The following is a 54,643-nucleotide window of genomic DNA, read 5'->3' as shown; positions in this document are numbered from 1 at the left end:
GGCCGCATCAAGCACCTTCGCCGACGGTACACCCTGGCCGATGGCATGGGTCATCGCGCTTTCCGGCATCGGAAGCATGCTGAGCATGCGGCTTGTCAGAAGCCGCTCGGAAAAGGCGACGCTCTATCCCCGATAGCGAAGCGCGTTCACAATGAGAGCGAAGGCCGGCGAGGCATGCCGGCGGCTCGGATAGTAGAGATGGTAGCCGGGAAACGGCGGGCACCAGTCTTCGAGAACGCGCACCAGCTGCCCATCGGCAAGATGCGCCTCGATCAGATCCTCCGGCAGGTAAGCAATCCCCATCCCAGCCAGCACTGCGTTCAGACGCAGTGCGATATTGTTGAACACTAACTGTCCTTCGACGCGAACATTGAGCTCGCGCCCATCCTTCTCGAACTCCCATACATAGACACCGCCATAGGTCGGCAGACGCAGGTTGATGCAATTGTGATCCGTGAGGTCCTGGGGTGTCAGGGGCTTCGGCCTTTTGTCGAAATAGGCCGGAGCGCCGACCACCGCCATGCGCATATCCGGGCCGATGCGCACCGCGATCATGTCCTTCGCCACCTGTTCGCCCAGCCTTACGCCGGCGTCGTAGCGTTCCGCGACGATATCGGTCAGACCGTAGTCGACGACGATCTCGACCTTGACATCGGGATATTCAGGCAGGAGCTTTTCCAGGGTGGGCCAAAGAACGGAATTGGCCGCATGCTCGCCGGCATTGATGCGGATGGTGCCCGCGGGCTTCTCCCGGAACGCGCTTAGGGCGGCCAGTTCGCTCTCGATCTCGTCGAAGCGCGGACCGATCGAGACGAGCAGGCGTTCGCCGGCCTCCGTCGGCGAGACACTGCGCGTCGTTCGTGTCAGCAGGCGCAGTCCAAGCCGCTCTTCAAGTCCCCGAATTGTGTGGCTGAGCGCCGATTGGGAAACACCCAGCTTCGCTGCCGCCTTGGTGAAACTCTGCTCGCGCGCAACGGCAAGGAAGGCAATGAGGTCGTTGACGGACGAACGCGGCATTCATGAATCCTTCTCATAGATCCTTGCCGTTTATACCATCTAATCGAAATCAAGCCCACGCGCTAAATACGTTGTCATGACGGGCGGACGTGTCCTGCCTGGGCGGACATGTCCGCTCAATCGGGCCGTCCGCGCCGCCGAACATTTGAAAGGACGACACATGGATATCAAGCGAAGCGGCTCGCAGCCTTCGGCCAAGGGATCGGCAGACTGGTTCACCGGCAGCGTGCGTGTCGACCCGCTGTTTCAGGTGACCGGTCCGGCCCGCGCGGCCGGCGCCAGCGTCACCTTCGAGCCCGGCGCCCGCACTGCCTGGCACACCCACCCGCTCGGCCAGACGTTGATCGTCACATCGGGCTGCGGCCGCGTCCAGCGCGAAGGCGATCCGGTCGAGGAGATCCGCGCCGGAGACGTCGTCTGCTTCGCGCCGGGCGAACGCCACTGGCACGGAGCAGCACCGACGACGGCGGTGACCCATATCGCCATCCAGGAACAGCTCGACGGCAAGGTCGTCGACTGGATGGAACATGTCACCGACGCTCAATACCAGGGTTAGAAAAGGAAACGGCAATGCAGAAGCGTGAACTCGGAAAGAGCGGACTTCAGGTCTCGGCCATCGGTCTCGGCTGCATGGGGCTGAGTTACGGCTATGGGCCGGCGACCAGTATTGAAGAAGCGATCGCCCTGATCCGGCGAGCATTCGAACACGGCGTGACTTTCTTCGACACGGCCGAGGCCTATGGGCCGTATAAGAACGAAGAGCTTCTGGGAGAGGCGCTTGCCCCGTTCCGCGACGAGGTGGTGATCGCCACGAAATTCGGCTTCAATTTCGACGCCAATGGCGGCCAGAGCGGCATGAACAGCCGGCCGGAACAGATCCGCGCGGTTGCCGATCAGGCGCTGAAGCGCCTGAAGACCGATGTCATCGATCTGTTTTACCAGCACCGTGTCGATCCCAATGTTCCGATCGAAGACGTCGCGGGCACGGTCAAGGCGCTGATCACGGAAGGCAAGGTCCGGCATTTCGGCCTCTCGGAAGCAGGTGCGCAGACGATCCGCCGCGCCCATGCCGTTCAGCCGGTGACGGCGCTGCAGAGCGAATATTCGCTGTGGTGGCGCGAGCCGGAACAGGAAATACTGCCGGTGCTCCAAGAACTCGGCATCGGTTTCGTTCCCTTCAGCCCGCTCGGCAAGGGCTTCCTCACCGGCGCGATCAACGAGACGACCACCTTCGACAGCAAGGATTTCCGCAACATCGTGCCGCGCTTCTCGCAGGAAGCGCGAAAGGCCAATCAGGCCCTCGTCGATCTCCTGGCGGAAATCGCCAAGCGCAAACAGGCGACCTCCGCCCAGATCGCGCTCGCATGGCTGCTGGCGCAGAAGCCCTGGATCGTGCCGATCCCCGGCACCACCAAACTGCATCGCCTGGAGGAAAATATCCGGGCCGCCGAAGTCGAACTGACGGCCAATGACCTCGCCAGTATCGAAAGCGCACTCACCACGATCAAGGTGGAAGGCGATCGTTATCCCGCGCATTTGCAGGCAAGGGTCAATCGTTGAGAAAGGAGGCGGCCGCCGACACTTGCGGCCGCTTCTTCACCGGTCGCATCATTTCCTCGGCGCCGGCGCGTTCTCCTGAAAAGCCGGTATCGTCTCGAGCTTGGCGACGATCTCCGCAATATGAGGCCACCTTGCGAGATCGAAGCCCAGCCGCCGGGCGCTGATCGCCTGCGGGAACAGGAAGATGTCGGCAATGCTGGGCCGGTCGCCGACGGCATAAACCCCTTTCCTGCGGCCGGCGATCATCGTCTCGACCGCGGCCATGCCCTCGCCGACCCAGTGACGGCCCCAGGCGGCAATGGCATCGGCATCGGCCTGGAAGGTGGCGCGCAGATGCAGGCCGATCCGCGGCGGCAGCAGCGCGTGGATCTCGGCAGCGATTGCCAGCGCGATGGAGCGGGCATGCGCCCTGTCTTCAGCGGTATCGGGCAGCAGCGGCGGCTCCGGCTGAACCTCGTCGAGATATTCGACGATCGCCAGCGACTGGGTGATGAGAACGCCGCTATCCGTCAGCAGGGCCGGGACCAGCCCCTGCGGGTTGACGCTGCGATATCCGGCCTGCCGGCTCTCGGCCTCTTCGCCGAGAATGGTGACCGGCAGCGCTTCCGCCGTCAGTCCCTTCACGGCAAGCGCGATCCTGACCCTCGATGTCGCCGAGGAAATTTCGTTCTGATAGAGTTTCACTGTCTTTCTCCCTGCTGCGATAGGAAGAGCGGCGGCTCTCCCGGAGAAGAAGCCGCGACGGCCGCCGTCACGAGGCCGGCAAGCGGCGAAGGCTCTTGAGAGCTTACGTCGTAGATGCAGGGTGCGGCGAAAACCACCGCTCCCAGAATGCAGATGATCATCAATCTCATCAAATCCTCCAATCAGCGAGGCCGGTTGGCCTCGCCCTCGCTTTTTCGATCCTACTTGCCGGCAGGCTTCCGCAAGCCGCCATATCAATCAGGCGACGATCAGGTCGACATCGATATTACCGCGCGTCGCCTTCGAGTAAGGGCAAGTCTGATGAGCCTCCTCGATAATCGCCTTCGCGACATCCGCTTCGATCCCAGGCATGCTGACCTTCAGCCGGGCCTGCAGGAAATAGCCGCCATTGCCGGTTCCGAGGTCGATCTCGGCATCGACGGCAAGATCGGCCGGCAGCTTGACCTTCTGGTTAGCGGCAGCAAAGCCGATTGCGCCGATAAAGCAGGCGGACCAGCCAGCGGCAAAAAGCTGTTCGGGGTTGGTGCCGGCGCGGCTGCTGCCGGGAGGCGACAGCTTGATGTTCAGTTCCCCGTCATCGCTGTGCGAAGCGCCGTCGCGTCCGCCTGTGGTGTGGGTCTTGCCGGTATAGAGAACCTTCTCGATCTTTGTCATGGAACACTCCTTGTTTGCGTCGCCATCGGCGACTGGCCGCGGTGTGCGGCCGGGTTGACGGAGTGTGGTTTGAGCCGCTGATATTTCAGGCATGTTTCCGGAATCGGCCGAAATGTCACAAAACGTAGCATCCGGTATCCACGATATCTTCCCATACAAAACATCGCGAAATTTTCTGGCGGCTAATGCCATCACCGGATGGTGACTTCTGCCGCCAGCCCGCCACCGTCGCGATTGTAGAGCCGGAGCGTACCGCCGATCTTGGCCGTCAGCTGCTGGGCGATCGCCAGGCCGAGGCCCGTCCCGCCTGTCTCCCGGTTGCGGGATTGCTCGAGCCGGAAGAAAGGCTGCATGGCGGCGTCAAGCATATCGTCGGGGATTCCCGGCCCGCGATCCATGACGGTGATGACGAAATCGCCTCCCGCACCGCGCCCGACGCTGATTTCGGCGGCGCCGGCAAATTTCAGCGCATTGTCGATGAAGTTCGACAGGATGCGGCGAAGGGCGTGCGGCTTGGTGAAAACAGCGCCCTGGACCAGCCCGACGACCGTAACCGCCTTGCCGATATCCTGGTAGTCGTAGGATATGCTGTCGATGAAGGAGGAGAGATCGATGCGGGCGTTCTTTTCGCCACTGCCGTGGGCGCTGCGCGCATAGGCGATGCCGTCCTGGACGAGGCGCTGGATCTCGCCGAGATCATTCACCAGCTTGTCTCTCTCAGGCGAATCCTCGGCCATGTCGGCGCGCAGCCGCATGCGGGTGATCGGCGTCTGCAGATCGTGTGAGATTGCCGCAAGGATCTGGACGCGCTCTTCGAGGTAGTGCGCGATCCTTTCCCGCATGGCATTGAACGCTCTTGCGGCATGCGCGACTTCGCTCGGCCCCGTCTCGCTCAAGGCGGGGCTGTCCTTGTTGGGATCGAGTGCATCGGCGGCGGCGGCAAGCTCGCCGAGCGGCCGGATCGCCTGGCGGACCGCAAACCAGGCGCAGAGAATGAGCAGCGCCATCTGGACGGCGAAAACGTAAGGCAGCCATGCGGCGATCGGCATGACGCCCCTCGGCGTGACATCAATCGTCAGCGGGCTCCCGTCGCTCAGCGTCAGATGCGCCTGCAACCGGCTTACCTCGCCGGGAATCCGTTCGATACGGATCGGAAAGCGATGCCCGACGGCCTCCTCGATCTTTCCGAGAATCTCGGCCCCCTTGCTTGTTGCATCAGGTACGCCGGGAAGGCCAGGCCCGAGCACGAAGCGGTAATTACCGCGGCTCAGCCGATCCACCAGATCAACGCGCTGGCCGGGCGCAAGCCGGTCGAGAACGGCGATCGACGTTGCGACATCGTTCTCCAGCGTGCCGAGCATGACAGCCTTGGCCGACATGGTGCGCTCCATGTAGAGCACGCTGAAGGAGAGCCCATAGGCGAGGGCCAGGCCGATCAAAAGGATGAGAAAGATCCGCGATCGCAGCGTCCTCGGCCACATCAGCCCCGACAGGATGGGAATATCAGCCGTCATTCGCGCGGCTCCGAAATTTCGACCGGAACAGAAAACACATAACCTTCGCTGCGCACCGTCTTGATATAGGTCGGTTCGCGCGCATCGTCCCCCAGCCGCTGCCGCAGGCGGCTGACGAGGAGATCGATCGAGCGATCGAAGAGCTCGGCGTCGCGGCCCTGCGTCAGGCTCAGAAGCTGATCGCGATTGAGCACCCGCTGCGGGTGATCGATGAAGACGCGAAGCAGGCGGTATTCGGCGCCGCTCAGCGCAATCGCGGTCCCGTCCTTATCGAGAAGGTGACGGGCGACCGTGTCGAGCCGCCACTCGCCGAAGGTCAGCAATTGCCCCGCCTCGCTGATCTGCAGGTTGGGGGGCAGCATGCGCGTTCGCCGCAGCACCGCCTTGATCCGGGCAAGCAGCTCACGCGCGGCAAAAGGCTTGGCAAGATAGTCGTCGGCGCCCATCTCCAGCCCGAGGATCCGATCCATCTCGTCGGTGCGGGCCGTCAGCATCAGGATCGGGATCGCCTTGTGCCGGCCGGAGCGCAGTTCGCGGCAGAGCACCAGCCCGTCATCGCCAGGCATCATCACATCGAGCACGATCAGGTCAACGGCATTGGCGTCCAGAAAACTGCGCATCTGGCGTCCGTCCGCGGCAACGCTGGTCCTCAGGCCATTCTTCTGCAGATAACCCGAAACCAGTTCGCGGATTTCACGATCGTCGTCGACGATCAGGATGTGATCGACATGATCCATATTTGCCTATTCCCCAACGATTTGGCCGCGCCCTCGCCTCGCTCATAATGTCGAAGCGTCAGACCCGACCTACGCATATTCTGCCGGCCCGAGCAACGAGGCTCGAGAGCCTGTACCCCGATCAGAACCGATCGACGTCGATGACCGCCTGCGCGAAAGCCTGCGGCGCCTCCTGCGGCAGGTTGTGGCCGATGCCGCCGCCGATCGTGCGATGCTCGTACTTGCCGGAGAACTTTCCGGCATAGGCAGACGGCTCCGGATGCGGCGCACCGTTTGCATCGCCCTCCATCGTGATCGTCGGCACGGCGATCATCGGCAAGGCGGCAAGCTGCTTCTCATAGGCATCGTACTTCGCCTCGCCGTCGACCAGATCCAGACGCCAGCGGTAGTTATGGATGACGATCTCCACGTGGTCGGGGTTGTCGAAGGCGGCGGCGGATCTGTCGAAGGTCGCGTCGTCGAAGTTCCACTTCGGCGAGGCCGTCTGCCAGATCAGCTTTGCGAAATCATGCCGGTTGGCCTCGTAGCCCAAGCGTCCGCGTTCCGTGGCGAAATAGAACTGGTACCACCATGCGAGTTCGGCCTTCGGCGGAAGCGGCTTCTTATTCGCCTCCTGGCTGCCGATCAGATAGCCGCTGACCGAGACCATCGCCTTGCAGCGCTCCGGCCAGAGCGCAGCCATGATGTTGGCCGTCCGCCCGCCCCAGTCGTAGCCGGCAATCACGGCCTTCTCGATATCAAGCGCGTCGAGCAGGGCGATCATATCGGCGGCAAGCGCCGAAGGCTGGCCGTTGCGGGGCGTCTTGTCGTCCAGGAACCGGGTCGTGCCGTAGCCGCGCAGATAGGGCACGATCACCCTGTAGCCGGCCGAAGCGAGCAGCGGCGCGACGTCGACGAAACTATAGATGTCATAGGGCCAGCCGTGCAGCAGCAACACGACCGGACCGTCCGCCTTCCCCGCTTCGGCATAACCGATATCGAGCACATCCGTCTTGATCTGCTTCAGCGCTTCGAACGAGGTATTGGTGCCGGATTTCATAACAGGCAGGGAGGCGGCAGGCGCCGACTGCGCGGCAGCAGCACCGGCGATGCCGAATTCGGCTGCCGCAATGGCGATTGCCGTCATGCCGAAGAAGCGGCGGCGGTGATGGTTGATTTGCTCTGACATCTTTCTCTCCTGTCGAATGGCTCACGGTGCTTAAAAGACGTTTCGCTTGTATCATCCGTATGTCGCGCGCGGCCGGTTTTTGAATGCGGATGTAGCTTTCGGCCACCGAGATACACTCTGATACAATCGCCTCTCCTCCGCAAAACCTCGCGCCTGATGCAGCCGTTTTCGTCATCGGCTGCCGGAGCCGCAGTTTGTATCGCTCTGTATCGGCGCGCCCGGCCGCAATAGTTCGGTACATTTTCCCGCAAAACCAGACACACCGCCGATACGTCCGCTGGGCTACATCGCCGCCGTTGCTGGTCCAGGCCAATCGCCGTCCAGAGCCTGATCAATCGGTTTCAAAGGAAACGATGATGACACTTCTGATCATTGCCTATCTCGGAGGCGCGCTGACGATCCTCAGCCCTTGCATCCTCCCGATCCTCCCCTTCGTCTTCGCCCGTGCCGGACAGCCCTTCGTCAAGAGCACGCTGCCGATGCTGGCTGGCATGGCCGCCACCTTCGCGCTCGTCGCCACGCTCGCCGCAGTCGGCGGCAGCTGGGCCATTCGCGCCAATGAATATGGCCGCCTTGCCGCGATCGTCATGCTGGCGCTCTTTGGTGCGAGCCTACTTTCGCCGCGCTTTGCAAGCACGCTTGCCCGGCCGATCGTCGACCTCGGAAACAATCTGGTGAATGCCAGCGGCGGCGGACGCACCGCGCCCACGGTGAAGAGCGCGCTCATTCTCGGCGTCGCCACCGGCCTGCTCTGGGCGCCCTGCGCCGGGCCGATCCTCGGCCTCGTTCTGACGGGCGCCGCGCTGCAGGGTGCCAACCTGCAAACGACCTTTCTGCTGATTGCCTATGCCGCCGGCGCCGCCACCTCTCTTGCCGTCGCCCTGCTTGTCGGCGGAAAGATTTTCGCCGCCATGAAGCGTTCTCTCGGCTTCGGCGACCGGATTCGCCAAGTGCTCGGCGCGGCCGTTCTGGCGGGCGTTGCCGTCATCGCACTAGGCCTCGACACCAGCCTGCTGGCCCGCCTCTCCTATGCCAGCACCGCATCCCTGGAACAGGCCGTGCTCGACCGGCTGCATGCAAAGCCCCTCGGCGGCGCCTCCTCCGAAGTGGCGAGCAACGATGCCGCGATCGCCGCAGCCGATGCGAAGAAGCCGTTCCGCAGCGATCTGCCGGTCGAGGGCTCTGCGCCTTCGCTCGACGGTGCTGTGGAATGGCTGAACTCGAAGCCGCTGACCGCAGAGCAGTTGCGTGGCAAGGTCGTGCTCGTCGATTTCTGGACCTATTCCTGCATCAACTGCATTCGCACCATCCCCTATGTGAAGGCCTGGGCGGAGAAATATGCCGATCAGGGCCTTGTCGTCATCGGCGTGCACGCCCCGGAATTCGCCTTCGAAAAGAAGATCGACAATGTCAAAGCCGCGATCGGCGGCTTCAAGATCGGCTATCCCATCGCGATCGACAATGACTACAAAATCTGGCGCGCCTTCGAGAACAGCTACTGGCCGGCCGCCTACCTGACCGATGCCAAGGGCCAGATTCGCTATCATCATTTCGGCGAAGGCAATTATGGCAGGACTGAGAAGGCCATCCAGGACCTGCTGCGCGAGGCCGGCAGTGAAATGACCGCAGGCGCGACGGTCACACCTGATGCAAAGGGCGTGGAAGCCGGTCCCGATCTCAGCAACATCCGCTCGGGCGAGACCTATCTCGGCTACGAACAGGCCACGAATTTCGTCTCTCCGGAGGGGCTGCAAGCCGATATCACGCAGAACTATTCGACCACCGAGCCGGGTCTCAACAACTGGGGCCTGTCCGGAAGCTGGACTGTCGGAAAGGATCAGGCGACACTCGATCAACCGGGCGGTGGCATCACCTACCGTTTCAGCGCCCGTGACCTACATCTCGTTCTCGGGCCAGGCGACAGCGGCAAACCTGTCCGCTTCCAGGTGAAGGTCGACGGCAAGGTTCCAGGCGCCGACCACGGCTCCGACATCGATGCCGACGGCAATGGTACAGTAACCGCGACAAGACTTTACCAACTGGTGCGCCAGTCCGGCCCGGTCGCCGCCCGCACCTTCGAGATCCGCTTCCTCGATCCCGGCGTCCAGGCCTATGCCTTTACGTTCGGCTGAATCTGAAATGCCTCGATACGCAATCCACAACCTCAATCAAAGGAATAATACCATGAACAGACGTCCCATTTTCATCACAGCCCTCACGCTTGCCGCCGGCACCATCGCATTTGCCGCCGAGGCCGCTCCGGTCAAGAACATCGTGATCGTACATGGTGCACTCGCGGACGGCTCCGGATGGCGCAAGGTGACCGAAATCCTACAGAAGCGCGGTTTCGAGGTCACGGTCGTCCAGGAGCCGATTACCTCGCTCGATGATGATGTCGCCGCGACGAAGCGCATTCTCGACCTCCAGGACGGGCCGAGCCTGCTCGTCGGACACAGCTATGGCGGCATGGTCATCACGCAAGCCGGCAACGATCCGGCCGTCGCGGGCCTCGTCTATGTCGCCGCCCTCCAGCCGGATAAGGGCGAAAGCGTGCTGAGCCTTTCGAGCTCGAAGCCCGCCGGCAGTATGGACATCAAGGAAACCAAGGACGGCAAATATCTCTATCTCGATCCGGGCGCCTTCCCCGCCGATTTCGCGGCCGACCTTCCGAAAGACGAAGCAGACTTCCTGGCAAGGTCGCAGGTCTTCGCCTCCAAGCAGGCCTTCTCCGCCAAGATCACGGAAACAGCATGGCGCACCAAGCCTAGCTGGTCGATCGTCGCCACCCAGGATCGCGCCATCAACCCTGACCTGGAGCGCGACATGGCCAAACGCGCCGGCAGCGAAGTGACCGAAATCAAGGCCAGCCACGCCGTCTTCGCCTCTCAGCCGCAAAAGGTTGCCGACATCATCGAAAAGGCTGCCAAAAAAGCCAGCGAGTAGAACTGCTTGTGGCTTAGGTGCAAAGACCTGGGGCTATTACCAGTCCAGCCCCTGGAAGCAAATGGCGCCCCTCAATGATAGAGGGGCGCCATATCATTACCGGTTGGCAGCCACCGGCCGAACCAGCGCGGTGACGCGGCGGATGGTGACGCGGCGGTTTTCCTGTTCGGGACCGTCCGTGTTGACCTTCAGATAGCGCTCGCCGTAGCCCTGCGTCGCCAAGTTCTCGGGCGGTATGCCGTAAACGTCCGTGAGCACGTTGGCGACCGATTCCGCACGCTGGTCGGAAAGGACCAGGTTGCTCTGGTCAGAGCCGACGGCATCCGTATGACCCTCGATCAGGAAGGTCTCGCTCGGATCTTTCTTCAGCACCTGGCTGATCGCGTCTGCGACCTTGCGTAGCGTACGCGCCTGGGTCATCGGGATATCGGCACTGCCGGTCGCAAAGGTGATCGTGTCGAGGTCGATACGGCGCACCTTGTCGCGGATACGGGCCGAATACTTCACCTCGTCAAGCGAATAGACGCGCTCCACCGGCTCGACTGGCGGCTCGCTCAGGAACTCGTAATAATCCCGGTTCGGGTCGCTGCGGGTGTCGATGATATAGTCGTTGAGCGGTACGCGCAGGCGCATCGGCGGCAGGTCGGCGCCCGGATCCTCGAAATAGTCGCGGTCCGGATCGTTGTAGAGATCCTGCGAATAATAGAGCACGTCCTCACGCCCACGCGCATCGACGCGCGACCGCTGGATGATGTCGCCATAACGGTTGCGGATCGTGACGATGCGATAGCCCTCCGGCCGCATGATCGTCTCGCGGTAGCGGTCGCCCGAAAGCTCTTCATAGCTCGGCCGTTCGCCATCGCGCAGGAACCGCCTGTCGTCGTCGCTGCGCACGATCACCTGATTGTTGTACTGGATGATCACGCGGTTGTCTTCGGTGCGGTTGTCGATGCGCGCCCCGTCGGGACGGGCAAATTGCGGCCGCTCGTCAAGCCTCGTGCCCTTCTCGCTGGTCACCGCCTCGATTTTGACCGAGGGCTGCGCCACGCCACCGGTAGCGGCCTGAGCCTCGGCATCGGAGGTCGGCAATTTGAAGTCCTGGCTCTCGGCGCGCAGCTTGTCGCGGTCGCGGCGGCCTTCCCGGCCCTTGCTGCGATCGGCATCCTTGTCGCTGTCGAGCACGGCGGCACCGTTCTGGACCGGCAGCACGACGGTCTCGCTGCTCTTGGCCGGATCTTCAGCGATCTTCTTGCGCCGCTGCAGTTCCTCGGGCGAAACCTTTTCCGGCGCCGGAATAGCCTGCTGCACCTGCTGGCCGCCGCTGGCATCCGGAAGCGGCTGGGCAGTGTCGGTGGCCGGTGCGGCTGGCTGCACACCAGCGGGCTGTTCGCCAGCAGGTTTTGCCGCCGTGCCTTCCTTGGGCTTTTCAACCGGCGCGGCTTCCGGGGCGGCCGTCTTGTCCTGGGTAGCCTTGTCCGGGGTAGCCTTGTCTGCAGGCGCGACGGTCTCGCCGGCTGCAGGCTTCTTCACGGCCGGCGCTTCGGCCGTGGGCTTTGCTTCCGGCTTGGCTTCGGGCTTGGCCTGCTCTTCGGTCGGCGTCACAGGCTCGGGAGCGGCGGTTTCGGCCTTGCCCTTGCCCTTATCGCGCGGGCGCTGCTTGCCTTCCGGCTTGGCCTCAGGTGCAGCCTGCTCCGTTTGCGGCTGGGTTTCCCTAGCGGCCGGCTGCTGCTCGGGCGCGGGCTGCGCCTCAGGCTCGGCCTGCTGAGCCTCATGCTTCTTGGGTTTCTTCGGCTTTTCCTGCGTTACCGGCTGCTGTTCCTGCTGTGGCGCGGCCTCCGGCTGTGCCTCGGGCTGAGCCTCCTGTTTGGCTTTCCGCGCGGGCTTGCTTTCGGGCTGTTCCGCCGGCGCCTCCTTCGGCGCTTCGGCTTTCGGTGGCTCCGGTGCTGCCTTGGGTTCTGGCGCTACCTTGGGCTCAGGCGCGGCCTTGGGTTCAGGCTCAGGAGCCTCCTTCCGCTCGGCCTTCGGCTTTTCTGCAGGCGCTTCCTTCTGCGCGGGCTGTTCGGCGGCTGGCGCCTGTTCGGCCGGGGCCTCCTGCTTTTCCTTGTGCTTTTTCTTCTTCAGCAACTCTTCTTCGGAAGGTGCATCCTGAGGCGCATCCTGCGCCACCTCGAAGCTCCCCTGCTCGACTTGCCGCACGGCCGCGGCCTGCGTCTCAACGCCGCGCACGGCCGCCATCGCCGCTGCCGGCTGCAGGGCCAGCGAGAGGGAAAGCAGCGGAAAAGCCGCACTTGCGAACAATCTTGATTTCATGCCCATCGGGTTTCCTCGATCCTGTTTGAGCTTCCTGAAGGCCGATAGGCCCTGCTTCCGCCCCTAGCCACGCATTAAGGCGAAACGGCGAAATGGCAATCGCCGAACCGCCGATTTGTTCCGGTTCTAGGAATTCGGGGATTAACCTCGCGTGAATGTTGCAGTCTGCCGACGTTCATCTCGCCTGCTGTGTGCACTGCAAACTGCGCGGGAATTTCTGTTGCAATTGTATGAAAAAAAGTCTGATTATCGCCGCAAGGCGGTGCCCGTCACCGTTGAACAGCAGCCGTCAGCCCAAGAGAAAAAAGCGCGACGGCTACCAACAGAGAGGATCCTCATGCATATCTCCACCCGTATTTTCGCGGCAGCCTCGATTGCGGCGATGTCTCTCTTTGCCGGCTCGGCCATGGCCGACGGCGAAAAATATGTGATCGGCACTGATTCGACCTACCCGCCCTTCGAATTCGTCGACGCCAGCGGCACGATCCAGGGCTTCGACATCGATATCACCAAGGCGCTCTGTGCCGAAATGAAGGCCGAATGCACGTTCGTCAGCACCGACTGGGACGGCATCATCCCGGCGCTGAACGCCAAGAAATTCGACATGATCGTCTCGTCCATGTCGATCACGCCTGAACGTCTCAAGCTCGTCGACTTCTCCAACAAGTACTACAACACCCCGCCGGCAATCGCTGTGCCGAAGGACTCCAAGATCACTGACGTTGCCGGCCTCAAGGGCAAGGTGATCGGCGCGCAGACCTCCACGACGCATGCCAACTACGCCGAGAAGCACCTCGCCGACACCGAACTGAAGCTCTATCCCACCGCTGACGAATACAAGCTCGACGTTTCCAGCGGCCGCGTCGATGCCGTCATCGACGACGTCGTCGTTCTCTCCGAATGGGTCAAGTCCGACGCCGGTGCATGCTGCAAGATCCTGACGACCCTGCCGGTCGACAAGGAAATCAACGGCAACGGCGCCGGTATCGCCATCCGCAAGGGCGATGCGTTGAAGGAAAAGCTCAACACGGCGATCGCTGCAATTCGCGCCAGCGGCGAGTACAAGAAGATCCAGGACAAGTACTTCGACTTCGACGTTTACGGCGAATGAGAAAATCGGTATCTGGCCGATGAAGCTATTGGCGGGAGGCTTGCTCTTCCGCCATTTTTGTTTGACAAAGGTGGCAAGATCAAAACGGCAAAAGCCGTGAGGGGAATTCTCGCATGGGCGGATTGTTTTCCGCGCTCGGCTCCTTCTGGAGCTTGCTTGTGCACATCTTTGATCCGCTTTGCGGACCTGTCGGTATTTTCACCTGGTTGGGTCAGTCGACGATTCTTGCCTGTGGCGACACCGGCTTTGGCGACGAAATTGCGCTCGGCCTTCAGGTCACCGTATCGGTCGCGATCGTCACCCTGCCGATCGGCCTCGTCATCGGTTTTCTGGTGGCGCTCGGCCAGCAGTCGGAAGAAAAATCGGTGCGGCTGGCTGCCGGCATCTACACCACGATCTTCCGTGGGCTGCCGGAGCTTCTGACGCTCTTCATCATCTATTACGGCATGCAGATCCTCATCCAGTATCTGCTGGATCTCGCCGGCTATAGCGGTCCGCCGGTCGAAATCAACGCCTTCTTCGCCGGCGTCATCGCGCTGTCGGTCGTCTTTTCCGCCTATTGCTCGGAAGTGCTGCTCTCGGCCTTCCGCGCCATTCCCAAGGGCCAATATGAGGCGGGAGACGCGCTGGGTCTCCATCGCGGCCGCACGCTGCGCCTCGTCGTTCTCCCGCAGTTGGTGCGCATCGCGCTGCCCGGCCTGACGAACCTCTGGATGGTGCTCCTGAAGGACACCTCCTATGTGTCGATCATCAGCCTTGCCGATATCCTGCGCCAGACGAATGTGGCCGTGCGTGTGACCAAGGAACCCTTCTTCTTCTATGGCATCGCCTGCTGTCTCTATCTGGTGCTTGCCATCCTCTCCTCCTTCCTGCTCGTCTATGTCGACAGATGGGCCAAGCGTTCGGAGGTCCGCCGATGAGCTACGCTGAAACATTGATCCCGCCGCAGCCAGCTCCCCGCGAAGCGGCCAGGCGGATGACGCGGACACGCCTCGCCGGCTATATCCTTGTCGCGTTTTGGGCATTGTTCGCCGCGCTGCTGGTCTTCACCGTCATCAATGGCTGGGATCCCGACAAGTTCACCCGATACGGGCCGCGCTACCTTCACGGCCTCGGGGTGACGCTCGGCCTCGTCGCCATTTCGGTTGTCTGCGGCGCCGTCCTGTCGCTGCCGCTTGCCATGGCGCGTCTGTCGAAAAGCAAGGTGCTGAACGCGCTGGCCTATTGCTACATCTATTTCTTCCGCGGCACGCCGCTGCTTGCCCAGCTCTTCCTGGTCTATTACGGCCTCGGCGTGTTCCGGCCGCAGCTGGAGTCCGTCGGTATCTGGTGGTTTTTCCGTGATGCTTGGTATTGCGGCATCTTCGCCATGACCATCAATACCGCGGCCTATCAAGCGGAAATCCTGCGCGGCGCGATCGAAAGCGTGCCGCATGGTCAGCGCGAGGCGGCCGCGGCACTCGGCATCCATCAGAATATCGCCTTCCGCAAGATCATCCTGCCGCAGGCTCTCATCGTGGCGCTTCGCCCCTACGGCAATGAGATCATCCTGCTGATCAAGGGCTCGGCCGTCGTCGCCATCATCACCGTGCTCGATCTGATGGGCGAGACCCGCTACGCCTTCTCCCGCACCTTCGACTACCAGACCTATCTCTGGGCGGCGATCTTCTACCTCTCGATCGTCGAGGCTCTGCGCCATCTCTGGGCCTGGATCGAGCGGCGCCTGACCAGGCATCTGAAACGCTGATGCGTGACGCCAAAAAGCGTGTCGCGGTTTCCGGATAACGGCATAGGCTCGCAAAAGCCGGCTGGCAGCACTCGCCTCAGGATGCTGCCAAGCCATTGAAAACAAAAAGAATATCTCCACCACACAGCATCTGTTAAGCTTCCATTAATCACTCGCATGTTTTCATTTCATGCAGCGCTAATAAAAGCGCGAGTGGGAACGAGAAGAAGCTGAATACGATGCATAAGGACATGGAAAAGCAATTGCAGGGCTATGGTTTGACGACCGCCCAGATCCTCTACCACCTGCCTGACCACCCGGCGATCCTGCAGACCTACGTCTGGCAGGATTACGACCTCGCCCCGGATTTTCCCGAGATGCATGGTTTCCTGAAGTTCTGGCAGGAAAAGCTCGACGGGCCGCTGCATTCGGTGCGCTACGTCCACCGCAAGCTGATCTCGGCAACCGAGTGGCGCGCGCTGAAGGGCGAATTCATCCTGCACTGACGGCGGGCTGGCTTCGGCCGTATCAGACATGCGCCTCGCCATGTCCGAATTCGCCTTCGTCACGATCCGGTCGCAGGGCGAAACAAAGGATGCCGAGGTAGAAGGTGACGACGATTGCGATGACCGCAACGCCGGGAAGCGGCCCGAGCACGGCATTGTCGATGACATAGCTCCACGAGTGCGCCTGCAGCGTCTGCACGCCCTCCGTCTGCAGTTTCGGCGTCGAAATCTTCAGGCACCAGGCCAGAAACAGGATGAAATACATCCAGCCATAATTGCGCCTGAGACGCCGGTGCATTGCTTCCGAATAGCTGAGCAGGAAGCGTGGATGACGCAGGCTATTGGCGACCACCGCTGCCCATTCGCTGCCGGTCTTGGCGTCGGGCGCCAGGATCTGAGCAAAATAGCAGCGCTCGATCTGCCGGATGCGGGCGCGGTAGATATCGAAGAAGCGGTAGCGCCGCGCCTCGATCATCAGAAGCAGCGTCACCAGCATTATCCCGAACAAGAGCACGCCGTGATGCGAGGTCGGCGTCGACAGCGACACTGAAAGCAGCGCCGCAACCACGGTGATCGCCCAGTTGGACGTCCGGTCGATGCGGTCGCGCCAGCTCGTCATCCGCCCCAGTTCGCCGCGGTAATAGTGAATGAGCGTATTGGTGACCTCGCCCGGCGTGCTGGGCAGCAGCAAGACTCGCGCGCCCTCATCTTCCCTTGCCGAAGGCACCTTGTCCTGCTCCATATCCATAACTGTTCCTCCTTCGTCTTCTTTTCGGCCATTCTGCGCCAGTCGCCACGCCATTGCAAAACATCGAAAGCCGCCTTAGAGCCATGCCTGAAACAGAAGGACGATGGACGGCGATGGCAAAGAAGATCGACGAAGAAGCCCTTGGCGAAGCCTACAACCGCGCGCTGGCGCTGGAGAAATCAGGCGATGTCGACGCGGCGGTGGCAGCCTATGAGGAAGTCCTGGCGATCGATCCTGACGATCACGGCGGCGCCGCCGTGCGCATCGCCGCGATGGGCCGCGGCGAAACTCCGGCCAAGGCGCCCGACGCCTATGTCGAGACCCTGTTCGACCAGCATGCCGAGGTCTTCGAGGACGTACTCGTCGAGCAGCTCGGCTATCACGTGCCGATGCTGGTGCGCCAACATCTGCAGGCGTTGAAACTCGGGCCGTTCAAGCGCCTGCTCGATCTCGGCTGCGGCACCGGTCTCACCGGCGGCGCGCTACGCGACCTCTGCGCTGATATGACCGGCATCGACCTATCGGAGAAGATGGTCGAGATCGCCCATGAAAAGGACCTCTACGAGACGCTCTTCGTCGCGGAAGTCGAGGATTTCCTTGAAGACAACGACGAGGAAGCTTTCGACATCATCACCGCCACCGACGTGCTGCCCTATCTCGGCGCGCTTGAACCGCTGTTCTTCGGCGCAGCCGAGAATCTGACGCCCGGCGGCCTGTTCATCTTCTCCTCGGAAACCCTGCCTACGGAAAGCTTCGCCGGCCGCGCCTATATGGTCGGTCCGCACCAGCGTTTCGCCCATGCCGACGCCTATGTGAGGGAGCGCCTGACGGCGACCGGTTTCGAACTCGTCGAGATATCGGATATCAACGTGCGCATGGAAGAGGGCCAGCCGACGCCCGGCCATCTGGTGATCGCCCGCTATATCGGCTGACGGCGATAGTTACACATTTGGCGAAGTATTTATTGCGCGATGTCACTCGACCTGATACTTAGTCGATCGGTGAAGTTTATCGCAACGATAGAAAGGTCGCCTGATGTCGCTCGTGTTCTATGGGCATCCGCTTGCCTCCTTCTGCCACAAGGTGCTGATCGCGCTTTATGAAAACGCGACCCCCTTCGAAAATCGTATCGTCGATCTTTCCGACGAGACGTCGCGCGCCGATCTCTTCCGCTTCTGGCCAGTCGGCAAGATGCCGCTGCTGAGGGACGAGGCGCGCGACAGCACCATTCCCGAAACGTCGATCATCATCGAATATCTCGATCACTATTATCCCGGCCCTGTGCGCCTGCTGCCGCTGGAAATCGACCGGGCGCTGCAGGTCCGCCTCTGGGACCGCTTCTTCGATCATTATGTCCAGGTGCCGATGCAGACGCTCGTCAGCAACCGTCTGCGCCCTGAGGGCACGGCGGACGAAATCGAGATGACGGCCTCGAGAACGACGCTCGCAACCGCCTATGCCATGATCGAAAAACAGCTGGGCGAAAGCCCATGGATAACGGGCGAGGCCTTCACCATGGCTGATTGCGCCGCGGCCCCCGCCCTCTTCTATGCCGAAACGCTTGTTCCGTTTTGTCAGGATCAGCCGAAGCTTCGCGCCTATTATAGCAGGCTGTTGGCGCGCCCATCCTTCGCAAGGGCGCTGGAAGAGGCTCGTCCCTATTTTAAGTTCTATCCCTATCATGAAAAGCTCCCAGCCCGCTTCCGGGACGCAGCGGTATGATTGAAAGTCAGGCGGATCTCGATCGCATGTTTCACGCGCTTGCCGACCGCAGCCGCCGCGGCATGATCGACCGGCTCGGCCGCGGCCCGGCCTCCGTCACCGAGCTTGCCGCGCCGCTCGCGGTCGCCCTGCCGACGGTGATGAAACATCTGCAGGTGCTGGAGGAGAGCGGCCTCGTACTCTCGGAAAAGTCCGGCCGGGTGCGAACCTACCGCTTGCAGCAGGACGCGCTTGCTGCCGTCGAACGCTGGGTGGAGCAGCGAAAAACCCGCTGGACCACCGCCTTCGACAGGCTGGACCAACTTCTTGCCGATGAAATGGAAACCCAAGAATGACCACGCGATCCGCCGAACATACGACCTTCGTCATCGAGCGCCGCCTGAAGGCGCCGGTCGCCCGGGTTTTCCGCGCCTGGTCGACGCCGGAATCCAAGCGCCAATGGTTCGCCTGCCATGGCGACTGGGCGCCGCTGGAATATGCGCTCGATTTCCGCCCCGGCGGTGCGGAGAGAAACTATGTCGCCGACACTGATGGGCTTCTGCACGCCTATGACGCCCATTACATCGATATCGTGCCCGATACCCGCATCGTCTATGCCTATGAGATGAAACTCGGGCAAACCCGTATTTCCGCCTCGCTCGCCACCGTCACCTTCAAGGCCGCCCCCGGCGGCACCAGGATGTTCTTCACCGAGCAGGTGGTTTTCCTCGACGGCTATGCCGACAACGGCGCCCGCCTTCAAGGCACCCGGATCGGCCTGGATAATCTCGAACTCTTTCTCGAACGCGAGGCGAGCCCGATCCATTAGGCGATCTGGATCACCTCAAGTCCTGCCTGATTTCTTCCGAGAGCCAGCGCTCCGCGGGGACGTGTTCAGCGCGGCGGCAGCGCGAATGAGCGCCTTCAGCGCCTCTTCGTCGATCTTGTCGCCCTCATGGAAATCAATGGCCCGCCGGGTGTTGCCTTCGAGGCTGGAGTTGAAAAGGCCTGCGGGATCCTCAAGCGATGCACCCTTGGCAAAGGTCAGCTTTACCGCGCTCTTGTAGGTTTCGCCGGTGCAGATGATGCCGGCGCGCTCCCACACCGGAACCCCTCGCCACTTCCATTCCTCGACGACATCGGGTTCGGCCTGCTTGATGAGCGCTCGGACACGCGCGAGCATGTCGCCGCGCCAATCGCTAAGTTCTTCGATCCTCGCATCGATCAGCCGAGAAGGTGAGGCTTCCCAGTTTTCTTCGCCGGTTTCGTTCTTCTTCATGGTTGCCGTCGCTTTCTTCATCGTCATCTCTCTCCCGCCACTCGGCCTCGACACTCTCACATGGGTTCGCCGGGCAACCGGCTCGCCTGTTCCACCCAGGAGGCGATCTGCGCCTCGTCGAACGGGTCGTCCTCGCGGATGTCGAGATAGCGCACCTCTTTCTGTTTGGACGCGCCCGGCGGCAGAGGATCGAGCGCCGCGCCCTTGAAGAAAGCCACCTTGACGTAGTTCGTGAAGCAATGGATGCCGAGGAACCAGCCCTGCCCCTCAATACCATAGAAAGGCGAGTTCCATTTGACCGCCTTGGAGACGCCGGGCACGGTGCGGGTGATCAGCGCGTCGAGGCGGCGTCCGATATCGCTTTTCCAGCCCGGCATGGCGGCGATATAGGCCTGCACCGGCGCGTCACCATAGCCCTTGGGGATCTGCGGATTGCCGCCTGAAAGAAGGTTTGGCTTCGTGGCGACCGGCTTGGAGGCTGCCTTCCCGGTGACCCTCTCCGCCGCTTTCGACGTTCTGCCCGCCATAGCGTTTCCTCCTGTCAGCCGGCGCATTCCGCGTCGCGCCGCTTCGTTACATAGGGCAGCACAAACAAACAGGGACCGGTAATGAGAAGCAGGCAAAGCGGCAACAGCGCCAGGAATCCCACCCAGATGGCCGATTTCTCCTGCACCACGGCGATGATATTGACTACAACGGCCACGGTAAAGGCTACGGACAGCCAACCGTGGACCTGCCGAAACCAGTGTTCCCCAATGGGACCTCCTCCTCATTGTCAGCCCAGATGGTGGGCTGCCTCCCCCGCGGGCGCCCTCACTCCGTCCGCGACAGCACCTGTTCCAGCTTGTCGAAGAACTGCGGCCAGCCGCTCCTGGCGCCGCCATAAGCCTGCCGCTGATCCGCCAGGAAGCCCGCCTGCTCCATGCGCAGATGCGTGCCCTTGCCCGTCGGGGTGAGCGTCCACGTAACGATGGTTTCGAGACCATAGGCGTCCCAGCTGTAAGCAAGCGTCTTGTTCGGCTCGACCTCCAGAACCCGGCAATCGACCGAGCCCCAATCGGCGTTGAAATTGAAGCTGTGATCGACGACCGGTTTGAAGTCGCTCTGCATCAGCCACTCCTGGATCAGGTGCGGCTGGGTAAGCGCCCGCCAGATCTTCTCCGCGGGAAAAGGCATCTCCCGTTCGATGATGACGGAACGTGTTTCGGTCGACATATCGCTCATTGATCCATCCTTTTCAGTAAATTTTCGAGAGCATCGAAACGGCTTTGCCAGAAGCCCGCCATCTCACTTGTCCAATCGACGAGCGGCGCAAGCGCACCGAGCTGCGCGCTGTAATGCGTCTGACGCCCTTCATGGCGGTCACGCACCAGCCCGGCCTGTTTCAGGATCCCGAGATGCTTCGAAACGACAGGCTGCGAAACCCCGGCTCGCTCCGTTAGCGCCCCGACCGTCTTCTCCCCTTCCCGGCACAGCCGTTCGAAGAGAGCCCGCCGCGTGGGATCGGCGAGCGTTCTGAAAAGCATGTCTTGAGCGGTCGACATCCGATATCCATACCTCGTCAGCTATGGATAAACCTATAGCTATGGAGCGATATGTTGGTCAAGCCAAAACTGGATAAAGCCGGGAATTATGCAACGACGACCACAACACCAGATGACAGCGCAGCCAAAACCACACAGAAATCAATAGCTCGACAGCGATGAGTTTAAGCATTCTTTGCCGATCACTTACCGTCGCCGCGATGCGTTCATATTAGGCAGCGCTGGTGCTAGTAGCCGCCTAAGCCGACAATCACTCCCTCAAAAGCCGGCACCAAATGGCATGCCGCCAGAGCAGTTTCCGGGCCTATTAACGCGAAATGATAGCCGGCTTATCTCCGGCGAAGCTAAAATCGAATATTGTGGAATAGGGCGAAGGTACTCCCCGCCCGGGAGCATCCTCAGCGAAATGGCTCACCAGCTGGTCACACGACACCAGAACGCCGAAAGCCGTACCCGGCTTCCGGCGATATCAGGCACTGCGTCTTTGTTCGAACTCAGGAGCCGGAGACGACTTTCAGATTGCCGCCATGGCTGCCTCCCGCGAAGATCTGCTTGCGGCCGAACTCGTTGTTGAAGGCCAGGCGCTGCTGCTCGCGGGTGATGCCGAGCTCGGGGAAGAGCAGCTCGGCGACACGATAGGCTTCTTCGAGATGCGGATAGCCGGAGCCGATCACCGTATCGATGCCGATCTCCTGATATTCGCGAAGACGCGCGGCCACCGTCTTCGGCGAGCCCACAAGCGCGGTGCCCGCGCCGGCGCGCACCAGACCGACGCCGGCCCAGAGGTTCGGTGAGACCTCAAGCTTGTCGCGGCGACCACCGTGAAGGGCGGCCATGCGCTTCTGGCCGACCGAGTCGGATTCGTGGACGAAGCGCTCCTGCGCCTCGCGAATCGTGTCATCGTCGAGATGGCGGATCAGGCGCTCGGCCGCTTCCCACGCCTCCTCGTCGGTTTCACGCACGATGAAGTGCAGGCGGATACCGAAGCTCACCTCGCGGCCACGCTCGGCAGCGGCCTTACGCACCTTGGCAACCTTCTCGGCCACCTGCGCCGGCGGTTCGCCCCAGGTCAGATATTTGTCGACGCGACCGACCGAGAAATCGATGCCGGCATCCGAGGAACCGCCGAAATAGAGCGGCGGGCGCGGGTTCTGCACCGAGGGAAAGCCGAGGCGCGCATTGGTCACCTTGATATATTTGCCGTCGAAGCTCGCCGTCCCCTTGTCCAGCAGTTCCTCGAACACAGTGAAGAACTCCTCGGCATGGGCATAACGCTCGTCATGCTCGAGATGGATGCCGTCGCCGGCAAGCTCCGCCGGGCTGCCGCCGACGACGATGTTGAGCAGCAGACGACCGTTGGAAATCCGGTCGAGCGTCGTCGCGAGACGCGCATAATAGGCGGGCGATGCCGTACCCGGGCGGATCGCCACCAGGAACTGCAGCTTCTCGGTCTTGGCCGCGAGCGCGGCGGCCGTCACGAAGGATTCCTCGCAGGCAACCCCTGTCGGCAGCAGCACACCGGAATAGCCGAGCCGGTCGACGGCCTGGGCGATCTGCGTGAGATAGCCGATCTCAGGCGCGCGGTTGAGATCGGCCGAACCGAGATAGGTGCCGTCGCCCGATGTCGGGATGAACCAGAGGAAATTAATGGGATCGGAGGTGGCGGTCATGGAAACGGTCCTTTGCTGCGAAACTCAAAAATCAACTCGCGCGGCTGAAACTGAACATCCGCCGCGCGCTGCCGCCGTCCGCATGCTTGGGAGGATCGCGGTGACGGCGGCAGGAAAGCCGGAGTTCTGTCTGCGCATGAGCATCTGAAATATCCTGTCGATCGATGGCGGTTGGCCGATACCTTCCGAAGCCGATCCGATCGCAGGAATACTGACATAGACTACCGATTATATCGACAATATCAATTTGCCATTGCAACCCGCTTCGAGGAATAATTTTCCCCAATCGGCGCCATGAAGGCTCGCTTTATGTCGCCTCGCGCAATCGGACGGGGATCGCCGTTTACGCGCGGTTTTCTCATTGCTCCGAATCTGTCCCGTTATCCCCCGGGCGTTCGGCCGCCAGTTGCTCGCGGATGAAGGTGGGACCGCCGGCAAGACGTTTTGCAAGCAGGCTTGCGGGGTCGACCATGCGCCAATAGGGCGTGACGGTCGAGAGCGGCTCCCCCTTCTCCAGGGCGCTGAAGGACAGCTCAGCGATCGCACGCAAGTGCTGCTGCACGGTCACGGGGCAACAGGCGTCCGCTCCATGCTGGGCAGCAAGACGGCGGCGAAGAACGCCGGCTTCCGTGAAGACGCCCTCGGGCGCCGATCGAATCTGCTCTGCGACCATCTGCTGCGAGGGAATAAGCATCGCCTGCATGCCGCTGCGGCCTTTGCGCCGCTGCTTGATCGTCGGAACCTCGCTCATGTCACCTCCCCCATTGTGCCTTCTCGCCAATCTAGGGCTCGCCCAAGCGCCGGCCAGCCCGATATGCCTCAATCGCAAGGAAGTCCGCCTTCACGGCTCTTTTCTGCTCCCGCCGTTTCGGTTAATCCTCGGGCCTCTCACTCAGCATAAGGATAGGACATATGGCAAAAGTCGCGTTCATCGGTCTCGGCGTCATGGGCTTTCCCATGGCGGGCCATCTGAAGACGAAGGGCGGCCACGATGTTACCGTCTACAACAGAACGCCCGAGAAGGCCGCCGCCTGGGCGGAGAAATTTTCCGGCAAATCCGCCCCCACCCCGGCTGAGGCAGCGGCTGGTGCCGATTTCGTCTTCGTCTGCGTTGGCAATGATGAAGATCTCCGCTCGGTGACATCGGGTGAAAACGGCGCCCTGCACGCCATGAAGCCGGGTTCGGTCCTGATCGACAACACCACCGCGAGCGCCGAGGTGGCCCGTGAGCTTTATGCGGCGGCCAAGGAAAAAGGTGTCGATTTTATCGACGCTCCCGTCTCCGGCGGCCAAGCCGGTGCCGAAAACGGCATCCTCACAGTCATGTGTGGCGGCGACGAAGCCGTCTTCGAACGCGCCCGGCCGGTGATCGATGCCTATGCCCGCATGGTCGGCCTGATGGGGCCTGCCGGTTCCGGCCAACTCACCAAGATGGTCAACCAGATCTGCATCGCCGGTCTCGTCCAGGGACTTGCCGAAGCCTTGCATTTCGGCAAGAGCGCCGGCCTCGATATCGAAAAGGTCGTCGAGGTGATCTCCAAGGGTGCGGCCGGCTCCTGGCAGATGGAAAACCGCCACAAGACCATGAATGCAGGCAAATACGATTTCGGCTTTGCCGTCGATTGGATGCGAAAGGACCTCGGTATCGTGCTCACCGAGGCCCGCCGCAATGGCGCCAAGCTGCCGGTCACCGCCCTTGTCGACCAGTTCTACGGCGACGTCCAGGCGATGGGCGGCAATCGCTGGGACACGTCCTCGCTGCTCGCGCGGCTCGAAAAATGATCGGCCCCTCCTCCGACGCAGCCGAACTGATCGCGTATCTGCAAACGCTGCGCTCGGAGGAGAATGTCGCCGCCATGGCGCGTTACGGTATCGTCACCGACCGCGCTCTCGGCATCTTCAATCCTGATGTCAGGACGGTGGCCAGGCGGGCGAAGAAAGATCATTTCAGGGCGAAAGAACTCTGGCGAAGCGATATCCGCGAAGCCCGCCTGCTCGCCCTCTATACCGCTGAGCCGAAGCGGTTGACGATGGAAGAAGCCCGCCATTGGGCCAATGATTTCAACTCCTGGGAGATCGTCGATTGCGCCGCCGATCTCTTCGTCGAGGCGGGGCTGGATGAACTCATCCGGGAGTTCGCCGCCGACGAGCGCGAATTCGTGCGCCGCACAGCTTTCGCCATGATCGCGGGCGCCGCGGTTCACAGGAAAGAAGATCCTGACGCCGCCCTCCTCGCCTGGCTGCCGCTGATCGAAGCTCACTCCGGCGATTCCCGCAACTTCGTGCGAAAGGCGGTCAACTGGGCGCTGCGCAACGTCGGCAAGCGCAGCAGAACCTGCCATGCGCCGGCGCTGGCACTCGCAAAGAGCATGGCGGAAAGCCCCGACAAAACCGCCCGCTGGATCGGCAAGGATGCCGTCAGGGAACTCGCCGGCGAAAACCTGCTGGCGCGGCTGAAATAGCAAAAGCAGGAAACCGGGCGAGACTCCCGCCCCGGTCGTCAATGATGCCGGGATTTTTCGACCAGGAAATCGATCAGAACCCGCACGGCCGGCGGCATACCCTTGGCCGTCGTGAAGACGATGTAGAACTGGCTTTCCTCCGACTGCCATTCCGGCAGCACCCTCACCAGCTTGCCGGCCTGGAGATCGGCCTCGCAGGCGCTTTCGAGCAGAAGTCCGAAACCGAGGCCGGCGCGAGCCGCATCGAGGATGGCGGTCATACTGCGGCAGGTGAGCCGCGGCTGATGCCGGATCACCTGTTTGGCGCCATTCGGACCGATCAATTCCCAGGTGTGAAACGACACCCATGAGGTCATCGCCAGTGTAGGCAGATCGACAAGATCCTCGGCACAGCCCACGCCCCCGACACGCTCGACGAGAGAAGGGCTGGCGACAAGGATACGCCTGATACGGTCGAGCTTGCGCATCGTCAGGCTGGTCTGCGTCTCCGGCTCGTTGGCCGCCCTCACCTCGAGGTCGATGCGTTCATTGATCAGGTCGGCGCGCCGGTCGGAGCCGATGATCTGCAGCTTGATCTTCGGATAACGCTCCAGGAATTCGGGCAGGATGCCTCCGACGGAGATATCGACGAGGCCGAGCGGGCAGCCCATCCGCACCACACCCTGCGGGTCGGATTGGGCTTGGGTGACGATCGATTTGGCGCGATCGGCCTCCTGAAGGATGGTCTGGCACCGCTCGTAGAAAGCCTGGCCAATCTCAGTCACCCGGAAGTGGCGCGTCGAGCGCTCTATGAGCCTTGCGCCAAGCCCTTCCTCGAGCCGGCTGACCCGCCTGCTCAGTTTCGAACGCGGTATTTTGAGATCGCGACTCGCGGAAGCAAAACCGCCGCTGGAGACGACAGCGGCGAAATAATAGTAGTCGTTGAGATCGTCCATGAAAACAAGCTATCCGAGAGTAGAAATGAATGCCAGTCCCCTGCTCGGGTTGTATCCTCATCTCCAAAAAAGCTGTGATCACATTGTCGGCATTGCGTTTTCTTTTCGCGACGTATTGCCGCAAAGCCAACCGACGGCGAATTAGACGTGGACCGATAGCGCGTCCGTGTGTGAATTCCTTCGACCCGTGCGGTTCGCTTGAAAATGGAAAGTGGCGTGCCTTGGGAGCCAAGTGATGCCGACGTGCGATACGCAACGTGCCGGCTCGGCTCAGTTGGAAAGGTCACCCGGAAAGATGGCCTTGAGAAACCATACGCCCAAAACGCCGCAAGGACGGTCCGGCAGGGAAGACCGGACGCGTCCCCGTAGCTGATCGGAGGTCACTCAGATCAGAAACTGATTTGAAGTGCCCCCGGCCCGAAGACCGGGAGCATCATTAAGTGGATTAGAACGAACGCTGCAGACGGAAGTAGCCCGTCGTGGAGTCGTCACCATCATCCGGATCGAAGTACTGAACCGAAGCCTTGGCGTAGAAGTTGTCGACGATCTGGTAATCAACCGTCAGACCGACCTTCCAAGCATCGCCAAGACCGTCGAAGTCATCCGGAACGCCGGCCTTGACCGGGGTGCCGTAGTAGTTGCCATAGTACTGAACAGCCGGGGTGATCTTCAGCTTGTCAGTTGCCTTGATGGCGTATTCGGCAGCAACAGCCCATTCAGCCTGCGAGTAGTAGGAGTTCGGGCCAGTGGAGTATACGCCAGCGAGGCCGAGCGTACCGGGACCGATGTCAACCGTACCCATTGCACGGATAGCACCGTCGTCATTGTCTACGTCGTAGCCGGCAGTGATCTGGTAGCTGAACGCGCCAGCCTTGCCGCCGAGACCGACGGCAACGCCGACGTTGTTCGGGCCTTCGCCGACCTTGTAAACGCCGTCTTCCAGTTCGTCGACGCTGATGCCAGCGTAGAAGTCACCGCTTTCGTACTGGTAACGGAGCGAGTTGTGCAGCGTTACAACAGAACCGATGTCGTCGGTTTCGCCAGAGAGACCATCGTCCCACCAGCTGTAGAAGAGACCGGCGCGGAAGCCCGCGACGTCGAGGTAAGCGGAGTCGAGAACGGCGTCCTGGTCGGTGGCATTGTCAGCATTGAACTGCATGACGATGACGCCGGTCAGCGGACCGTATTCGGTGTCGCTCTTGGCCGTGAACTGAACCTGACCGCGGGTAACTGCATCCCAGTCAGAATCGCCGCCGACGTCTTCGCCAACGTTAACCTGGAAACGGATGTAGCCTTCGATCTTGAGGCAGGTTTCGGTGCCCGGGATGTAGAAGTAGCCGGTGCCGTAAGCGTCGCAGACGCGAACATATTCAACCGGTTCCGGCTCAGCAGCAACAATAGCGTCAGCTGCAAGAACCGGCGTCGATGCAGCAAATGCTGCTGCTGATGCTAGCAAAACCATTCTGATGTTCATTTACCAATCCATTCCTTTGTCGATCGGGGCTGATTTCCCATCGGGTAGTCGATTTGAAGCCGGCCCAGTTTGAACAGCCATCTCGGCGTGCGGATCGATCGAACCGCCAAACCGTCATCACATACAAGGCGCTATCAAGCAATTCTCGATACACCCAGACGGGCTTCCCAAGGCAACTTTAGCCGGAAACGTGATTTTTATACAACAATATCAGAGATTTAGGGCAGAAAACGCGCCAAACGGCTCCGCGACGGAAATCCTCCATCGCAAGCCGCAACCGTTACACCCCATTCGTCAAATTCTTCACCGTTCGATCCCCGTCGAACATATTGGTGAAGCGCATAAACTCTACCGCCGGCTAATGAACACATTCAAGGTGGCGGTTTAGAACATGGTGTTCTGATTTCGATACCAATGAGACAAAATGATGACATGAGGCTCACTGGTTCTATGCAACATACGCCCGCAATCCTTATCAGGCTATATATTTTTCCAGGATTTTGCCGCGATTTGAGCGTTTTTTCGCTATTTTTGGGGCTTTTCTGGCCCGCGGCTGCATATTTCAGCCTCAGTGTGGCCGGTTGCGCCATTCCCACTTGTCATGGGAATGGCGCAGGCGAAGCCGTTTTTCGTCCGATCGTGCCTTCACGTGGGCAAGCAGACTGCACGTCGAGACTCAGTCAATCACACGACGCCATTGTGCGGTCAGACGCCGCACATATAGACTCAATCCTCGTTGGACTTGGCGTTCTCAAGGATCATGTAGTCGAGCGGCAACTGAGTCGAGTACTTGATCTGCTCCATCGCAAAGGCGGAGGAGACGTCGCGAATCTCGATCTTGGCGATCATCCGCTTGTAGAAAGCATCATAGGCAGCGATGTCAGGCACGACGACTCGCAGGAGATAGTCGACATCGCCGCTCATCCGGTAGAATTCGACCACTTCGGGAAACTCGGCGACCACCTCGGAAAAGCGCCGCAGCCATTCGATCGAATGGGTCGCCGTGCGAATCGACACGAAAACCGTGACTTTGGTGTTGACCTTCTCCGGATCAAGGATGGCGACTCGACGCTTGATGACGCCGTCTTCTTCCATCTTCTGAATCCGCCGCCAGCACGGCGTCGTCGAAAGACCGACTTTCTTGGCGAGATCAGCAACCGCGAGAGTCGAATCCTCTTGCAGCAAACGCAGTATTTTTCGGTCGAGGCGGTCCATGCGCACAACAGTCCTTTCGAATTATTTTCTTTGTATAACTCGATTCCGCGCGACGAAAAGAATTTTGTTTCAGGAAAGCAGCATTTTTGTCCGTTCTCGCAAGACCGGGAGCAATTCTTCCTCAAACCACGGATTGCGCTTCAGCCAGCCGCTGTTGCGCCAGCTCGGATGCGGCAAAGGCAGCACCGCCGGCGACCGGTCGGAAAGAAGGCTGTCGCGCCATGACCGCACCGTCTCCGTCATATTGTCCTGCCTGTCGACTGCCATATGCCAAGCCTGCGCATATTGGCCGATGACCAGCACCAGCTCGATCTGCGGCATGGCCGACATTACCCTTTGCCGCCAGAACGGCGCGCATTCGCGGCGTGGCGGCAGATCCGCACCCTTGTCGTCGTAACCTGGAAAGCAGAAGCCCATCGGTACGATGGCGAATCGGTCGCGGTCGTAGAAGCTAGCCCTGTCGACGCCGAGCCATGACCGCAACCGGTCGCCGGAGGCGTCGTCGAACGGCAGGCCGCTCTCATGTACCCGAAGTCCCGGCGCCTGCCCGGCGATCAAAATGCGGGCGCGTGACGAAATCACGGCCACCGGTCGCGGCTCGTGCGGCAGCCGATTCTCCGGGCCTCTTGCCGGTGCGTCACGACAGATGCGGCATAAGGCGATCTCCCGCCGCAGCGCTTCCAGCATGGCTTCGTCGATCATGCCTCTACTCCCATCCGGCGATCTGCCCGAGGAAACGCAGGGCGCTGTCGAAACCGGAACCCGCGCGCGCATGATCGCGCACATCGCGCGGCCGCTCGAAAGTCCCGGCCCAAAGGCCTGCCCTAGCAGCCCTCGCCTCGGCCTCTTCCTTGCCATATCCGCCATAGGAAATGGCCATCCCCAGGCGCACCATGGCGGCATTGATGTCCGCGCCTGTCCCGTTCCGGCAGACGACGAGCAATCTGTCATAACGATCGCGCCGGCCGCCCTGACATCTTGTTCCCGATGCCAGTACCATATCCTGCAGCGCCTCGCGCGCCACCCGCCCGCAGGCCCAGGCCTTCCCTTCCCGCTCGCAGCTCTGGTGGAGCTCCGGCGCGTCGATCCCTTCGAGGCGCAAACGTTCGGCTCCCGATGTCAGGCTGTCTCCATCGGCCGCGTGGAAGGCGCCGGCATGCTCGATTTTATCGGTATCATTGAGCTTGGCGGCGATCAGCGCGGCGAGCGCCAGCACGGCAAAGGCGGTCGCGCCGTCGCGAATCAGGCGCAGGCCCCGTGTCACGCTTTTGCCTCCTTAAAAAACAAATCCTTGGCAAAGATGGCAAACATCTTCTTAAGAATTGTCAGTTAGGCTCTTATCCACCCTGGGATGAAGTTTCAACGTGCACATGAGTACCGGCGTAAGCACATCGACCGACAAGATTATCGTCGACAAGTCGCGCAGCCACCGCAACAAGGCCGTTTCCAAGGCTGTGCGGCAAACGCGCGAACGTCTTCAGTCTGGCCATGCGTCCAATTCCTCCTTCGACCGCGACGTCCTTAAAATGTATGTGACGTCGGTGCTGCAGGGCGCGACGATCATGCCGCTCTTCGTCGTCATCATCACCGCGCTCGGCGTTTATTTCACCCAGAACACGCAACTGCTCTTCTGGGCACTGCTGACGCTCACCTGCCACGCCGGCAATATCCTGCTTGCGCGGCGCGCCCGCCGGCAGGAAATCACCGCCGAAAGCGCCCGCAGATGGCGCCGCCTGCTGCTCGCCGGCCAGTTCCTCCTTGGCTGCTGCTGGGCGATCTTTGCGCTGCAGGGCTGCGATACCTGCGAGCCGTCGAGCTTCATTCTTTATAAGGGCGCGACGCTGCTGATCGCGCTTTCCGTCACGGCGATGTCGAACTTCATGCTGACACCGTCCGTGCTTGTCGCCTTCGCGCCGGCGGTTCTGGCGCTCGGCGCCAAGAGCGGCCTGTCGCGCGACCTTCTCGAAATCAGCCTGACGGCGGTCTTCACCACCACCGTCGTCTTCTTCAGCTATATCAGCGACCGGCTCTTCAAGTCGAACCTCATGATCCTATCCTACCAGTCGGAAAAGGACGACCTGATCGCCGAGTTGGAAGTGGCAAAATCCATGTCGGACGAGGCCCGCCGCCGCGCCGAAGAGGCAAACCTCGCCAAATCCCGCTTCCTCGCCTCCATGTCGCACGAGCTCAGGACCCCGCTCAACGCCATCCTCGGTTTCTCCGAAGTCATGTCGGCCGAAGTGTTGGGCCCGCTCGCCAATCCGACCTATAAGGAATATGCCGGCGACATTCACCGCTCCGGCCAGCATCTGCTTGATCTCATCAATGAGATCCTCGATCTCTCGCGCATCGAAGCCGGCAAATACGAGCTGAGCGAGGAGGCGATCTCGCTTCTCGATATCACCGAGGATTGCATCGGCATGGTCCAGCTGCGCGCCCGCGCCAAGAACATTGCCATATCGGATCAGTTCGAGCGGCAGTTGCCGGCCATCTGGGCTGACGAGAAATCGATGCGCCAGGTGGTGCTCAATCTCCTCTCCAACGCCGTCAAGTTCACGCCGCAGGGCGGGGAGATCCATGTCAAGGTCGGCTGGACCGCCGGCGGCGGGCAATATATCTCCATCAAGGACAACGGCCCCGGCATTCCGGAAGACGAGATTCCCGTGGTGCTGTCGGCCTTCGGTCAAGGCTCGATCGCCATCAAGAGCGCCGAACAGGGCACCGGCCTCGGCCTGCCGATCGTCCAGGCGATCCTTGCCAAGCATGACGGGCAATTTCTGCTGAAATCGAAGCTGCGCGAGGGCACCGAGGTCATCGCCATCCTGCCAGCCAGGCGCGTGCTTCAGAGCCTGCCGGCCGTGGAGGAAGCCCATGCGGTCGCCCGCAAGCGCAGAAGCTTTGCCTGATTCAGCTACAGCATGATGCCGAAGTGTGAGCGGTCTTCGGACAACATCATGCGGTTCCAAAGAACAGATGCTTGCCGAGGACGAAGCCGAGATAAAGGCAGCAGGCGGCAATCATGCAGGTCACCGCGAAGGAGCCGAGATCCTTGGCATGTTTGCCGACGATCGAAATCTCCGGCGAAATCCGGTCGATCACCTCTTCGACGGCGGTATTCATCGCCTCGATCGAAAACAGCCCGAGAAACAGGATCACTGCGATGACGATCTCGCCGGCACTCGCGCCTACCAGCGCCAGCGCCGCGATCGAAACGATGAAGAAGCCGAGTTCCTGGCGGAAAGCCGCCTCTTTCAGCACACGCAGGAAGCCAGCCCAGGAATAGCTGGCAGCAGCGAAGAAATGCCGAAGTCCGGTCTCTTTCGTCACCGCAGGCTTCGTCAAGGCGCCCTCTCCTCTTAAATGAGCGAATACGCAAATACAAAATCAGTCCGAGCCGCGCAAGCCGCGGTCGCCGCGGTCGGCGTAAGCCGATCCGCCCGCGCCCCCGGTCACCGTCAGGCGATCCGGACCCCAGCCGCTCTCAATGTTTGTTGGCCACACCCGCCTGGGCAAACGTCGCCATGCCGGAATGGCAGGCGGCAGCGGCCTTGACGATGCCCGCGGCCAGTGCTGCCCCGGTGCCTTCGCCGAGCCGCATGCCGAGCGCCAGAAGCGGCGTCTTGCCGAGCATCTCGATCGCGCGCAGATGTCCGGGTTCCGCAGACACGTGGCCGATCAGGCAGTGGTCGAGCGCTGACGGATTGGCGGCTTTCAGGATCGCCGCCGCCGCGGTTGCGACATAACCATCGATCAGCACCGGAATGCGTTCCATGCGCGCGGCGAGAATGGCGCCCGCCATTGCGGCGATCTCGCGACCGCCGAGCCGGCGCATGATCTCGAGGGGATCGTCGAGATGGTCGCTGTGCAGCTCCACGGCTTTTTCCACCGCCGCGATCTTGCGCTCCAGCATTTCGCCTTCCGAGCCGGTGCCGGGGCCAACCCAGTCGCGCGCCGACCCGCCATAGAGCGCATAGTTGATCGCCGCGGCGATGGTCGTGTTGCCGATCCCCATCTCGCCGATGCAGAGCAGGTCGGTGCCGCCGGCGATCGCCTCCATGCCAAAGGCCATGGTCGCGGCGCAATCGCGCTCGGAAAGCGCTGCCTCTTCGGTGATATCGCCCGTGGGATAGTCGAGCGCCAGATCGAAAACTTTCAGGCCGAGATCATAGGCGACGCAGATCTGGTTGATCGCCGCCCCGCCGGCTGCGAAATTCTCGACCATCTGCTGCGTGACTTCAGGCGGAAAGGGCGTGATGCCCTGTCTGGTGACGCCGTGATTGCCGGCAAAGATCGCCACAAGCGGCCGGTTGACGGCAGGTGTGCGGCCCGTCCAGGCGGCGAGCCAGAAGGCGATTTCCTCCAGCCGTCCGAGCGCGCCCGGCGGCTTGGTCAGTTGCGCGTCGCGTTCGCGCGCGGCGACAAGCGCTCGGGCATCCGGCCCCGGCAGATCGCGGAGCAGGGTACGGAAATCGTCGAACGGCAGGCCTGAAACGCTCATCTGTGCGGTTTTCCTATGAATTCGGCTATTCTTGTTTTCACGCAAACCACTTGTTTGCGTCGAGCAAATCAGCTTCTTTGCGGTGGAAACTCTCTTAAAGCGGGCGGACGAGGCGAACAACTCCAAAAGCGCCGCCGCGACCATAAGCCGTGGCCTCCGGCGGAACGAAGCAGAATGAAGATCAAGGACCATGCGGTCGATACCGCCCGCGCCGTCGCTTTCTTGAGCCGTATTCCCATGCCGCAATCGCTGTTCAAAGGCTATGACGGCAGGCTTGGCCGGCTGGTGCGCGCCTTTCCCTTCGCCGGCATCGTCATCGGCGTCATCCCCGGCCTCACCCTCCTCCTTCTTTTGGGCCTGCGCGCCGATCCTCTCATGGCGGTGCTGATTGTGCTTTCCGTCCAGGTCGTCGTCACCGGCGCGCTGCACGAGGATGGTCTGGCCGATACCGCCGACGGCATCGGCGGCGGCAAGAGCCGCGAGCAAAGCCTCCTCATCATGAAGGACAGCCGCATCGGCACCTATGGCGCGATCGCGCTGATCCTCTCTTTCGCGATCCGCGCCGCCGCGCTTTCCGCCCTCGCCCGCCACTCCTCGCCGCTTGCCGCGGCCCTCACCGTCCCGGCCGTCGCAGCCCTCAGCCGCGGCGCCATCGCCTGGCACTGGCAGCGGCTGCCGGCGGCAAAGGCCGATGGCGTGGCCGCCTCCACCGGCCAGCCGGACGAGGCGGCGATGCAAATCGCGCTCGCCTCGGCTGGTCTCATCGCAGCGCTTCTGATCTGGCCTGCCCTCGGCCTGCGCCCGCTCGTTGCAAGCCTGCTCGCCACCGGCATCGCCGCGCTTGCCTTCACCGCCTTCATCCGCCGCAAGCTTGCCGGCCACACCGGCGACACGCTCGGCGCGACGCAACAGATTTGCGAGATCGCTGCTCTCTGCGCCCTTGCCACAGCTCTTTGAAACTCCGATATGTCTTCCATGCAAACACCGTGCATTCACGTCTGCTCCATGGATCCTGCCTCCGGATTTTGTGTCGGATGCGGCCGGACTCTCCAGGAAATCGGCGGCTGGATGGGCTTTTCCGACGCCGAACGGTGCAGGATCATGGCGCTGCTGCCTGCGAGGGTTTCGGGTGTCGTGTCCAATCACGCGAAGACAAATTTTGCCGGCGGGCCGGAGCTGCCTTTATGATACGCCTTGCCGTCCTCCTCGTCGTGATCGTCGTCGGCCTTGCTACGCTCATCATCAACAATGACAGCGGCCGCATTCTCGGCCTGCAGAGCGACGAATTCGGCCGCTTCATCTATCTGCTGCCGATCGCGCTGATGCTGTCGGCCGGCATTTGGGGAAGCCGCAACATCGGTGAGACGATGCGCCAATTGATGATCTGGTTCGTCATCATCCTGGCGCTCGTCACCGTCTATCTCTATCGCCAGGATGCGCTCGCCGTCGGCAACCGGCTGCTCGCCGGCCTCGTTCCTGGCCGCGCCGCGGTCGTCACGACAAGTGATGGTGGCCAGGAAATCATCCTGCACAAGCTGCTGAATGGGCATTTCGAGGCCGATGTCAGCGTCAACGGCCAGACGATCGAGATGCTCGTCGACACCGGCTCCAGCATGGTGGCGCTCTCGCAGCAAGACGCCAAGCGGATCGGCATCGACCTCTCCGGACTCACTTATTCCATGACCGTGATGACCGCCAACGGACGCGGCCGCGCAGCTCCCGTCACGCTCGACCAAGTGGCGATCGGTCCGATCGTCCGCAACAATGTCGCAGCCAGCGTCGCCGAAGACGGTCGGCTCGATCAGAGCCTGCTCGGCATGAGTTTCCTGGAAACCCTGGGCTCCCTTCAAATGCAGACCGACGAACTCCGCCTGCGCGACTGATGCCCCTGCATCAGCCGCTTTCGGCGGGCTCTCCAAGAGGAAGCCGGCCCGCAAGCCGCCGGTCGGCAAGAGCTGCGAAAATCGCTGCCGACAAGGCAAGCGATGCCGATGTCAGCAACATCAGGAAGAGCGTAGAAACCGCGCCTTCCTCCCGGAGAAACAGCCCGGCGATCGAAGCGATCAACGCTCCGCCGGCGATCGACATCGCGGCGGCAAGGCCTGCGGCGGTGCCTGCGAGATTGGCGCGAACGGACATGACGCCGAGATTGGCGGCGGGAAAGGTCAATCCATTGCCGATGCCGATGAACATGCACGGCCCGAAGAACGCCAGGACATGCGTGACGCCTGAAATCGAAAGCGCCAATCCCGGGAGCAGACCCGTGCACGTCGACACACGCGCAATGACCAGCGTCGTGCCGAGCGACCTGCCGGTGAAACGAGCAGCCAGATAGCTGCCCAGAATGAACCCCGCCGGAACCAGTCCCATGAGGAGCCGCAGTTTCGCGCTCGATCCGCCGAGCGATCCGCCGACGGCCAACGACGCGCCTCCGAGGAAGATGTAAAGCGTGCCCGTGGAGCAGGCCATGCAGAGGGTATAAGCCCAGAATCGCGCCGAACCCAGCAGCTGCCCGTAGGAGGCGAAGTAGTTGCCCCGCGGTTTCGACATATGCCCAGACGTTTCCTTCAACTCGCGCATGGATATAGCGAGGATGGCCGCGCCGAACAGCGCAAGGGCAACGAAGATTGCCCGCCATCCGAACATTTCGTTGAGAACGCCGCCGAAGGTGGGGCCGAGCATCGGGGCGATCGCCCAACCCATTGCTGCATAACCGATCCTGTTGGCGGCCTGGCGTTCGCCCGCCGTCTCCTTGATGACGACAAGAGCGACGCAGAAGCAGGCCGCGATGGCGGCTTGCATCACCCGAAACATGAGGAAAATGCCAATATTCGGAGCAAGGGCGCAGCCGACGGACGCGACGATGAAAATCGAGACGGCGACGAGTGCGACCGGTCGGCGCCCATACCGATCGGACATCGCGCCCGCGACAATCTCAGTCAGGGCATTGACGATCGCGTAGCCCGCAATCGAGAGATTGACGAGCGCGAAATCGGCCTGGAATGCGGCTGCGATGTTTGGCAGCGCGGGCAGATATATGTTGACCGGCAGTACCGAGAGTGCGGTCAGCAGAAGGAGGATCGAGCGTCGGGGAACCGCCGCCGAAGGCGTGGCCGCTGTCCCGGTCGTATGGTTGGTGGAAGTCTGAGCGGAATTGTCGCGTGTCATGGTCTTGCCCGTCTTGTCAGCGAGATTTCGTGGGGAATCCGACGGGGCGCAGCCCAAATTCAGGGCACAAAAAAAGCCCCGTCAGGAGCTTGATTTACCGCGCATGGGGCTGATCGCCGGATGGTTACACCATCCTGCCCATGCGCCCTCTCACCACGACAACAACCATTGCGATCTTCATGACCACTACAGCTAGCAGAAATCTCCATCTCGTCAACGTGCAGTTTCAGTGCGCGTTGCAGATACAAGTGCGCGCGAACCAAGGCTGGGGGATGCGACTTTACGGCAGAGGCTGGATCTGTCAGCTTCAAGGCCAGAACAACAAGACCACAAAGAGCAAAAAGAAACTCCTAGTCTGGTGGCACCCCCGCATGCTTGACCGGCATTCGCGTCAGGCGAAGGCCTTGACCCATGGGTGCGACAGGAGTTTCGCGATGAATCCACTCTGGCCGATCGTCATCGGCGGCATTCTGCCCGCCATTTTCTGGGGCGTCACCGCCATCTTCCAGAAACAGAGCGCCGCAGCCGCCACCGGCTCGGCCGTTTATCTGATTGCCTTCGGTGCAGCCTGCGCGCTTGCCGGCCTGATCGCCGCACTGATCTGGCGCCCGGCGCCCTGGACCGTCGAAGGCCTTGGTCTTGCTGCCACGGCTGGCGGCTGTTTCGCCGTCGGCACCGGCCTCATCAGCTTTGCGCTTTTCGCTTACGGCGTCCCGGTCGCAAAACTCGCCCCGATCTGGAGCTGCAACGTGCTGGTGACACTTGTAATCGCCGCCATCTTCTTCGGCGAAGCCTCCGAGCTCAACATGGTCAAGCTCGCCGCCGGCACCCTCCTCATCCTGTCGGGCGCCCTGCTGGTCAGCAATGCCTGACGGAATGCGCACGGATGACGAACGAGATGCCGCCCTCGATGCTCCAGCGTTGCCGTCCGATCGGCTTTGTTGATATTCTCCGCCCAGGCCGCGTCCCGGCATAGCGGAAGCCCGACATGAACCCACGACAATTGAAGACATTCCTCGCGGTCATCAGACACGGAAATCTCACCCGCGCCGCTGCCGAGATCAATCTCGCCCAGTCAAGCCTCAGCGACCAGATACAGGCGCTGGAAGAAGAGCTGGGCGCAGAACTCTTCCTGCGTTCCCGGCAAGGCGTTGCGCTGACAGCGGCAGGTGTGGCGCTGAAGACCTATGCGGAAGAGATCCTGGCGCTGAACGACGAGGCGAAGGCCGCCGTCCGTGCGGCCGTCGGCAGCATCGGCCAGTCCATCGCCTTGGGCACGCTCGAAACCATCGCCTCCCAAAGACTCGCACCCTGGTTGTCGCTCTTCGACAGCGAAAACCCGGGCATAGGCCTGAAGCTCAAGATCGGCTGCAGCGGCGAATTGCTGGCGCAGCTGCGGGACGGCGCGATCGATGTCGCCTTCAGCTTCGATCGCGGTCAGCACGACAAGCGCTTCGCAATGCGCCGCCTCTCCAGCGAGCCGCTGGCGCTGATCGCCGGCCGCCCTTCTCAAGCCCGACCGGCCGAAAGCCTCGCGGCGCTCGCCAGCATCCCCTTCGTCGCGACGGAAACCGGCTGCGTCTATCGCCACCTGTTCGATGCCGCCTTCGCCGAAGCGGGCATAGTGGCACCGCCCATCGTCACGGAAGCCGATAGCATCGGGACAATCATCAGCCTCGTTGCCTCAGGCGTCGGCTACGGCCTCGTTCCGCGCCTTGCGGTCTCGTCATCCCCGTTGCGCGGGAATATCGCCGAACTGCCATGGCCGGGCGAACCGCTTGCCGCCGCGCTGGTGATGATGTGGCGGCGCCGGCGCGTGCAGCCCCCGGCACTTGCCCTCGTGCTGCAATCGGCAGGCGAACATCTTTCGCCAATCAGACCAGTCGATGCCCGCCTTCAACGTGCAGGATAGTGCCCGTGGTGAAGCCGTTGCCCATCAGGAAGCGGATCGCATCGGCAATGTCCTCCGGCTTGCCGACGCGGCCGGCCGGCAGGCGCTCCGCCATCGCCTCCAGCATTGCCTGTTTGGCGTCACCGGCAACGAGGCTCCAGATCGGCGTATCCACCCATCCCGGCGACACAGCATTGATACGGATCGGCGCCAGTTCGACCGCAAGCGCCCTGACCAGGCCCTCGAGCGCCGCATTGACGGCTGCGACTACAGATCCGCGCGCTGCCGGCCGATAGGCCGCAACCCCTGACGTATAGGTGATCGATCCCGACGGCGGCAAATGAGCGGCGCCATGCTTCGCCAGCAGCAGCGGCCCGTAGATCTTGCTCTCGACCACCCGTTGCGCCGCCGCAAGCTCAAGCGACGGCAGCAGTTGATAGGCTCCTTCGATATCGGCCGCAGTGCTGACGATATGGTCTATCGGACCGCTGTTTCGAAACAGGGCTGCGACCTCTTCCTCTCGCGATATATTGATGGCGCGTGTTTCAAGTTTCGGATGGTCGGCGAGATGGCGGCGGGCCGCGGCGAGCCTGTCTTGACTGCGTCCCGCGATGATCACCGACGCGCCCTCCTCCAGCAGGCGCATGGCAAGCGCCAGCCCCATGCCGGAACTGCCGCCTGCGATCAACACCTTCGCATCTTCGATTCTGATAGCTGTCATCTTGCATCTCCATTGGAATGAGAGAGCAGATGCCGCAGGCTGACACGGAAGAAAAACGGAAGAAATCGATAGCATCATCGGATTTTCCGATGATGGCCGTTCAAGCGATCAGTTGCGCAGCCGGTAGCCGGTCTTGAATATCCAGCCGAGCGTTCCCAGGCAGATGACAAGGAAGAACGAGATCATCGCGAGGCTCACCATCGGGTTGACGTCGGCGATCCCGTAGAAACTCCAGCGGAAGCCGCTGACGAGATAAAGCACCGGGTTGAGATGGCTGACCGCCTGCCAGAAGGGCGGCAGCATGCTGACGGAATAGAAGCTGCCGCCGAGGAAAGTCAGCGGCGGCACGACCAGCATGGGAATGAGGTTCAGCTGCTCGAAATTGCCGGCCCAGATGCCGATCATGAAGCCGAACAGGCTGAAGGTGATTGCCGTCAGCAGGAAGAACAGGACCATCATGAAGGGATGCTCGATCCTGACGTCGACGAAAAGGTTGGCGGTCAGGAGGATGATGAAGCCGATGAGCATCCCCTTGGTCGCCGCCGCCCCGACATAACCGAGCAGGATCTCCGTCATCGCCACCGGCGCCGAAAGCACCTCATAGATCGTGCCGGTGAATTTCGGGAAATAGATGCCGAAAGAGCCGTTGCTGATGCACTGGCCAAGCAGCGTCAGCATGATGAGGCCGGGCGTGATGAAGGCGCCGTAGGACACGCCCTCGACTTCCTGGATGCGCGAACCGACAGCGGCGCCAAAGACGATGAAATAGAGCGAAGTCGAGATGACGGGCGAGATGACGCTCTGCAGCAGCGTGCGGCGCGTGCGCGCCATCTCGAAGAAATAGATCGATTTGACCGCTTCGAAGTTCATTTGTCCGCTCCTACCAGCGCCACGAAGATATCTTCGAGCGAGCTCTGCCGCGTCGAGAGATCCTTGAAATGAATATTGTTTTCGCCGAGCCGGGTCAGCAGTGCCGCGATGCTTTCCTGCTCGTTGTCGGCGTCGAAATCGTAGGTCAGCCGGTTGCCGCCGGCTTCCAGCGTCAGCCCGTTGCCGGCAAAACAGTCCGGCAGGCGGCCGAGGGGCTCGTTGAGGTCGAGGATGAGCTGCTTGCGGCCGAGTTTCGCCATCAGCGCCTTCTTGTCCTCGACGAGCAGCAGTTCGCCGCCGTTGATGACGCCGACGCGATCGGCGATTTCCTCGGCCTCTTCGATATAATGGGTGGTCAGGATGATGGTGACGCCGGAAGCCCGAAGCTCTTCCACCACATGCCACATGTCCTTGCGCAGCGTCACGTCGACGCCGGCTGTGGGCTCGTCGAGGAAAAGAATGTCCGGCTCATGAGAAAGCGCCTTGGCGATCAGCACGCGCCGCTTCATGCCGCCGGAGAGCTGGCGCAGCATGTTGTCCTTCTTGTCCCACAGCGAGAGCGCGCGCAGCACTTTCTCGATATGAGCGGGATTGGCTTTCTTGCCGTGCAGCCCGCGGGAGAAGCTCACCGTATTGAACACCGTCTCGAACTGGTCGGTGGTCAGTTCCTGCGGCACCAGCCCGATCATCCCGCGGGTAGCGCGGAAATCCTTCACGACGTCGTGGCCGGCGACCAGCACCTGCCCACCGCTCGGATTGGCGATGCCGCAGATGATCGAGATCAGCGTCGTCTTGCCGGCGCCGTTCGGCCCGAGCAACGCCAGGATCTCGCCCTTTTCGACGTCGAGGTTGATACCTTTCAAGGCCACGAACCCATTGGCATAGGTCTTGGTGAGATTCTGGACGGAAATGATGGGGGCCATGCGGGACTCTTGCGGATTCTCGAAGGTGATTTCGGTCCGCTATATAGGCTCTTTGCGACGCCTTGACATCCTTTGGGACGTGAACACTGCATTCACGCCCGGCTAACACACGCGGAGGCGACGCGTCGCCATTGCAGTAGCAGACGTCCTCCGGCCTTATTGAGATAGCCGGCATCCGACCGCATTTCCCTTCGGCCAAAGAAAGGCAGCGGCCGGTTTCGGATGTCATCATCCGGTGATATTCATGCCCGATAAGAGAGCCGAGGCAAGCACCGGCATCCGCCCCGCCGCCCATCCCTTTGCGGAGCCGTCCTCGGGTGTTCTCGTTGCGCCCCCATTTTCGCTGCCTCGGCATGTAGTGAAAGTTATTGTCAGTTACCAAGTGCTTGGAACCGGCCAGTATCCCCTGTCCAGCCGCGTTCGCCTTAGCCGGCCCTGCGCCGGCTTTCTTTTTTGTGTCGTCCTGAAGATGCGTAGCAGGTGGCCGCCCTCGTCCTTCGAGGCCCCTAACGGGGCACCTCAGGATGAGGTCGGAGAGAGGTCGCGGTCTCGTCGAAAGAAAGCGTAGCGGCGGGCTTCCCAACATCGGATTTGGCACAACTGAGCACACCAATCTGGCTCAGCGACACGGCACACCGATCAGCCCTTATCCTGAGGTGCCCCGCAGGGGCCTCGAAGGACGAGGGCGGGTGAAGGCAGATCCATTACAGCTCGTCGTAATTGAACCAGTCGAAATCCGCCGTCTTCGCCCGACCTGATGTGTCGAACGCAAACACACCCGCAAAAGCGCCGGTGAAGGAGCCATGTTCGCCGCGCCCGCCCTCGTCGGAGATCACCCCGGCGTCGAGGACCGGCCCGATCGGCTGCCAGGCCCCCTTGCCCTCGGTCTGCCAGAAGAATTGCAGGTCGTTCTCGCGGATTTCCATGGCGAGCTGGACGCGACCCTCGGCGGCGATCGCCACGCCGCCTTCTGCCGGGAAGCTCAGGCGTCCGTTCGGATAGTCGCCGTTGCAGGAAAGGATGGTGACGCAGCGACCGAGCGTTTCATGCAGCGTCACGGCAACGGCGTGGAACTTGTGGCGGTTGTAGTAATGCGTCAGCCCCGCGACCTGCTGATACGTGTCCGGCGAGAACTCGACCACCGTCTCGGCGCGGAAACTGTGATGTTCCTGCCGTCGGGCGACCAGCGCCTGTTCGAACCAGGAGCCGATGCTTTCGCGGCCGATCAGCCGGAGATGGCCGGGACGGTCCGTCAGATTGAAGATGCGTTCGTGTTCGGGCGTGCGCAGCCACTGGAAGTCGGCCGGCAGCTTGGCCCCGTCGAAGCTGTATTCGGTGCGCATCGGCTTTTCCACCGGCACGGCGCCGAAGAGGCCAGGCACCTCGACATCGGGAACCGAGGTGCCGTTTTCCAGATAAAGCCAATCGTCGTCGCGCCAGACGCATTTCTGTAACGACGTCTCGCGTCCCAGCGTGCATCGCCGTTTCGGCGGCAGCGGCCGGCCGCAGAGATGGGTGTGATAGGCCTGACCGTCCGGCGTCTCGACATATTGCCCGTGCCCTGCCCGCTGCAGCACCGCGCCCGGGTGATCCTTGGAGGTGATGAGGTGCATGTTCGGATGCATCTCATAGGGGCCTTCGATGTTGCGCGAACGCGCCATGGTGACGGCGTGGTCGTAGCCGGTGCCGCCCTCGGCGGTCGTCAGATAATACCAGCCGTTCTTCTTGAAAAGATGTGGTCCCTCGACGAGGCCGAGCGGGCTGCCGGCGAAGATGTTCTTGATCGGGCCTTTCAGCGCCTTCGTCGCCGGGTCCCATTCCTGCAGCAGGATACCATCGAAAGCGGGCGATTTCGGCGAGCCTCCGAAGCTTTCGGTGCGGTGGTTCCACTGCATGTTGACGAACCACTTGCGGCCGTCATCGTCGTGGAACAGCGACGGATCGAAACCCGAGGAATTGACATAGACGGGCTCGGACCATTCGCCCTCGATCGAGGGCGAGGTCACGATGTAATTGTGCGCATCCTTGAAATTGCCGTCGAAGCGCTTGACGTCGGTATAAACCAGCCAGAATTGCCCGTCGGCATAGGAAAGGCACGGTGCCCAGATGCCGCAGCTGTCAGGGTTGCCGCGCATGTCGAGCTGTGATCTCCGCTCCAGCGGCCGGCGCACCAGCGTCCAGTTCACCAGATCGCGGGAATGATGGATCTGCACCCCGGGATACCATTCGAAGGTCGAGGTGGCGATGTAATAATCATCGCCGACGCGGCAGATCGACGGATCGGGATTGAATCCCGGAAGGATAGGATTGCGGATCATGAAAGCGGCCTCCCCCAAGTGGCAGATTTGCTGCACGTACATCAGATCATAGCAGAAAAGAGCCCGGAAGGATTTCCTCCCGGGCCTGACGTGATTATGCCCGTTCGGCCGACTTGGCCCAGAGATTGATATCCGCCTCGCGGGCGTAGACGTCGATCTCGGCAAGCTCCTCGGCGGTGAAATCGAGATTGTCCAGCGCCTTGACACAATCGACGATCTGCGACGAGCGGCTGGCGCCGATCAGCGCCGAGGTCACGCGGCCGCCGCGCAGCACCCAGGCGAGCGCCATCTGCGCCAGCGTCTGGCCGCGCCGTTCGGCGATCTCGTTGAGCTTGCGGATATTGTCGATGATCGACGGACGGATGACGTCGCGCTTCAGGAAGTGGTTCTGCGCCGCGCGGCTGTCCTCCGGAATGCCGGCGAGGTACTTCGTCGTCAGCATGCCCTGGGCAAGCGGCGAGAACACGATCGAGCCCATGCCGACCTCATCGAGCGTATCGAGCAGCTTGTCGTCTTCGACCCAGCGGTTGAGCATGGAATAGCTCGGCTGATGGATCAGGCAGGGCGTGCCAAGCTCCTTGAGGATCGCGGCTGCTTCGCGGGTGCGCTGCGAATTATAGGAGGAAATGCCGACATAAAGCGCCCGGCCGGAGCGGACGATATGGTCGAGCGCGCCGCAGGTCTCTTCCAGCGGCGTCTCCGGATCGAAGCGGTGCGAATAGAAGATATCGACATAGTCGAGACCCATGCGCTTCAGGCTCTGGTCGCAGGAGGCGATCAGATACTTGCGGCTGCCCCATTCGCCGTAAGGTCCCGGCCACATGTCGTAGCCGGCCTTCGACGAGATGATCAGCTCGTCGCGGAGTCCGGCAAATTCGGTGCGCAGGATCTCGCCGAAAGCGGTCTCGGCGCTGCCCGGAGGCGGGCCGTAATTGTTGGCGAGATCGAAATGAGTGATGCCGAGGTCGAAGGCCGTGCGGCACATGTCGATCTTGCGGTCATGCGGCGTGTCGCCGCCGAAATTGTGCCAGAGGCCGAGGGAAACGGCCGGCAGCTTCAGACCGGAACGGCCCGTGCGGTTATATTTCATTTTCGAATAACGGTCTGCGGCCGGTTGCCAGCTCATCTGAATAACTCCTTTAAAGTATCTCTGCGATCGTCATGCTCGGCCTTGTGCCGAGCATCTGCCGCGCTGCTTGCGGATCCTCGGAGCAAGCCGGAGCGCGACAGAACTATTGGAACAAGCGCGCTGATACCGCAAGCGAACGCGCGAGTACTTGACGATTTCAAGCGTGCTCGCGACCTATAGGTGCCGAGCATTCGCTGTCTGGTTTGCAGATCCTCGGCACAAGGCCGAGGATGACGTTCGGAGGGCACCTGGCGATCAGGAGACCCCAGGCGATATCCTATCACCGCAACAGCGCCTGCGCCTCTTCGATCCCAAGCGCCGCCGGCTGCGTGCAGGTCGTCGAAAGATCGATGAAGCGACCCTCCTCGCCCGACTTCAGGATCGAGGTCATAACGTCGACGCCGTGCAGCGTGCGGTCGAGCGAGCAGCGCGCGTCACGCCCCTCGATCAGCGACATCACCATGTCGGCAAGGCCGGCCGTGCGGTAGTTGGCGCGCGACCCGTTCGGGCTTTCCTGGTTGATCTTGCCGAACGGATGCTCCCAAGCTTCCAGCGGCTTGATGTCCTTGTCGCGGCCGCTCGCCTCGACCACGCCGCCGAAAAAGTTCGGGTCCGGCACATAGAGCGAGCCGTCGGTGCCGTAGAGCTCCATATTGGCATGGCGATGCGACCACACGTCCCAGCTTGCCGACAGCGTCACCGTGGCGCCGCTGACGAATTCGAGCAGCGCCTGGATCGTCGTCGGTGTCTTCACAGGGATGATGTCGCCGTGGCGCGGCTGGCTGGTGATGGTGCGGGTCTCCGACGCCATCGAGGTCATGGCGCCGACGCGCTTCACCGGGCCGATCAGGTTGATCAGGTTGGCGACGTAATACGGTCCGAGATCGAGGATCGGGCCGCCGCCCGGCAGGAAGAAGAAATCCGGATTCGGATGCCACATCTCCATGCCCGGGCTCATGACGTAGCAGGCGCCCGAGGTCACCCGGCCAATGCCGCCGTCGTCGATGAACTTGCGGGCGAGCTGGTGGGCGCCGCCGAGGAAAGTGTCCGGCGCGCAGCCGACGGCAAGGCTCTTCGCCTTGGCAATGCGGCGAAGCTCTTCCCCCTGCTCCAGCGTAAGCACCAGCGGCTTTTCCGAATAGACGTGTTTGCCGGCCTCGAGGATTCTCTTCGATACCGGAAAATGCGCATCCGGGATCGTCAGATTAACGACGACGTCGATCTCGTCATTGGCGAGAAGCTCCTCGATCGTCTGTGCCTTGACGCCATATTCCTTGGCGCGGGCCTCGGCGGCCTGCGCGTTGATATCGGCGCAGGCGAGCACCTTCAGCCCCTTGAAGAGCGGTGCGAGCGAGAAGTACGTGGTGGAGATGTTGCCGCATCCGATGATGCCGACGCCAAGTTCCCTGGTCATGATGTGCCTCAATAGGTCTGGAAGGATGCGATCGAGCGGCTGATGTTGCGATCGATATCCTTCGGGTTGTCATGTTCGACGACGAAATGCTTGGCCTTGGTCTTCGCCTTGACGACCGGAAGCAGCTTGGCCCAGCCGATCGTGCCGTGGCCGACATCGGCCCAGCCGCCTTCATCCGTGGCTTCGCCTGCCGGCGCAATGTCCTTGACGTGCACGGCGCTGATGCGGTCCCCGAGCTTCTCGACCCAGGCGTAGGGGTCAGCGCCGCCGCGAACGACCCAGGCGATATCCGCTTCCCAGGTAATGTCGGGAGCGCCTTCGAAGATGCGCTCGATCGGCAGCGAACCGTCGGAGAGCTTCACGAATTCGAAGTCGTGATTGTGCCAGCCGAATTCATAGCCCGCATCCTTGTAGGGCTTGCTCATTTCCCGCAGGCGCTTGCCGAAGGCGAGCCAGCCGGCGGCATCGGTCGGGCGCTGGTCGGGCATCAGGTGCGGCGCGTAGATCGAATCCATGCCGAGGATTTTGGCGATCTGCAGCGACTTCTCGACACTGCCGTCGAGGAAATCGGGGCTGAAATGGCCTGTCGCCATGACAAGGCCGTTCTTGTCGAGATCGGCGCGCAGGCTCTTCAGGCCGGCTTCATCAAGCTCGGCATAGATGCCGCCGAAACCTTCGACTTCGCCGTAGCCGGCCTTGCCGAGCTTTTCAAAGATCGCCGACAAAGGCGGGAAATTGCGCGCGCTGTAGAGCTGGTAGCTGAGTTTCGTCATCATATTCTCCTTGGGCCTCGCGCCCATTTCTTGGAAGGATCAATCCGCCGATTGGCAGGAATGCAGGTCGTAGAACCGGAACTCCGGCAGTTTGCCATGGTCAAGCGGCTGCGCCGGCGTGAAGGTGATGCGGCGGCTCTCGCCTGATGCAAGATCGAAGGCATTGTCGGAATATTTGCCGTCCGTCTCGCTTTCGATCATCACGAAGAGCGCAAGTCCCCTGGCGGTGACGTTGATGTCGACCGTGCCGCTCGCCTCGACATATTCGTGGGTGACCGTCAGCCCAGCGGGCTCGAGCTCCAGCGCCTTGTAGGTGCCGTTGACATAGTGCCCCTCGCCGCCCATGCCGTTCGACGCGGTGAAATGCCAGGCAAGCAGCGTTCCCTCTGAAATCTCGGACACATCGATCGTCGCAGCCGTCACCGCGGCATCCGGTGAGCAGACCGCCTGCACGTCTTTCAGGTGCTTCCGCTCGCCCTTCATCGTCAGGAGCGAGATCGAAAGATCGATGCTGACATCGGCAAGCGTGTCATTGACAAGCGAGAAGCGGATCGTCTTGCCATCCTCGGAAGGGATGGCGGCGACCGCCACCGGCTGGAAGAAGCGCTTGACGAGATAATGCATCGCCTTCCAGCGGCCGCCATAATCGAGGCTCGACCAGGAGGCCACTGGCCAGGTGTCGTTCAGCTGCCAGTAAATCGTGCCCATGCAATGCGGTTTGAGCGACCGCCAGTATTCCACAGCCGTCTTGATCGCGAGCCCCTGTTGGATCTGGCTGAGATAGACGAAGTTCGGGAAATCCTTGGGGAAGCGGAAATAGCGGAACATCGTACCGGCGATGCGCTCGTTGCCGCCGGCATTCTTCTGGTGCAGTTCCATCACGGGGGAAGCGACGTTCATGTCCTTCGCCTCGGCATAGGTCTTGATCACGGGCAGCGACGTATAGGACTGGAAGCCGAATTCCGAGCAGAAGCGTGGGCGCACCGAGCGATAATTGTCGAACGACTTGTTCTCGTGCCAGACCGACCAGTAATGCATGTCGCCGGAGCCATCGGCATGCCAGGCATCGCCGAAATCGAGATAGCCGGATGCCGGGCTCGACGGCCACCAGAGCGCGCCGGGCAGCGCCTTCTTCACCGCCTGCTCGATCGTGCGGTTGAGGCGATCGTAGGAGACGAGGTAGCGGTCGCGGTCTTTGCGCGATTCCTCGAACCAGGTGAGCGCGCCCACAAGTTCGTTATCGCCGCACCAGAGCGCGATCGAGGGATGCGAGGAGAGCCTGCGCACCTGGTAATCGACCTCGATCGCCACATTGTCGAGAAAGTCCTCGGTCGAGGGATAGAGGTTGCAGGCGAACATGAAGTCCTGCCAGACCATGAGGCCGAGCCGGTCGCAGAGATCGTAGAAATGATCCTGCTCGTAGAAACCGCCGCCCCAGACACGGATCATGTTCATGTTGGCGGCTTTTGCCGATTGCAGCAGATCCTCGGTTTTCTCAGGCGAAGAGAGCGAATAGAGCGCGTCGGCCGGAATCCAGTTGGCGCCGCGGCAGAAGATCTCGCGGCCGTTGACCTTGAAGGCGAAGCGGCTGCCTGCTGCATCAGGCGTGGTGATCAGCTCGATGGTGCGAAGGCCGATCTGCTTGGTCACCACCTCATCGGACAGTTCGACGGAAAGCGCGTAGAGCGCCTGCTCGCCGCTGCCGGAAGGCCACCACAAGCGCGGCTCGTCGATATGAAAGAGATGGTTGACATCAGTCTCGCCCTTGACGCCGACATCGAGGCGCACGCGCTCGTCGTCGAGATCGAAATAAACCTGAGCGACGCCGGCATGCTTGGAAAACAGGCTCGCCGTGACCACAAGATCGACCGAGCCATCGTTGTTGTGGGTCTGACGGGTAACGACATGTTCGATGCGCGCCGTCTCCAGCTTGCGCAGCGCGATCGTGCCGTAAAGCCCGAGCGGCGCAATCGCGATGTTCCAGTCCCAGCCGAAATGGCATTGCGCCTTGCGCAGCATGTTGCCGTCGGGGATCGGCGAATTGCCGGTGCTGTAGGGAATGTAGAAGGGCTGCTGCTTCTGCCGCGCTGCAGCGACGGCAACGCTGGAGGCAAAGACGATACGGATGGAGTTATCGCCTGCTTTCAGCATGCTCGAGACATCGGGCCGGTAGCGGCGGAAGCTGTTATCGGCTTCGAGCGCCAGAAAGCCGTTGACGTAGACGCTCGCGACCGTATCGAGATAGTCGATATCGAGATACCAATCGCCCTCGACCTCCTGCAGCGTGAAGCTACGATCGACCGCCCATTCACGCTCGGCGACCCACTGCACCTTCTCCTCGTTGCGGCCGAAATAGGGATCGGGGATCAGTCCTGCGCGATGGAGTGCGGTATGTACGTCGCCGGGCAACGCAATCGCGGTGCGGACTTCGCCGTCGACGGAGGTAAGCTGCCACGAACCGGAAAGGTCGATGTTGGAACCGTTCTTCGGCAAGGATGTCATGATACTGTCCCGAAGGCCGCTCTTGGGATGACCGGGCAAACCGGACAGCGACCGAAATGCTGGCCTAATGGCCGTGTGGAAGATAGGGCGGTGTCGTTGCCGACCCCGCCCGCAGAACTCGTTAGAGACGCAACTCGCTCTCGGCATCGAACACCGAGGCAACAGTCATGTCGAAGCTGAGCTTCACCTTGGCGCCGACACTGAAGCGGCGCGCGCCGTTGACGCGGACCGACATCGTGTGGCCGGCATGTTTCAGCCACAGAAGATTGTCGGCGCCCATCGGCTCCTCGATGTCGACGGTAGCGTCATGTTCTTCGCCGCCGGTATTCTCGTTGACCTTAATATGCTCGGGACGAACGCCGAGCACCACCTTGCGGCCGGGCTGCAGCGTCTCGCTTGCGTCGTATCCGGCGAGCGAGAAGTTGACGCCGTTGGCCCTAAAGGCAATGCCGTCGCCTGATTGGATCAGTTCGCCGCGCAGGAAGTTCATCGACGGCGACCCGATGAAGCCGGCAACGAAGAGATTGCGCGGCCTGTTGTAGATCGTCGTCGGGTCGTCGAGCTGCTGGATGATGCCGCTCTTCATTATGGCGATGCGGTCCGCAAGCGTCAGCGCTTCGATCTGGTCATGGGTGACGTAGATCATCGTGTTCTCTAGCGACTGGTGCAGGCGCTTGATTTCGACGCGCAGTTCCGAGCGCAGCTTGGCGTCGAGGTTGGACAGCGGCTCGTCGAAGAGGAAGACGTCGACGTCACGCACCAAAGCACGGCCGATCGCCACGCGCTGGCGCTGGCCGCCGGAAAGTTCGGCCGGCTTGCGCTTCAGAAGCGGCTGGATCTGCAGGATCTCGGCCGCGCGCGCCACGCGCTTGTCGATCTCGGCCTGCGGCACCTTGGCGACGCGAAGGCCGAAGGAGAGGTTCTTCTCGACCGTCATCTGCGGATAGAGCGCATAGGACTGGAAGACCATGCCGATGCCGCGGTCCTTCGGCTCCTCCCAGGTGACGTTCTTGCCCTTGATGAAGATCTGCCCTTCGGAAGCGTCGAGCAGGCCGGCGATGCAGTTGAGCAAGGTCGACTTGCCGCAGCCCGACGAGCCGAGCAGCACCAGGAACTCGCCGTCGTTGATGTCGAGGTTGAGATCCTTCAGCACGCTGACCGATCCGAAGTTCAGCGACAGATCCTTGATCGAGACGCTCGCATTGGAGACAGTGGAATTCATGTTCATGTGATCACCCCTTCACTGCGCCGGCGGCGATGCCGCGAACGAAAAGCCGTCCGGAGACGAAATAGACGATCAGCGGCACCAGGCCGGTGAGGATCGTTGCTGCCATGTTGACGTTGTATTCCTTCACGCCCTGAACGGAATTGACGATGTTGTTGAGCTGCACGGTCATCGGATAGGTATCCGGCCGGGTGAAGACCACGCCGAACAGGAAGTCGTTCCAGATGCCGGTCACCTGCAGGATCATCGCGACGACGAAGATCGGCAGCGACATGGGCAGCATGATCTGCAGGAAGATCTGCCAGAATCCCGCCCCGTCGACACGCGCCGCCTTGAACAGTTCTTCCGGCAGCGACACGAAGTAGTTGCGGAAGAGCAGCGTCAGGATCGGCATGCCGAAGATCGAATGCACGATGACGAGGCCAGTCAGCGTGCCGTAGATGCCGATTTCGCGCAGGATGATGACGATCGGATAGATCATCACCTGATAGGGAATGAACGCGCCGATGATGAGGATCGAGAAGAACAGCTCGGATCCCTTGAAGCGCCAGTTTGCCAGCGCATAGCCGTTCACCGAGGCGATGGCGATCGAGATGATCACCGACGGCACCGTGATGCGCACCGAATTCCAGAAACCGCGCGACAGGCCATCGCAGTTGAGGCCGGTGCAGGCCTCCGCCCAGGCCTTCACCCACGGTTCGAAGGTGATTTCCATAGGCGGCGAGAAGATGTTGCCAAGACGGATTTCCGGCATGCCCTTCAGCGATGTCACGACCATCACGTAGAGCGGCAGCAGATAATAAAGTGCAGCCACACCAAGCGTGCCGTAGAGCATGATATTGCGCGCCGACAGCGCACGGCGCGGCTTCTGCCCCCTTGGGCCTTCGCCGAGCCTCGGCGCGACCGCGTCGATGCCGGCTGCAGTGGTGTTGAGGGTCTCGATATTAGCCACGTTTGCGCCCTCCTCCGAATTCGAGATAGGCCCACGGAACGATGATGATCGCGACCGTAACCAGCATCATGGTCGATGCGGCGAAGCCCTGCCCCAGGTTCTGTGCCTGGAACATGTAGTCGTAGACGTATTTTGCCGGCACTTCCGAGGAGATACCGGGACCGCCCGATGTCTGCGCCACGACGAGGTCGTAGACCTTGACGATGCCGGAGGCGATGATGACGATCGTCGTGATGAAGACCGGCCGCATCATCGGGATGACGATGAGGAGATAGGTCTTCCACATCGGAATGCCGTCGACGCGCGCGGCCTTCCAGATATCCTCATCGATGCCGCGCAGACCGGCGAGCATCAGGCACATGACGAGCCCCGTTCCCTGCCAGAGCGCCGCGATCAGGATGCCGTAGATGACGATCTCGGGCGTATACAGCGGATTGAATGTGAAGCTCGTCCAGCCGAGCGAGCGCACCACCGATTGCACGCCGAATTCCGGGTTCAGAATCCATTGCCAGACGAGGCCCGTCACGATGAAGGACAGCGCGAAGGGATAGAGAAAGATGGTTCGGAAGGTGTTTTCGAAACGGATCTTCTGGTCCATCAGCGCGGCGAGCAAGAAGCCGATGACCAGGCTGAAGATCAGCGAGAGGATGCCGTAGAGGGCAAGGTTCTCGATCGCCGTCACCCATCGCGGCGCCGCCCAGAGGCGCTCATACTGATCGATGCCGACAAAGCTCAGCCGCGGAAGTAGCTTGGAATTCGTAAAGGAATAAAAGACCGTCCAGAACGTGCCGCCGACAAAAATCACCAGCGCTGTCAGGATCATCGGGATGGATGCAATCTTGGCATTCAGATTGCGCAGTAACTTGTTTGGCCGGCCTGCTTGCGCTTGACCCGTCATGAACACATCTCCTCACATCGCAGCTACGACCGGTAATGGCCGTCTTCCGTCCCTGCCCCGGAATCCGCCGGGAGGATCCGGCCCCGAAGAGCCGGATCGCAAGGGCAGCAAATCTGCCGATCAGTCAGCCGAAGCGATGATCTTGGCAAAACGCTTCTGCGCGTCTTCCGGCGTCATCGACGGATTGGCGAAGAATTCGGAGAAGAGGTCTTCCTTCTGCTTCTGGCTGTCGGCCGAAAGCAGCTGGTCGGTTCCCTGGATCACGTTGCCCTTCGCCAGGATATCGAGACCCTTCTTCATGCAGTCGTTGGCGGCGGCGAGATCGACGTCGGCACGAACCGGCAGCGAGCCCTTCTTCAGGTTGAAGGCAACCTGGGTCTTGGGATCGAGCAGGGTTTTGGCGAGCACGGCCTGCGCCTTGGATTTTTCCTCATCCTTCAGCAGCGGGAAGTAGAAGGCGTCACCACCGGTCGAGATGATTTCGTTCACGCCGAGGCCCGGCAGGCAGGTATAATCCTTGCCGGCGACCTGCTTGGCGACCTGGAATTCGCCCTGCGCCCAGTCACCCATGATCTGGCCGCCGGCCTTGCCCGTGATGACGAGGTTGGTCGCCTGGTTCCAGTCCTGGACGTTACTGCCCTTGGACATCTTGCGGGCGTCGTCGGCGGCCTTGAAGACCTTGGCGATCTCGGGGCCGGCTGCCACCGTGGCGTCCTTGTCCTTGAATACCTTGTTGAAGACGTCCTTGCCGGCAACAGCAACCATCAGCACGTCGAAGGCGCCTGTCGCCTGCCACGGCTGGCCGCCGACGGCGAGCGGAATGATGCCTGCCTTTTCAAGGGCCGGAGCGGAGGCGACAAACTCGTCCCAGTTCTTCGGAACCGCAACGCCCGCCTTCTTGAAGGCGGCGTTCGAAAGCCACAGCCACTGCCAGGAGTGGATGTTGACGGGAGCGCAGTAGATCTTGCCGTCGATCGTGCAGGAATCGAGCAGGCTCGACGGACGGATGATGTCCTTCCAGTGCTCGGCTGTGGCGACATCGGTGAGGTCACGCATCAGGCCGGCCTGAACGAGCTCCTCGGCCTGGCGGCCGTGGTTGAACTGGGTGGCGCCCATCGGGTCGCCGCCGGTGATGCGGCTGATCATGATCGGACGGGCGGTGCCGCCGGAACCGGCGATAGCGCCGTCGACCCAGTGGTTACCGGTGGCGTCGAATGCCTTTGCCAGCTCGGCGACGGCTGCGGCTTCACCGCCGGACGTCCACCAATGCGTGACTTCGAGATCGGTGGCGTTGGCGGCACCAAGCGGAAGCGCTGCCGAAGCGGCAAGCATGGCCGCCATCATACGGATTTTCATGAGTTCTCCTCCCTCACTGAAACGTTGCCGGAAAAACTTAGATCAATCGATTTCCACACGCAACTGCCCGCCTGTAAATTTTTCCTTAAAGATCGAGATTGCTACTTCTGACTGTTTCTGATCGGGCCACCACACCCGCTCAATCGGCGGCCAGAGAGGCTTTCTCGCATATGCGATATAGATGTAATAAATTGATACTCCACGATAAATATCGATTCACAATTTCGCCTCATATATCACGGCTTTCGCAGGTGCGGAAAAACCGAGTAAAAATCGCCGATTCAACCTATGCGGATGATGTTGCGACGCACACAAGAAAAAGCGCTCGACATTTCTACTGTATCGTTACAGATTGACTTCTTCAGGGAGGCGCGATTTTGGCAGGCGGCGGGCTTACGGCGCCTGAAAAAGCCTCTATAAGCGAGACCAATTCGCGCAGGGCGGCCTACAGGGATGGAAAACAAGGGAAATTTCGGACAAGCGGCATCGGCGCCGGTGACGCGCGAGCGCCCGACACTGAAGACGATCGCCTTCATGACCGGCCTTGGTGTGACGACGGTGTCGCGCGCGCTGAAGGATGCGCCTGACATCGGGGCGGAAACCAAGGAGCGGGTGCGCATGGTCGCCCGCCAGCTCGGCTACCAGCCGAACAGGGCGGGTGTGCGCCTGCGCACCGGCAAAACCAACGTGATTGCCCTCGTCCTCAGCATCGATGAGGAGATCATGGGCTTCTCGAGCCAGATGGTCTTCGGCATCTCCGAAGTCCTGTCCGGTACCCCCTATCATATCGTCGTCACGCCGCATTCCCACAGCAAGGACCCGATGCTGCCGGTGCGCTATATTCTCGACACCGGCTCGGCCGATGGCGTCATCATTTCGCGCATCGAGCCGGATGATCCGCGCGTGCGGCTCTTGACCGAGCGCGGCATGCCCTTTGCCACGCATGGGCGCACCGATGCCGGTCTCACGCATCCCTTCCACGATTTCGACAACGAGGCTTTCGCCCATCAGGCGGTGGAAAAGCTC

Annotated in this window: 59 protein-coding genes (2 of these 59 cut by a window edge); 23 read left to right on the top strand and 36 right to left on the bottom strand. The window is 61.5% G+C overall.

What is annotated here, in order from left to right:
• A protein-coding gene (locus tag EFQ99_RS01160; protein ID WP_126918832.1) for a multidrug effflux MFS transporter crosses the window boundary here: on the top strand, window positions 1–136 show its 3' end. 1,061 nt of this gene lie to the left of the window's left edge; the window shows 136 of its 1,197 coding nt (coding positions 1,062–1,197); its start codon lies beyond the left edge, outside the window; it ends in the stop codon at window positions 134–136.
• Here EFQ99_RS01160 and EFQ99_RS01155 read toward each other — a convergent pair.
• Complete coding sequence (locus EFQ99_RS01155; protein WP_126918831.1) at window positions 124–1,017, bottom strand: LysR family transcriptional regulator; 894 nt, start codon at window positions 1,015–1,017, stop codon at window positions 124–126. The genes EFQ99_RS01160 and EFQ99_RS01155 overlap by 13 nt on opposite strands.
• A gap of 160 nt (window positions 1,018–1,177) precedes the next feature.
• On the opposite strand from EFQ99_RS01155, the gene EFQ99_RS01150 reads away from it, so the two are divergent.
• A complete protein-coding gene (locus EFQ99_RS01150) occupies window positions 1,178–1,573 on the top strand; it encodes a (R)-mandelonitrile lyase (RefSeq protein ID WP_126918830.1) in 396 nt (131 codons plus the stop codon).
• Window positions 1,574–1,587: 14 nt separating this feature from the next.
• Complete coding sequence (locus tag EFQ99_RS01145) at window positions 1,588–2,577, top strand: aldo/keto reductase (RefSeq protein WP_126918829.1); 990 nt, start codon at window positions 1,588–1,590, stop codon at window positions 2,575–2,577.
• A 48-nt stretch (window positions 2,578–2,625) separates the two neighbouring features.
• Here the strand turns inward: EFQ99_RS01145 and maiA are convergent, their stop codons facing one another.
• From maiA to EFQ99_RS01120, 6 genes are all read right to left on the bottom strand, one after another.
• A complete protein-coding gene (gene maiA / locus EFQ99_RS01140; protein WP_126918828.1) occupies window positions 2,626–3,261 on the bottom strand; it encodes a maleylacetoacetate isomerase in 636 nt (211 codons plus the stop codon).
• Complete coding sequence (locus EFQ99_RS34880; RefSeq protein ID WP_164736324.1) at window positions 3,258–3,431, bottom strand: hypothetical protein; 174 nt, start codon at window positions 3,429–3,431, stop codon at window positions 3,258–3,260. The genes maiA and EFQ99_RS34880 overlap by 4 nt, the downstream gene beginning before the upstream one ends.
• Window positions 3,432–3,519: 88 nt before the next feature.
• Window positions 3,520–3,936, bottom strand: coding sequence for an organic hydroperoxide resistance protein (locus EFQ99_RS01135; protein WP_126918827.1), 417 nt, complete (start codon window positions 3,934–3,936; stop codon window positions 3,520–3,522).
• A gap of 191 nt (window positions 3,937–4,127) precedes the next feature.
• Window positions 4,128–5,450, bottom strand: a complete 1,323-nt coding sequence (locus EFQ99_RS01130) for an ATP-binding protein (RefSeq protein WP_126918826.1) — start codon at window positions 5,448–5,450, stop codon at window positions 4,128–4,130.
• Window positions 5,447–6,187 (bottom strand): response regulator, encoded by a 741-nt coding sequence (locus tag EFQ99_RS01125; RefSeq protein ID WP_126918825.1) that lies wholly within the window; start codon window positions 6,185–6,187, stop codon window positions 5,447–5,449. The genes EFQ99_RS01130 and EFQ99_RS01125 overlap by 4 nt, the downstream gene beginning before the upstream one ends.
• Window positions 6,188–6,308: 121 nt before the next feature.
• Window positions 6,309–7,355 (bottom strand): alpha/beta fold hydrolase, encoded by a 1,047-nt coding sequence (locus EFQ99_RS01120; protein ID WP_126918824.1) that lies wholly within the window; start codon window positions 7,353–7,355, stop codon window positions 6,309–6,311.
• 356 nt (window positions 7,356–7,711) lie between these two features.
• Here EFQ99_RS01120 and EFQ99_RS01115 point away from each other — a divergent pair, with 356 nt between their 5' ends.
• Together EFQ99_RS01115 and EFQ99_RS01110 are read left to right on the top strand one after the other, a co-directional pair.
• Window positions 7,712–9,487 carry a cytochrome c biogenesis protein DipZ gene (locus tag EFQ99_RS01115; RefSeq protein ID WP_126919564.1) on the top strand — a complete coding sequence of 592 codons (1,776 nt, stop codon included), beginning with the start codon at window positions 7,712–7,714 and terminating at the stop codon, window positions 9,485–9,487.
• A gap of 52 nt (window positions 9,488–9,539) precedes the next feature.
• Complete coding sequence (locus EFQ99_RS01110) at window positions 9,540–10,298, top strand: alpha/beta fold hydrolase (protein ID WP_126918823.1); 759 nt, start codon at window positions 9,540–9,542, stop codon at window positions 10,296–10,298.
• Between the two features lie 96 nt (window positions 10,299–10,394).
• Here EFQ99_RS01110 and EFQ99_RS01105 read toward each other — a convergent pair whose 3' ends face one another.
• Window positions 10,395–12,614, bottom strand: coding sequence for an OmpA family protein (locus EFQ99_RS01105; protein ID WP_126918822.1), 2,220 nt, complete (start codon window positions 12,612–12,614; stop codon window positions 10,395–10,397).
• Between the two features lie 331 nt (window positions 12,615–12,945).
• Between EFQ99_RS01105 and EFQ99_RS01100 the strand changes: the two genes are divergently transcribed.
• From EFQ99_RS01100 to EFQ99_RS01085, 4 genes are all read left to right on the top strand, one after another.
• On the top strand, window positions 12,946–13,719 hold the full coding sequence (locus EFQ99_RS01100) for a transporter substrate-binding domain-containing protein (RefSeq protein WP_126918821.1): 774 nt from the start codon (window positions 12,946–12,948) through the stop codon (window positions 13,717–13,719).
• Window positions 13,720–13,832: 113 nt separating this feature from the next.
• A complete protein-coding gene (locus EFQ99_RS01095; RefSeq protein WP_126918820.1) occupies window positions 13,833–14,639 on the top strand; it encodes an ABC transporter permease in 807 nt (268 codons plus the stop codon).
• The gene (locus EFQ99_RS01090; protein WP_126918819.1) at window positions 14,636–15,466 is read left to right on the top strand and encodes an ABC transporter permease; all 831 of its coding nucleotides are present in this window, start codon (window positions 14,636–14,638) and stop codon (window positions 15,464–15,466) included. Before EFQ99_RS01095 ends, EFQ99_RS01090 begins: the two co-directional genes overlap by 4 nt.
• A gap of 218 nt (window positions 15,467–15,684) precedes the next feature.
• Window positions 15,685–15,951: an usg protein gene (locus EFQ99_RS01085; protein WP_126918818.1), complete on the top strand. Its 267-nt coding sequence runs from the start codon at window positions 15,685–15,687 to the stop codon at window positions 15,949–15,951.
• Window positions 15,952–15,973: 22 nt separating this feature from the next.
• Here the strand turns inward: EFQ99_RS01085 and EFQ99_RS01080 are convergent, their stop codons facing one another.
• Complete coding sequence (locus EFQ99_RS01080) at window positions 15,974–16,699, bottom strand: DUF2270 domain-containing protein (RefSeq protein ID WP_126918817.1); 726 nt, start codon at window positions 16,697–16,699, stop codon at window positions 15,974–15,976.
• A 113-nt stretch (window positions 16,700–16,812) separates the two neighbouring features.
• Here EFQ99_RS01080 and EFQ99_RS01075 point away from each other — a divergent pair, with 113 nt between their 5' ends.
• The 4 genes from EFQ99_RS01075 to EFQ99_RS01060 all read left to right on the top strand — a co-directional run bounded on the left by EFQ99_RS01075 (window position 16,813) and on the right by EFQ99_RS01060 (window position 19,229).
• Window positions 16,813–17,631: a class I SAM-dependent methyltransferase gene (locus EFQ99_RS01075; RefSeq protein WP_126918816.1), complete on the top strand. Its 819-nt coding sequence runs from the start codon at window positions 16,813–16,815 to the stop codon at window positions 17,629–17,631.
• A 103-nt stretch (window positions 17,632–17,734) separates the two neighbouring features.
• Window positions 17,735–18,421, top strand: a complete 687-nt coding sequence (locus tag EFQ99_RS01070) for a glutathione S-transferase family protein (RefSeq protein WP_126918815.1) — start codon at window positions 17,735–17,737, stop codon at window positions 18,419–18,421.
• Complete coding sequence (locus EFQ99_RS01065) at window positions 18,418–18,756, top strand: ArsR/SmtB family transcription factor (RefSeq protein ID WP_126918814.1); 339 nt, start codon at window positions 18,418–18,420, stop codon at window positions 18,754–18,756. Before EFQ99_RS01070 ends, EFQ99_RS01065 begins: the two co-directional genes overlap by 4 nt.
• The gene (locus EFQ99_RS01060; RefSeq protein WP_126918813.1) at window positions 18,753–19,229 is read left to right on the top strand and encodes an SRPBCC family protein; all 477 of its coding nucleotides are present in this window, start codon (window positions 18,753–18,755) and stop codon (window positions 19,227–19,229) included. Before EFQ99_RS01065 ends, EFQ99_RS01060 begins: the two co-directional genes overlap by 4 nt.
• Before the next feature lie 15 nt (window positions 19,230–19,244).
• On the opposite strand, the gene EFQ99_RS01055 is transcribed toward EFQ99_RS01060, so the two are convergent.
• From EFQ99_RS01055 to ssuD, 6 genes are all read right to left on the bottom strand, one after another.
• A complete protein-coding gene (locus EFQ99_RS01055; protein ID WP_126918812.1) occupies window positions 19,245–19,700 on the bottom strand; it encodes a DUF1801 domain-containing protein in 456 nt (151 codons plus the stop codon).
• Window positions 19,701–19,735: 35 nt separating this feature from the next.
• Entirely contained in the window at window positions 19,736–20,206 is a 471-nt protein-coding gene (locus tag EFQ99_RS01050; RefSeq protein WP_126918811.1) for a DUF1801 domain-containing protein, read from the bottom strand.
• 14 nt (window positions 20,207–20,220) lie between these two features.
• Window positions 20,221–20,436 carry a hypothetical protein gene (locus EFQ99_RS01045; RefSeq protein WP_245441433.1) on the bottom strand — a complete coding sequence of 72 codons (216 nt, stop codon included), beginning with the start codon at window positions 20,434–20,436 and terminating at the stop codon, window positions 20,221–20,223.
• Window positions 20,437–20,492: 56 nt separating this feature from the next.
• A complete protein-coding gene (locus EFQ99_RS01040; RefSeq protein ID WP_126918809.1) occupies window positions 20,493–20,903 on the bottom strand; it encodes an SRPBCC family protein in 411 nt (136 codons plus the stop codon).
• Window positions 20,900–21,223, bottom strand: coding sequence for an ArsR/SmtB family transcription factor (locus EFQ99_RS01035; RefSeq protein ID WP_126918808.1), 324 nt, complete (start codon window positions 21,221–21,223; stop codon window positions 20,900–20,902). Before EFQ99_RS01035 ends, EFQ99_RS01040 begins: the two co-directional genes overlap by 4 nt.
• A 494-nt stretch (window positions 21,224–21,717) precedes the next feature.
• Window positions 21,718–22,893, bottom strand: coding sequence for an FMNH2-dependent alkanesulfonate monooxygenase (ssuD, locus tag EFQ99_RS01030; protein ID WP_126918807.1), 1,176 nt, complete (start codon window positions 22,891–22,893; stop codon window positions 21,718–21,720).
• Between ssuD and EFQ99_RS34875 the strand changes: the two genes are divergently transcribed.
• Window positions 22,892–23,041, top strand: a complete 150-nt coding sequence (locus tag EFQ99_RS34875) for a hypothetical protein (RefSeq protein WP_164736323.1) — start codon at window positions 22,892–22,894, stop codon at window positions 23,039–23,041. The two genes, ssuD and EFQ99_RS34875, sit on opposite strands and share 2 nt — an antisense overlap.
• Before the next feature lie 210 nt (window positions 23,042–23,251).
• Here the strand turns inward: EFQ99_RS34875 and EFQ99_RS01025 are convergent, their stop codons facing one another.
• Window positions 23,252–23,644: a hypothetical protein gene (locus EFQ99_RS01025; RefSeq protein WP_126918806.1), complete on the bottom strand. Its 393-nt coding sequence runs from the start codon at window positions 23,642–23,644 to the stop codon at window positions 23,252–23,254.
• Between the two features lie 161 nt (window positions 23,645–23,805).
• Here EFQ99_RS01025 and EFQ99_RS01020 point away from each other — a divergent pair, with 161 nt between their 5' ends.
• Together EFQ99_RS01020 and EFQ99_RS01015 are read left to right on the top strand one after the other, a co-directional pair.
• Window positions 23,806–24,675, top strand: a complete 870-nt coding sequence (locus tag EFQ99_RS01020) for an NAD(P)-dependent oxidoreductase (RefSeq protein WP_126918805.1) — start codon at window positions 23,806–23,808, stop codon at window positions 24,673–24,675.
• Window positions 24,672–25,355 (top strand): DNA alkylation repair protein, encoded by a 684-nt coding sequence (locus EFQ99_RS01015; protein ID WP_126918804.1) that lies wholly within the window; start codon window positions 24,672–24,674, stop codon window positions 25,353–25,355. The genes EFQ99_RS01020 and EFQ99_RS01015 overlap by 4 nt, the downstream gene beginning before the upstream one ends.
• 38 nt (window positions 25,356–25,393) lie before the next feature.
• Here the strand turns inward: EFQ99_RS01015 and EFQ99_RS01010 are convergent, their stop codons facing one another.
• From EFQ99_RS01010 to EFQ99_RS00985, 5 genes are all read right to left on the bottom strand, one after another.
• Window positions 25,394–26,290: a LysR substrate-binding domain-containing protein gene (locus EFQ99_RS01010; protein ID WP_126918803.1), complete on the bottom strand. Its 897-nt coding sequence runs from the start codon at window positions 26,288–26,290 to the stop codon at window positions 25,394–25,396.
• A gap of 445 nt (window positions 26,291–26,735) precedes the next feature.
• Window positions 26,736–27,764, bottom strand: coding sequence for a porin (locus tag EFQ99_RS01005; protein ID WP_126918802.1), 1,029 nt, complete (start codon window positions 27,762–27,764; stop codon window positions 26,736–26,738).
• A gap of 726 nt (window positions 27,765–28,490) precedes the next feature.
• Window positions 28,491–28,979 carry an Lrp/AsnC family transcriptional regulator gene (locus EFQ99_RS00995; RefSeq protein ID WP_004678404.1) on the bottom strand — a complete coding sequence of 163 codons (489 nt, stop codon included), beginning with the start codon at window positions 28,977–28,979 and terminating at the stop codon, window positions 28,491–28,493.
• A gap of 69 nt (window positions 28,980–29,048) precedes the next feature.
• Entirely contained in the window at window positions 29,049–29,681 is a 633-nt protein-coding gene (locus EFQ99_RS00990) for a uracil-DNA glycosylase family protein (protein ID WP_126918801.1), read from the bottom strand.
• Window positions 29,682–29,685: 4 nt separating this feature from the next.
• The gene (locus tag EFQ99_RS00985) at window positions 29,686–30,243 is read right to left on the bottom strand and encodes a thermonuclease family protein (protein ID WP_126918800.1); all 558 of its coding nucleotides are present in this window, start codon (window positions 30,241–30,243) and stop codon (window positions 29,686–29,688) included.
• 106 nt (window positions 30,244–30,349) lie between these two features.
• Here EFQ99_RS00985 and EFQ99_RS00980 point away from each other — a divergent pair, with 106 nt between their 5' ends.
• Window positions 30,350–31,885 carry a sensor histidine kinase gene (locus EFQ99_RS00980; RefSeq protein ID WP_126918799.1) on the top strand — a complete coding sequence of 512 codons (1,536 nt, stop codon included), beginning with the start codon at window positions 30,350–30,352 and terminating at the stop codon, window positions 31,883–31,885.
• A 46-nt stretch (window positions 31,886–31,931) separates the two neighbouring features.
• On the opposite strand, the gene EFQ99_RS00975 is transcribed toward EFQ99_RS00980, so the two are convergent.
• A complete protein-coding gene (locus tag EFQ99_RS00975; protein WP_126918798.1) occupies window positions 31,932–32,321 on the bottom strand; it encodes a diacylglycerol kinase in 390 nt (129 codons plus the stop codon).
• A gap of 139 nt (window positions 32,322–32,460) precedes the next feature.
• The gene (cobT, locus tag EFQ99_RS00970) at window positions 32,461–33,477 is read right to left on the bottom strand and encodes a nicotinate-nucleotide--dimethylbenzimidazole phosphoribosyltransferase (RefSeq protein ID WP_126918797.1); all 1,017 of its coding nucleotides are present in this window, start codon (window positions 33,475–33,477) and stop codon (window positions 32,461–32,463) included.
• A 174-nt stretch (window positions 33,478–33,651) separates the two neighbouring features.
• Here cobT and EFQ99_RS00965 point away from each other — a divergent pair, with 174 nt between their 5' ends.
• Genes EFQ99_RS00965 through EFQ99_RS00955 form a run of 3 tightly spaced genes read left to right on the top strand, consistent with a single transcriptional unit; the run spans window position 33,652 to window position 35,360 of the window.
• Window positions 33,652–34,434, top strand: coding sequence for an adenosylcobinamide-GDP ribazoletransferase (locus tag EFQ99_RS00965; protein ID WP_126918796.1), 783 nt, complete (start codon window positions 33,652–33,654; stop codon window positions 34,432–34,434).
• 18 nt (window positions 34,435–34,452) lie between these two features.
• Window positions 34,453–34,665: a DUF1289 domain-containing protein gene (locus EFQ99_RS00960; RefSeq protein WP_126919563.1), complete on the top strand. Its 213-nt coding sequence runs from the start codon at window positions 34,453–34,455 to the stop codon at window positions 34,663–34,665.
• Window positions 34,662–35,360, top strand: coding sequence for a TIGR02281 family clan AA aspartic protease (locus EFQ99_RS00955; protein ID WP_126918795.1), 699 nt, complete (start codon window positions 34,662–34,664; stop codon window positions 35,358–35,360). Before EFQ99_RS00960 ends, EFQ99_RS00955 begins: the two co-directional genes overlap by 4 nt.
• Before the next feature lie 10 nt (window positions 35,361–35,370).
• Here the strand turns inward: EFQ99_RS00955 and EFQ99_RS00950 are convergent, their stop codons facing one another.
• Window positions 35,371–36,645 (bottom strand): MFS transporter, encoded by a 1,275-nt coding sequence (locus EFQ99_RS00950; protein WP_126918794.1) that lies wholly within the window; start codon window positions 36,643–36,645, stop codon window positions 35,371–35,373.
• Between the two features lie 434 nt (window positions 36,646–37,079).
• Here EFQ99_RS00950 and EFQ99_RS00945 point away from each other — a divergent pair, with 434 nt between their 5' ends.
• Together EFQ99_RS00945 and EFQ99_RS00940 are read left to right on the top strand one after the other, a co-directional pair.
• A complete protein-coding gene (locus EFQ99_RS00945) occupies window positions 37,080–37,517 on the top strand; it encodes an EamA family transporter (protein ID WP_126918793.1) in 438 nt (145 codons plus the stop codon).
• 116 nt (window positions 37,518–37,633) lie between these two features.
• Window positions 37,634–38,557, top strand: a complete 924-nt coding sequence (locus EFQ99_RS00940) for a LysR family transcriptional regulator (RefSeq protein ID WP_126918792.1) — start codon at window positions 37,634–37,636, stop codon at window positions 38,555–38,557.
• On the opposite strand, the gene EFQ99_RS00935 is transcribed toward EFQ99_RS00940, so the two are convergent.
• The 12 genes from EFQ99_RS00935 to EFQ99_RS00880 form a co-directional block, all read right to left on the bottom strand.
• The gene (locus EFQ99_RS00935) at window positions 38,520–39,257 is read right to left on the bottom strand and encodes an SDR family oxidoreductase (protein WP_126918791.1); all 738 of its coding nucleotides are present in this window, start codon (window positions 39,255–39,257) and stop codon (window positions 38,520–38,522) included. The two genes, EFQ99_RS00940 and EFQ99_RS00935, sit on opposite strands and share 38 nt — an antisense overlap.
• Window positions 39,258–39,365: 108 nt before the next feature.
• Complete coding sequence (locus tag EFQ99_RS00930) at window positions 39,366–40,127, bottom strand: ABC transporter permease (RefSeq protein ID WP_126918790.1); 762 nt, start codon at window positions 40,125–40,127, stop codon at window positions 39,366–39,368.
• Entirely contained in the window at window positions 40,124–41,050 is a 927-nt protein-coding gene (locus tag EFQ99_RS00925; protein ID WP_126918789.1) for an ABC transporter ATP-binding protein, read from the bottom strand. Before EFQ99_RS00925 ends, EFQ99_RS00930 begins: the two co-directional genes overlap by 4 nt.
• Window positions 41,051–41,754: 704 nt before the next feature.
• A complete protein-coding gene (locus EFQ99_RS00920; RefSeq protein ID WP_126918788.1) occupies window positions 41,755–43,368 on the bottom strand; it encodes a glycoside hydrolase family 43 protein in 1,614 nt (537 codons plus the stop codon).
• A gap of 94 nt (window positions 43,369–43,462) precedes the next feature.
• A complete protein-coding gene (mgrA, locus tag EFQ99_RS00915) occupies window positions 43,463–44,494 on the bottom strand; it encodes an L-glyceraldehyde 3-phosphate reductase (RefSeq protein ID WP_126918787.1) in 1,032 nt (343 codons plus the stop codon).
• 283 nt (window positions 44,495–44,777) lie between these two features.
• Complete coding sequence (locus tag EFQ99_RS00910) at window positions 44,778–45,911, bottom strand: Gfo/Idh/MocA family protein (RefSeq protein ID WP_126918786.1); 1,134 nt, start codon at window positions 45,909–45,911, stop codon at window positions 44,778–44,780.
• Between the two features lie 8 nt (window positions 45,912–45,919).
• On the bottom strand, window positions 45,920–46,684 hold the full coding sequence (locus EFQ99_RS00905) for a sugar phosphate isomerase/epimerase family protein (protein ID WP_126919562.1): 765 nt from the start codon (window positions 46,682–46,684) through the stop codon (window positions 45,920–45,922).
• A 39-nt stretch (window positions 46,685–46,723) separates the two neighbouring features.
• Window positions 46,724–49,186, bottom strand: a complete 2,463-nt coding sequence (locus EFQ99_RS00900) for a beta-mannosidase (protein ID WP_126918785.1) — start codon at window positions 49,184–49,186, stop codon at window positions 46,724–46,726.
• Between the two features lie 121 nt (window positions 49,187–49,307).
• Window positions 49,308–50,414, bottom strand: coding sequence for an ABC transporter ATP-binding protein (locus EFQ99_RS00895; protein WP_126918784.1), 1,107 nt, complete (start codon window positions 50,412–50,414; stop codon window positions 49,308–49,310).
• A 4-nt stretch (window positions 50,415–50,418) separates the two neighbouring features.
• Window positions 50,419–51,363: a carbohydrate ABC transporter permease gene (locus tag EFQ99_RS00890; protein ID WP_126918783.1), complete on the bottom strand. Its 945-nt coding sequence runs from the start codon at window positions 51,361–51,363 to the stop codon at window positions 50,419–50,421.
• Window positions 51,356–52,261, bottom strand: coding sequence for a carbohydrate ABC transporter permease (locus EFQ99_RS00885; protein WP_126918782.1), 906 nt, complete (start codon window positions 52,259–52,261; stop codon window positions 51,356–51,358). Before EFQ99_RS00885 ends, EFQ99_RS00890 begins: the two co-directional genes overlap by 8 nt.
• A gap of 120 nt (window positions 52,262–52,381) precedes the next feature.
• Window positions 52,382–53,617, bottom strand: a complete 1,236-nt coding sequence (locus tag EFQ99_RS00880) for an ABC transporter substrate-binding protein (RefSeq protein WP_126918781.1) — start codon at window positions 53,615–53,617, stop codon at window positions 52,382–52,384.
• A gap of 453 nt (window positions 53,618–54,070) precedes the next feature.
• Here EFQ99_RS00880 and EFQ99_RS00875 point away from each other — a divergent pair, with 453 nt between their 5' ends.
• On the top strand, window positions 54,071–54,643 hold the 5' portion of the coding sequence (locus EFQ99_RS00875; RefSeq protein ID WP_126918780.1) for a LacI family transcriptional regulator. The gene runs 471 nt beyond the window's last position; only the first 573 of its 1,044 coding nucleotides appear in the window; its start codon is at window positions 54,071–54,073; the stop codon falls past the right edge of the window.

The sequence above is a fragment of the Rhizobium vallis genome (assembly GCF_003985155.1).
GTDB lineage: Bacteria > Pseudomonadota > Alphaproteobacteria > Rhizobiales > Rhizobiaceae > Rhizobium > Rhizobium vallis.
This window is presented reverse-complemented; position numbering and strand designations above follow the sequence as displayed.

Bases quoted from the DNA above. Each gene is read 5' to 3' on its own strand.
- EFQ99_RS01125 (WP_126918825.1), bottom strand. From the start codon at position 6,187: ATGGATCATGTCGATCACATCCTGATCGTCGACGACGATCGTGAAATC.
- EFQ99_RS01025 (WP_126918806.1), bottom strand. From the start codon at position 23,644: ATGAGCGAGGTTCCGACGATCAAGCAGCGGCGCAAAGGCCGCAGCGGC.
- EFQ99_RS01105 (WP_126918822.1), bottom strand. From the start codon at position 12,614: ATGGGCATGAAATCAAGATTGTTCGCAAGTGCGGCTTTTCCGCTGCTT.
- EFQ99_RS01035 (WP_126918808.1), bottom strand. From the start codon at position 21,223: ATGTCGACCGCTCAAGACATGCTTTTCAGAACGCTCGCCGATCCCACG.
- EFQ99_RS00930 (WP_126918790.1), bottom strand. From the start codon at position 40,127: ATGAACTTCGAAGCGGTCAAATCGATCTATTTCTTCGAGATGGCGCGC.
- EFQ99_RS00955 (WP_126918795.1), top strand. From the start codon at position 34,662: ATGATACGCCTTGCCGTCCTCCTCGTCGTGATCGTCGTCGGCCTTGCT.
- EFQ99_RS01060 (WP_126918813.1), top strand. From the start codon at position 18,753: ATGACCACGCGATCCGCCGAACATACGACCTTCGTCATCGAGCGCCGC.
- EFQ99_RS01085 (WP_126918818.1), top strand. From the start codon at position 15,685: ATGCATAAGGACATGGAAAAGCAATTGCAGGGCTATGGTTTGACGACC.
- EFQ99_RS00995 (WP_004678404.1), bottom strand. From the start codon at position 28,979: ATGGACCGCCTCGACCGAAAAATACTGCGTTTGCTGCAAGAGGATTCG.
- EFQ99_RS00920 (WP_126918788.1), bottom strand. From the start codon at position 43,368: ATGATCCGCAATCCTATCCTTCCGGGATTCAATCCCGATCCGTCGATC.
- EFQ99_RS01050 (WP_126918811.1), bottom strand. From the start codon at position 20,206: ATGGCGGGCAGAACGTCGAAAGCGGCGGAGAGGGTCACCGGGAAGGCA.
- EFQ99_RS01055 (WP_126918812.1), bottom strand. From the start codon at position 19,700: ATGAAGAAAGCGACGGCAACCATGAAGAAGAACGAAACCGGCGAAGAA.
- EFQ99_RS01090 (WP_126918819.1), top strand. From the start codon at position 14,636: ATGAGCTACGCTGAAACATTGATCCCGCCGCAGCCAGCTCCCCGCGAA.
- EFQ99_RS01015 (WP_126918804.1), top strand. From the start codon at position 24,672: ATGATCGGCCCCTCCTCCGACGCAGCCGAACTGATCGCGTATCTGCAA.
- EFQ99_RS00965 (WP_126918796.1), top strand. From the start codon at position 33,652: ATGAAGATCAAGGACCATGCGGTCGATACCGCCCGCGCCGTCGCTTTC.
- ssuD (WP_126918807.1), bottom strand. From the start codon at position 22,893: ATGACCGCCACCTCCGATCCCATTAATTTCCTCTGGTTCATCCCGACA.
- EFQ99_RS01005 (WP_126918802.1), bottom strand. From the start codon at position 27,764: ATGAACATCAGAATGGTTTTGCTAGCATCAGCAGCAGCATTTGCTGCA.
- EFQ99_RS01070 (WP_126918815.1), top strand. From the start codon at position 17,735: ATGTCGCTCGTGTTCTATGGGCATCCGCTTGCCTCCTTCTGCCACAAG.
- EFQ99_RS01080 (WP_126918817.1), bottom strand. From the start codon at position 16,699: ATGGATATGGAGCAGGACAAGGTGCCTTCGGCAAGGGAAGATGAGGGC.
- EFQ99_RS01135 (WP_126918827.1), bottom strand. From the start codon at position 3,936: ATGACAAAGATCGAGAAGGTTCTCTATACCGGCAAGACCCACACCACA.
- EFQ99_RS00910 (WP_126918786.1), bottom strand. From the start codon at position 45,911: ATGACCAGGGAACTTGGCGTCGGCATCATCGGATGCGGCAACATCTCC.
- EFQ99_RS01155 (WP_126918831.1), bottom strand. From the start codon at position 1,017: ATGCCGCGTTCGTCCGTCAACGACCTCATTGCCTTCCTTGCCGTTGCG.
- EFQ99_RS00885 (WP_126918782.1), bottom strand. From the start codon at position 52,261: ATGACGGGTCAAGCGCAAGCAGGCCGGCCAAACAAGTTACTGCGCAAT.
- EFQ99_RS00935 (WP_126918791.1), bottom strand. From the start codon at position 39,257: ATGACAGCTATCAGAATCGAAGATGCGAAGGTGTTGATCGCAGGCGGC.
- EFQ99_RS34875 (WP_164736323.1), top strand. From the start codon at position 22,892: ATGGAAACGGTCCTTTGCTGCGAAACTCAAAAATCAACTCGCGCGGCT.
- EFQ99_RS01120 (WP_126918824.1), bottom strand. From the start codon at position 7,355: ATGTCAGAGCAAATCAACCATCACCGCCGCCGCTTCTTCGGCATGACG.
- EFQ99_RS00905 (WP_126919562.1), bottom strand. From the start codon at position 46,684: ATGACGAAACTCAGCTACCAGCTCTACAGCGCGCGCAATTTCCCGCCT.
- EFQ99_RS01075 (WP_126918816.1), top strand. From the start codon at position 16,813: ATGGCAAAGAAGATCGACGAAGAAGCCCTTGGCGAAGCCTACAACCGC.
- mgrA (WP_126918787.1), bottom strand. From the start codon at position 44,494: ATGAGCTGGCAACCGGCCGCAGACCGTTATTCGAAAATGAAATATAAC.
- EFQ99_RS01020 (WP_126918805.1), top strand. From the start codon at position 23,806: ATGGCAAAAGTCGCGTTCATCGGTCTCGGCGTCATGGGCTTTCCCATG.
- cobT (WP_126918797.1), bottom strand. From the start codon at position 33,477: ATGAGCGTTTCAGGCCTGCCGTTCGACGATTTCCGTACCCTGCTCCGC.
- EFQ99_RS00980 (WP_126918799.1), top strand. From the start codon at position 30,350: ATGAGTACCGGCGTAAGCACATCGACCGACAAGATTATCGTCGACAAG.
- EFQ99_RS01095 (WP_126918820.1), top strand. From the start codon at position 13,833: ATGGGCGGATTGTTTTCCGCGCTCGGCTCCTTCTGGAGCTTGCTTGTG.
- EFQ99_RS00925 (WP_126918789.1), bottom strand. From the start codon at position 41,050: ATGGCCCCCATCATTTCCGTCCAGAATCTCACCAAGACCTATGCCAAT.
- EFQ99_RS00945 (WP_126918793.1), top strand. From the start codon at position 37,080: ATGAATCCACTCTGGCCGATCGTCATCGGCGGCATTCTGCCCGCCATT.
- EFQ99_RS00990 (WP_126918801.1), bottom strand. From the start codon at position 29,681: ATGATCGACGAAGCCATGCTGGAAGCGCTGCGGCGGGAGATCGCCTTA.
- EFQ99_RS01150 (WP_126918830.1), top strand. From the start codon at position 1,178: ATGGATATCAAGCGAAGCGGCTCGCAGCCTTCGGCCAAGGGATCGGCA.
- EFQ99_RS01145 (WP_126918829.1), top strand. From the start codon at position 1,588: ATGCAGAAGCGTGAACTCGGAAAGAGCGGACTTCAGGTCTCGGCCATC.
- EFQ99_RS01115 (WP_126919564.1), top strand. From the start codon at position 7,712: ATGACACTTCTGATCATTGCCTATCTCGGAGGCGCGCTGACGATCCTC.
- EFQ99_RS01130 (WP_126918826.1), bottom strand. From the start codon at position 5,450: ATGACGGCTGATATTCCCATCCTGTCGGGGCTGATGTGGCCGAGGACG.
- EFQ99_RS00950 (WP_126918794.1), bottom strand. From the start codon at position 36,645: ATGACACGCGACAATTCCGCTCAGACTTCCACCAACCATACGACCGGG.
- EFQ99_RS00880 (WP_126918781.1), bottom strand. From the start codon at position 53,617: ATGAAAATCCGTATGATGGCGGCCATGCTTGCCGCTTCGGCAGCGCTT.
- EFQ99_RS00940 (WP_126918792.1), top strand. From the start codon at position 37,634: ATGAACCCACGACAATTGAAGACATTCCTCGCGGTCATCAGACACGGA.
- EFQ99_RS00900 (WP_126918785.1), bottom strand. From the start codon at position 49,186: ATGACATCCTTGCCGAAGAACGGTTCCAACATCGACCTTTCCGGTTCG.
- EFQ99_RS00895 (WP_126918784.1), bottom strand. From the start codon at position 50,414: ATGAACATGAATTCCACTGTCTCCAATGCGAGCGTCTCGATCAAGGAT.
- EFQ99_RS34880 (WP_164736324.1), bottom strand. From the start codon at position 3,431: ATGAGATTGATGATCATCTGCATTCTGGGAGCGGTGGTTTTCGCCGCA.
- EFQ99_RS01010 (WP_126918803.1), bottom strand. From the start codon at position 26,290: ATGGACGATCTCAACGACTACTATTATTTCGCCGCTGTCGTCTCCAGC.
- EFQ99_RS01110 (WP_126918823.1), top strand. From the start codon at position 9,540: ATGAACAGACGTCCCATTTTCATCACAGCCCTCACGCTTGCCGCCGGC.
- EFQ99_RS01065 (WP_126918814.1), top strand. From the start codon at position 18,418: ATGATTGAAAGTCAGGCGGATCTCGATCGCATGTTTCACGCGCTTGCC.
- EFQ99_RS00960 (WP_126919563.1), top strand. From the start codon at position 34,453: ATGCAAACACCGTGCATTCACGTCTGCTCCATGGATCCTGCCTCCGGA.
- EFQ99_RS01040 (WP_126918809.1), bottom strand. From the start codon at position 20,903: ATGAGCGATATGTCGACCGAAACACGTTCCGTCATCATCGAACGGGAG.
- EFQ99_RS01100 (WP_126918821.1), top strand. From the start codon at position 12,946: ATGCATATCTCCACCCGTATTTTCGCGGCAGCCTCGATTGCGGCGATG.